The sequence below is a fragment of the Deinococcus carri genome (assembly GCF_039545055.1).
GTDB lineage: Bacteria > Deinococcota > Deinococci > Deinococcales > Deinococcaceae > Deinococcus > Deinococcus carri.
Genome location: NZ_BAABRP010000015.1, coordinates 1 through 53,533, shown reverse-complemented (window position 1 = coordinate 53,533; position 53,533 = coordinate 1). Strand labels below are relative to the sequence as shown.

The following is a 53,533-nucleotide window of genomic DNA, read 5'->3' as shown; positions in this document are numbered from 1 at the left end:
GAGGGCCGAACTGGCGAAGCACCCCGGCGCGCAGGTCGTGTGGGCGCAGGAGGAGCCGGAGAACCAGGGCGCGTGGCTGATGATCTGGGAAGACCTGGAAAAGGCGCTGGAAGCGGACCAGACCCTCACCCACGCCAGCCGCCCGCGCGCGGCCAGCACCGCCGCCGGGTATGCCAGCGTTCATACGCTGGAGCAGGCCCAGGTGATCGCCGCCGCGCTGGGCGAGCCGGTCACCCGCAAAGACATCGAGGCCCAGGTGCCGCTCACCGAGGAAGCCAAGGCGCAGGGGTAAGGCCGCCCAGGGGTCGAGAGGTCGGGGGTCGAGAAGGTTCCTCGACCTCTCGACTTCTGGACTTTTTGACCCCAGTCGGCGTCACCGCGTCAGTCACGCCCCGGCAGGGGTATAAAGGAGCACGTTATGGCCGAAATCAAGGTTCCCGTATTTTCCGAGTCGGTAAGCGAGGGCACGCTGCTGACCTGGCACAAGCAGCCCGGCGACGCCGTGAAGCGTGGCGAGGTCATCGCGGAGATCGAGACCGACAAGGTGGTGCTGGAAGTCACCGCCCAGCAGGACGGCGTTCTCCAGAGCATCGCCAAGCAGGAGGGCGACACCGTGCTGAGCGAGGAGGTGCTGGGCACCATCGGGGAGGCGGGCAGCGCCCCCACCGCGCAGGCGGCCAGCACGCCCGCCCCGGCTGCCGATCAGGCCAGTGGCCCGGTGGCGAATGAGGCGAGCGCGGGCGGCACGGCCACCCAGCCCGACAGTCAGGGCGATCAGCCCGCCGCGGCCCGCCGCGAGGACCTCTCGCCCGCCGTGCGCAAGCTCGTCACGGAACAGGGCCTCGACCCCGCGCAGATTCCCGCGACCGGACCGAAGGGCCACATCACCAAGGCGGACGCGGTGGCGGCGGCCCAGGGTGGCCTGACGTACCAGGGGCCGCAGTCGGCGGCGGAGCCGGTAAGCCTTCAGGGTGCGGCCAGCGGCCAGCAGCCAGCGGCCAGTCAGGCCCAGGCGGCAGCGCCTGCCCCCGCGGTGCAGGTGCCCCAGGGGGCGCGGCCCGAGCAGCGCGTCCCGATGACCCGCATCCGCCAGCGCATCGCCGAGCGCCTCAAGGACGTGCAGAACACCGCCGCCCTGCTGACCACCTTCAACGAGGTCAACATGAAGCCGGCGATGGACCTGCGCAAGAAGTACCAGGACCAGTTCGTCGCCAAGCACGGCGTGAAGCTGGGCTTCATGAGCCTGTTCGTGCGGGCGGCGACCGAGGCCCTCAAGCAGTTCCCGATCGTCAACGCCAGCGTCGAGGGCAAGGACATCATCTACCACGGCTACTACGACATCGGCATCGCCGTGGCCTCCGAGCGCGGGCTGGTCGTGCCCATCCTGCGCGACACCGACCAGATGAGCCTGGCCGACATCGAGAAGAAGATCGCCGAGTTCGCCCAGAAGGCGCGCGGCGGCAAGCTCACGCTGGAGGACATGAGCGGCGGCACCTTCTCGATCACCAACGGCGGCACCTTCGGCTCGATGATGAGCACGCCCATCATCAACGCGCCGCAGAGCGCCATTCTGGGGATGCACAACATCATCGAGCGGCCCATCGCCCAGAACGGGCAGGTCGTGATCGCCCCGATGATGTACCTCGCCGTCAGCTACGACCACCGCATCATCGACGGCAAGGAAGCCGTGCAGTTCCTGGTCACGATCAAGAACCTGCTGGAAGACCCGGCGCGGATGCTGCTGGAGGTCTGATGCTACCCGTCAAGGGCGAGCAGAGCGAGTAGGCACAAGAGGCGTGGGCCGCCCCGCGCCTCCTCTCAGCAGTTAGTCGTCAGCGGTCAGCTTTCCCGGAAGGGGGCTGGCCGCTTTTGGGTTGCCGGGCTTGGGAGCATGGGCTACGCGCTTCGGCAGACGTGCCGCACCTTGTCTGCCAGTTAGCGTGGGGCATGGCGAACGTCTTGCACCTGATGAACGCGGGGGGCTTCCTCTCCCCTGCCCTGGCGGATGAGGTGCGGGAGGTGGCGGGCGCAGCCCTCACCCGGCACGCGGCGCGGCTGGGGCTGGATGGGGTGGATGTGGCCGTGTACGTGACGCCGTGGACACTGCCGGAAACAGGTGTGGGAGGGTATGCGCCGCTCCCACACTGGATACAGATCACGCTGACCCCCGACAACCCGAATTTTGCGGCCCACTGGCGGCGCGAAGTTCCCGCCACACTCGCCCACGAACTGCACCACGCGCGGCGCTGGCGGGAGCCGGGGTACGGCCAGACGCTGCTTGAAGCCCTGGTGTCGGAGGGGCTGGCGCAGCACTATGAGGCGGGAGAGCGGGATGCCCCGCCCCCTTACGCCCACATCACGGCGGACCTGGAGCCGCTCTGGGAGCGGGCACAGGCCGAGCTGGACGCTCCCAGCTACAGCCACCCCGCCTGGTTCTATGGCTCAGAGACGGTGGGCCTTCCCCGTTGGGCCGGCTACGCGCTGGGCCACGAACTCGTCCGCCGCTTTCTGGGCGCGGAAGGTGGCGACGCCCTGACCCGTGCCAACACCCCCGCCGAACGGTTCCGGGCGGCATGGGCCAGATAGACCCATCCTCTACGGGCCACAAGCCACGAAAGACAGGCTCAAATCTCCTGCAAGGGCACCTGCGCCAGCCACTCCGGCACCTCGTCCGGCGCGTAGGTGTCGAAGGTCAGGCGGGTCAGGCTGACGAGCGGATACCCCTCCAGCGGCCCTTCCTCTTTCCGGCGGTCCACGATGCAGGCCACAGCCACACACCTGCCGCCCAGGGCCTCCACCGCGCGAACAGCCTTCAGGACGCTGCCCCCGGTGGTCAGCACGTCCTCGACGGCGATGAAGGGTTCGCCGGGCCGGATGGTGAACGCCTCGCGGACCTTCATGCCGCCCTGGCCGTCCTTTTCGGCAAAGATGGCGCGGGTTCCGTAGTGGCGGGCCACCTCGTAGGCCAGCACCACGCCGCCCATCGCGGGGCCGACGAGCAGGTCGGCCTGGATGCCTTCCTCGCGCAGCTTTTCTGCCAGGGCCTGCCCGATTTGCTCGGTCAGGTGGGGGTATTGCAGCAGGGTGGTGGATTGCAGGAACTTGGGCGAGTGGCGACCCGAGGCGAGCAGAAAATGCCCCTCGTGGTACGCGCCTGCTTCCCGGTACAGCGCCAGAACGTCCATGCGGCGAGTATCGCATTCTGCACGGGCGGCGGCGTGCATGATGGGAGGCCAATGGGGCAGAGCCTTCAGCCGTCAGCGTTCAGCCATCAGCAGACTGGGGGCGGAAATCCATGAACCAGGCCTACGTGGACGCGAGCTGGCATGAATTGCCGGACGGGCACGGCGTGGGCGGCTGGGGGCTGGTGCTGCTGCTGCCCGGCGAGCTGCCCGCCCGCTATCAGGGCCAGATGGACGCGCCCGACAACAATGCCGCCGAGCTGCGCGCGGTGCTGGAGGCGGTGCGGCACGCCCCGGCAGGCGAACCGCTGGCCGTCTACACCGACAACCAGGCCGTGATTGCCTCGGTGGGGCGGGGGCGCGGCCCCTGGCTGCTCGCGGACCTGGCGCGCGAGGTGCAGGACGAGGTGGAGGCGCGGGGCGTGCCGCTGCGGGTGGACTACGTGCCCCGCACCCGGCGGCATATGCTGTCCGCCCACGAACTTGCCAACGCCGCGCGGCGCGGACAGGCCAGCACCGAGGCCCCCGGCCCCCATGCCGACGTGCTGATCGAGCAGCGCCCCGCCCTCCCCGAGGCGCGCGTCAGCCTGCGCCGCCACGGCGAGCGGGTCACGGCCCACGTGAACCTCGACCCCCTGTCGGACGTGCCCCCCAGCGCCCAGGCCCTGCTGGCCGCCGTCACCCTGGCCCGGCCCGGCGAGGTGCTGCTGGTGCGACGTGCCAGCAAGGTCGCCCAGGCGCTGTGGCAGCGGCCCGAGCGCGCTCTGCTGCCCGCCGCCCACGCCCAGCTCACCCAGGCCCGGCAAACAGCAGACGGGCTGGGCGTACAGGTGCAGTTCGGCTAGGTCTGAGTGATGGGCGATGAGTGATGAGGGCGGGGAGGGTGGTCCTGCTCATCACTCATCACTCGACCCTCATCCCTTCTGGACTTCGGTTGTCTCGCCCGGCTCCAGCACCCGCACGTCCACGCCGCGCTCGCGGCCCTCGCGGGCGAAGACCTGGGGGTCGCCGGTCAGGACCGGGAAGGTGCCGTAGTGCATGGGGATGGCGACGCGGGGGCGCAGCAGCTCCAGGGCGCGGGCGGCTTCCTCCGGCCCCATCGTGTAGTGGTCCCCGATGGGCAGCAGGGCCACGTCCAGCCCCCGGTCCCCGATCAGGCGCATGTCGGAAAAGAGGCTGGTGTCGCCCGCGTGGTAGACGCGCACGCCGTCCATCTCGATGATCAGCCCAGTGGGCATCCCGCCGTAGGTGTCGTCGGGAAAGGACGAGGAATGCCAGGCGGGCGTGAGGGTCACGCTGCCCCAGGGCGCGCGGTAGGTGCCGCCGATGTTCATGCCGACCGCGTTGGGCGCGCCGTTCTTCTGGGCATACCCCCCGATCTCGGCGGTCCCGATGATGGGCACCCCGGCCTTCCCGAAGTCGGGGGCGCTCCCCCAGTGGTCCCCGTGGGCGTGGCTGATCAGCACGGCGTCCACCTGCCAGCCCAGCGCCTCCTGCACGGTGGTGGGCGACATGGGGTTGCCCTCGATAAAGGGGTCGATCAGCACCTGGTGGTCGCCGCTGCTCAGCAGGAAGGCACTCTGGCCCAGAAAACGAATCTGCATGGTTTCAGTGTAGGGGCGCGTGGTGGGGGGCGCGCTGAGCGTTTTCTCACCCGGCTGGCCCTGCACCGGGCGCGGTGGCCCGTATAGTAGGCGCGTGCCGCATGGCGTTTGCGGCGGGAAGGAGCGGCCACCCATGTCCCTGTCTCTCGGAACCTTCAGCCCCCGGGACGTGCTGGACGTGTTGCTGGTCGCCTTCCTGATCTACCAGGGCTACCTGCTGGTGGTGGGCACCCGCGCCGTGAACGTGCTGCGCGGGATTCTGGTGTTCGCGGGCGTGTGGGTGCTGGCCCGGCTGCTGGGCCTGACCACCCTGAGTTATCTGCTGGACCGGGCGGGCACGGTGGGCCTGTTTGCGCTGGTGGTGCTGTTTCAGCCCGAACTGCGCGCGGCCCTGGAGCGGGTGGGCCGCCCCCGCGGGCGCGACGTGGGCGCGAGCGGCGCGGCCTTGCAGGACCTCGCGCGGGCGATGGAGCGCCTGGCCGAGCGCAAGACGGGCGCGCTGATCGCCATCGAGCGCCGCACGCCGCTGGGCGAGTACGCGGCGACCGGCGTGGGGCTGGACGCCCGCGTCAGCACGCCCTTTCTGGAGGCCCTCTTCGCGCGCAATGCCCCGCTGCACGACGGCGGCGTGATCCTCCAGGGGTCGCGGGTGGTGGCGGCGGGCTGCCTGTTTCCCCTGCAACCCGCCGACGGCACCTACCGCCGCTACGGCACCCGGCACCGCGCCGCCATCGGCCTTTCCGAACTTACCGACGCGGTGGTGCTGGTGGTCAGCGAGGAACGCGGCAGCATGCGAATTGCGCTGGCCGGACGGCTGGGGCCGGACCTGAACGGCACCGAGCTGCGCGAGCAACTGCGGGCGCTGGTGTACGACCGCGCCGACCTGGCCGGAACCCTGCCGCCCGCCCCGGTGCCCCCCGTGCCCGCAGACAGAGGGGGAGAGGCCCCGCCCGGCCAGGCACCCGACAGGGGCCAGCCCCCAGAAAGGGGCGGCGCATGACCCGCTGGGCCGACCCGCGCTACCTGTGGCGGCGACTGATGCACAACCTCCCCGTCAAGCTGCTGGCGCTGGTGGTGGCGGTGGTGCTGTGGTTCGTGGCGACGGCGGACCGCCGCGCGAACGTCGAGCAGGGGTACGACGTGCCCGTGACCGTCAGCGACACGACCGGCGGGCGTGGCGTGGGCACCCGCGCCGTGAGCGACCTGACGCCCGGCACTGTCCGCGTGACCCTCAGCGGGCGGCCCGAGCGGCTGCGCGAGCTGAGCGGCGACGACATCGAGGCGGTCGTGGACGTGACCGGCGTCCCCGAGGGCAGCTTTACCCGGCCCGTGGCCGTGCAGGCCCCCAGGGGCACCGCGCTGCGGCGGCAGACGCCCGAGCGCGTGCAGGGCTTCGTGGACACGCTGCTGACCCGCACGCTGCCCGTCGCCCTGAGTGTGGCCACCCCCTCCGAGACGAGCATCCCCCGCTACGCCGTCACCCCCAGCGAGGCGGCCGTCAGCGGGCCGGGCCGCCTGGTCACCACCGTGCAGCGCCTGGTGAGCAGCCCCGTCTCGCTGGCCCCCGGCGAGGACCGCGAGACGCCGCTGATTGCCCTGAATGCGCGCGGCGAACCCGTCCGGGGCGTGACCACCACGCCCACCACGGTCACCGTGCGCCGCCTGGACACCGGCGAACTCCCGGTCAAGAGTGTGCCCGTCGTGCTGAACGACCCCCCGCCCGGCCTGCGCGTGACCGCCGTCAGCGTGCAGCCCGGCAACGTGCGCGTGGTCGCCGCCCCGGAACTGCTGGCCCGCCTGCGCGAGATTCCCGGCACCGTCACCTACCGCGAGGGCACCTCCACCCTGCCCGTCACCCTGCGGCTCCCGGCAGGCGCGCAGGCCCTGGAGCAGGTCAATGTCCGCCTGACGGTGGAGCGCCGCACCCCCGCGTCCCCCGGCACACCATGACCCCAGCGCGCCCTGGGCTAACACGGGGCTGGGGCCTGACACGGGGATGACATGGGCCGGATACTGAAGTCCATGTCAGCTTCCGGTCGGCCCCCCGGCGTATACTGAGGTCATGGTGTGGCGCATGACCCACGCGGCCATATGATTGCCGAGCGGCCCGGCCTCCCGCATCCGCTGGCCGAACTGGCAGGCTGGGACGAACGGGTCCGGCTGATGGTGCGCCCGCGCCGCTTCGAGCACGTGCTGCGCGTGGCGGAACTGGCCTGCCAGATCGCCCGCGCCAACGGGCTGGACGAGGCGCGGGCCTACGCGGCGGGCATCCTGCACGACATCGCCCGCGACCTGCCGGACCCCGAGCTGCTGCGGCTGGCCCCGCCCGAGTGCACCATCGACAGCGCGCACCCGCTGGCCCTGCACGGCCGCGCGGCCCGCACGCTGCTGGAGCGCTGGGGCTACCGCGATCAGGTGGTGCTGGAGGCCGTCGAGGACCACACCACCGGGCCGCGCGGGGGCAATCCGGTGTCGGCCTGCGTGTACATCGCGGACGTGTCCGAACCCGGGCGCGGCGTGAACGAAGACATCCGCGAACTGGCCCTGCGCGACCTGGACGCGGCCCTGAACCGCGCCATCGTCTCCAAGGTCACGTACCTTCAGGGACGCGGCATCCAGGTTCACCCCCGCACCCTGCGCGCCTACCACGCGCTGCCTTGCCCGGCGACGGCCGACCCTCCCCTTCCCCCATGACTGTTTCTCCCCCTGCCTCCTCCCCAACCCCCACCACCTCCTCCTCTGCCCTGCCCCGCCGCCGGGCGCGGCTGCGGGCCGTGCAGGCGTTCGGCCTGAGCCTCGCGGCCCTGACCCTGGGCGGCTTCGCGGTCCTGAGCGCGCCGGGGGGCGGGGCCGCCGCGGCGCTCCCGGCGGGCGGCCCGCCGCACTTCACGCTGCTGCTGGCGGGGCGCGACATCGTGTACTGCGCCTACCACACGCCCTGCAAGAACCAGGATCAGCGCACCGGGCTGCTCCAGACCCCCAACACCGACACGCTGATGCTGGTGAAGGTGGACGGCACGCGCGTCAGCGTCCTGAATATTCCGCGCGACACGAATGTGGGCGACTACAACCCCCGCCTGCCGAACGCCGAGCAGAAGGTCAACAGCCGCTACTGGGCGGGCGGCCCGCAGGCGCTGACGCAGGCCGTGGAAACCATTACCGGCGAACACGTGGACGCCTTTGTCATCGTGCGGACCGACTACGTGGCGCGGGTGATCGACGCGCTGGGTGGGCTGGACGTGACGGTGCCGGAAGGCGGCATCGAGTGGGTGGACCAGGCAGCGGGCGTAGACCTGCGCCTGCCCGCGGGCCAGCATCACCTGCGGGGCGAACAGGCGGTGCTGTTCCTGCGCGTGCGCAAGGGCTTCGGGGACGACTACGGGCGCATCGACCACCAGAAGCAGGCCCTGACGCAACTGGCCGCCCGCCTCAAGTCGCCCCAGGGCCTCGCCGCGCTGCCCACCATCGTGGGCGGCATCGGCAACGGTGTCGAGACGAACGTTGACCCCGGACTCCTCCCCGCACTGCTGCCGTATCTGCCGCAGCTCAAGCTCACCTTCGCCACGCTGCCCACGCAGACCATCCGGGGCACCTTCAACCTGGCGGTGGACCGCGAGGCCCTGGCGCGCGTGTGGGGCACGGACGGCAGCGCAGCCGCCATCCCCTCGCCTGCCCGCCCCGACGTGGCCGTCCACATCGTGGACGCCAGCGGCGCGGGTCTTGGTCCGGCCCTCGCGCGTGCCCTGGGCACCCTGGGGTACGCCCGCGTCAGCGTGCAGGGCGTGCCCGCCAGCGGCGAGGCCAGCCAGGTGTTTACTGGGCAGGACGTGCAGGCGGCCACGGAGCTGGCCGACACGCTGGGCCTGCCCCGCCTTCAGGGCGAACGTTTCCCCGTCTCAGCGGGCGAGGTGGGTATTCTGCTGGGCACGGACGCTCGCCAGAGCCTCGCGGCCCTCACGCCCCTGACCGGGGACACCCCCTCTAGCCCCACCCCCACGGAGAACCCATGACCTCACACAAACAGCCCGATCCCATCCAGAACCAGCTCCGCGCCATCGTGGACGCGGCCCGCGAACGCCGCGCCGAGGACATCGTCGTGCTGGACCTCACCGACGTGTCCTCCACCCTGGAGTACTTCGTCATCTGCACCGCCACGGCGGGCCTCCAGCTCAACGCCGTGCAGGAGAACATCCGCGAGAAGGCGCAGGCCGCCGGCCTCCCCCGCCCCACCGTGGAAGGCCCCAGCGAACGCTGGCTGCTCCTCGCCTTCGGCGGCGGCATCGTGGTCCACATCATGACCAAAGAGGCCCGCGAGTACTACGACCTCGAAGGCCTCTGGAGCGACGCCCAGGTGCTGCACTTCCCCGAAAGCGCCCCGGAGCAGACGCCGAACCGGACGGTTTAAGACCAACTTGCTCTGATTCCAGAACATCCGGACAAAACACCGGATGTTCTCCAATGGCCTCAGGCTCAGGGGCGGCCCTTCGCCTTTCTTGCAGAAAGCGTCGTAGGCTAACCCGCTTATGGTCCATCGCCGCAAGCCGGTCTTTTCTTCTTCTCGCTCCGCTCGGGTTCGTCTACGACTCACCTTAAGTTGGTATAAGAGGCTCTGAACGACGAGCTATGACCCGGCACCCGGAGGCTTCGGCTTCTCGCAGGTGCCTTCTTTTTCACAGCTCAATGCTCATCGCTCATGGCTTCCCTGACATTCGCCTGACCTCCCGCCGCACAATGAGGGCTGATGAGCCATGTGGTCGTGATCGAGGACGAGGGCACCGTGCGGGAGGTGCTGCGCTTCCACCTGGAACGGGCGGGGCTGAGGGTCACGGCGCTGGAAGCCGTGCCGGGCGCACAGGACCTGCTGGGAACGGCGGACGTGCTGGTCCTCGACTGGATGCTGCCGGGCGAGAGCGGCCTGGGCTTCCTGCGGCGGCTGCGCGGCGACCCCGAGCTGCGGCGGCTGCCGGTGCTGATGCTCACCGCCCGCGCCGCCGAGGCCGAGCGCGTGGAGGGCCTGGAAAGCGGGGCGGACGACTACCTCACCAAGCCCTTCAGCGCGGCGGAACTGGTCGCCCGCGTGCGCGCCCTGCTGCGCCGCGCCCAGCCCGACGCGCCCCAGCAGCTCAGCAACGGGCCGCTGGCGATGGACCTGGGGGCCGCCGATGCGCGGCTCGCGGGCGCGCGCCTGAACCTCACCCGGCGCGAGTTCGACCTGCTGGCCTTTTTGACGCAGCACGCGGGGCGGGTCTACTCGCGCACCGAGCTGCTGGACCGGGTGTGGGGGGCCGACTTTCTCGGCGGCGAGCGCACGGTGGACCAGCACGTCACGCAACTGCGCGCCCACCTGGGCGACGACCCCTCACGGCCCCGCTTTCTGGAAACCGTGCGCGGCAAGGGCTACCGCATGCGCCCCTGGACGGAGGGCGAATGACGCACACCCGGCCACCCACGCCGCAGGCCGACGCCTGGCTGGACGCGCTGCCCCAGGCCGTGCTGCTGTTCCAGGGGATGCCTGAAGGGCTGGGCGTGGTTCGCGTGAATGCCGCCGCCGTGCGGCTGTGGGGCGTGCCGCAGGAGCGGGCGGCGGGACGGCCGCTGCTGGAGGTGGTGCGCCGCCACACGCTGGAGGCGCTGGCCGAGCGGGGCGGGGAACTGGAACTGGAGGCGGGCGGGCGCACCCTGCGCTGCACCGCCACCCGCGCGGGGCCGGGGCAGGAGGGTGCCCTCATCGTGGAGGACATCACCGCACACCGCCGCCGCGAGGCCGAACTGCGCGAGGCGACGGCCGTTCTCTCGCACGAGTTCCGCACGCCCGTCACGGGGCTGCGCGGCGTGCTGGAGGCGCTGGAATACGACATGCCGCCCGACCTCGCCCAGAACTTCGTGCGGCAGGGGCTTCAGGAGGTCGAGCGCCTGGCCCGGCTGGTGGAGGACCTCGCCGTGGGCTTTCGCCCCACCCGCGCCCGCACCCTGCCGCTGGCCGAGGCCTTTGCGCGGGCCGAGCGGCTGCTGACGCCGGAGCTGACCCCGCGGCAGGCCACCCTCACCTTCGGGGACGACCATCTGGTGCGCGCCGACCCCGACAAGCTGCTGCAGGTGCTGCTGAATCTGATCGAGAACGCCCTGAAATACGGCCCGGCGGGGCAGCCCATCGAGGTCCAGACCCTGCTGCGCGGCACCTGGGTGGAGGTCGCGGTGCTGGACCACGGTCCCCCCCTCACCGGGACCGACGGCCTCTTTCGCGCCCACACCCGCGGCCCGCATGCCAGCGGCCAGGGCAGCGGCATGGGCCTCTATATCGTCCGCAGCATCGTGCAGGGCTGGGGCGGCCAGACCTGGGCCGAGCGGCGCGGCGACCGGAACGCCTTCTGTTTTACGCTGCCGGGCGGAGCGGGAAGTGGGTTGTAGGTTGTGGGAGGTGGGACTTCAGGGCGGCGCACCCCAGCCGTTGCCGTGTGTATCAGGCGTCCACTCCGCGCCGCTCTGTCCCAAGCCCCTGCCCTTGCTTGCCTGCCACCCACAGCCCACCCCCCACAACCTCTCCAGGAGTTCCCATGCGTGAAGCCCTCGAAACTGACCTGCGCGCCGTCCTGAATGGTGCCCTGAACATGCTCGGCACGGTCGAGCGGATGCTGCCCCTGGCCGGGGAGGTGCTGCTGCACGGCCGCACCGAACGGCTGGAGGAGATCCGGGCCATCGACCGCGAGGTGGACGCGCAGGAGGCGCAGATCGAGGCCGAATGCCTGCGGATCATCGCCCTGCACCAGCCGGTCGCGCGGGACCTGCGGCTGGTCGCCCTGATCCTCAAGAGCCTCAGCGACATCGAGCGCATGGGCGACTACACCGTGCATGTCGCGGAGGACGGCGCGCAGCTCGCGCAGCAGCCCGCCCTGAAACGCTACGTGAACCTGGCGCGGATGCTGGACCGCCTGGGCGAGATGAGCCAGAACCTGCGCACCGCCATCGCCGACCGTGACGTGACCCGTGCCGAGGCCACCACCCAGATGGACGACGAGGTGGACGACCTCTACGAGCAGATTCAGCGCGAACTCGTGACGTACATGCTCGAAGACCCCCGCAACATCTCCAAGGCCCTGATGCTGATGCGGGTGGGCCGCAGCCTGGAAAGGGTCGGGGACCATATGGAGAACGTGGCCGAGCGCGTGCGCTACTGGGTGACGGGGCAGCGGGAGGCGTAGGGGCCGCAGAAGGCGGAGGGCAGAAAGCAGAAGGCCGCCCACCCTGGCGGCCCTTTTGCGGTAGTCCTTTTACGGTGGCGGGGCGTCAGCCCCGGCTGCGCCCGTACTCGTCCGGCGCGTCGTCGTAGTGGGCGGTGTCGTGGTAGGTGCGCTCGTCCACACCGCGCTTCCAGTAGCCCATCAGAAGGGTCTGGCGGGCGGGCAGGCCGCGTTCCTCGCGCAGGTGGGCGCGCAGGGCCTTCACGCTGGCCGACTCGCACGCCACCCACGCGAAGGTGTCCGGCGTGAGGGGCAGGGGCGGCAGCGCGCGCACGGCGTCGGCCAGCAGCGTTTCCTCGCCCGCCGCACCCGTGCGGTGCAGCCAGCGCAGGCGGATGCCGGGCGGATACGCGAGGGGGAGTTCGTCGGCGGGGCCGGGAACCTCGACCAGCACGTCACCCGCCGCATCCTGGGGCAGGTCCTCCAGCAGCCGCGCGATGGCGGGCAGGGCGCAGTGGTCCCCGGCGATGAGGTACGGGCCAGCGGTGCGGGGCAGCGGTGCACCCATCGGCCCGGCCACGCCCACCGGGTCGCCCGGCTGGGCGTTCTGCGCCCACTGTGCCGCGAACCCGCCATGCAGCACCACATCCACCGTGAGTTCCCCCGCCCCGCGGTCCACGGCACGGACAGTAAAGGTCCGCACCACCGGGCGCTGAGCGGGGTCAGGCCAGACGGCGTGCCCCTCCGCGTCGCGCTGAGGCTGCGCGAGTTCCGTCGTCCCGCGCGGCACAATCAGCAGTTTGAAGGTGGAACCGGAGCCGAAGTCCTGCAACTCGCCCCCCAGCGTCAGGCGCAGCAGGTTGGGGGTCAGGTGCGCCTTGGAGCGGACATGGAGCAGACGCGGCCCCGGACGGGCGGGGCGGGAGGCGGGGGCGGGGGTGGTCATGGGGACTCCTTGGGGGTGGTGGGGAGAGCGGTCAGCAGTCAGCCGTCAGCCGTCAGGAAAAGCTGAGGGCTGACCGCTGACGGCTGAAAGCTCGCTACTGCGCGCTCACGATCAGCGGGCACTTCAGGCAGGGGTGCGGCGTGACGGCGACGCGGTGGCCGAAGGCTTCCTCAATCACGGCGGGGGTCAGGACTTCCTCGGGGGTGCCCAGCGCCGTGACGCGCCCGCCGGAGACAATCAGCACCCGGTCGGCGTACTGCGCGGCGAGGTTAAGGTCGTGCAGCACGGCCACGACGCCCACACCCTCGGCGCACAGGTCGCGGGCAAGGCGCAGCGTGGCGTGTTGATGCGCGAGGTCGAGGCTGCTGGTGGGTTCGTCCAGCAGCAGCACCCGCGCGGGTTTGTCCGGCTCGGCGGGGTCCGCCCACAGTTGCGCCAGCACGCGGGCCAGATGCACCCGTTGCTGCTCGCCGCCCGACAGCGTGAGGATGTTGCGGTTCTCGAAACCCGCCAGGCCCACCCGCTCCAGCGCGGCGCGGGCAATTTCGCGGTCTTCTGGCGTCTCGCGCCGCCCGTAGGGGATGCGGCCCAGCAGCACCACGTCCAGCACCTCGTAGGCGAAGGTCATCAGCGTCTGCTGGGGCAACGCGGCCCGGCGGCGGGCGAGGTCGGCGGGGGCATGGTCACGGAGCGTCTGCCCGAACATCCGCACCCCATCCCGGCCCAGTTCGCCGGTCAGGTGCTTTAGCAGCGTGCTTTTGCCCGCCCCGTTGCGGCCCAGCACGACGAGCATCTCGCCGCCCGTCAGCCCGAAGGTAACGCTTCGCAGCAGCTCGCGGCCGGAAACGCTGAAGTTCAGGTCCGCCACGTCCACCAGCGGCGCGCCCGTGTCCGGCAATGGGGCCTCCCTGCGCGCGAAGCCCCTCACAGCCGCTCCCCCTTGCGCCCCTGCCGCAGCAGGTACAGGAAGAAGGGCGCACCCAGCAGCGCCGTCACGATGCCGATGGGCAGCTCGGACGGCATCACGATGGTGCGGGCCAGCAGGTCCGCCAGCACCAGCAGCGTGGCCCCCGCCAACGCGGAGGCGGGCAGCAGCGTGGCGTGGTTGGGGCCGGTCAGCAGGCGCATCAGGTGCGGCACGACCAGCCCGACGAAGCCGATGGCCCCGGCGACCGCCACGCCCGCGCCCACGCTGAGAGCCACCAGCCCCACCACGGCCCACTTCACGGCGGTGACGGGAATGCCCAGGTGCGCGGCGCTGCTCTCGCCCAGCGTGAGGGCGTTCAGCGCGCGGGCCAGCAGCGGCAGCCCCAGCACGCCCACCAGCAGCAGCGGCGCGGCGCTCAGCACCGTGGGCCAGGTCGCGGCGCCCAGCGAGCCGAGCTGCCAGAAGGTGATGCTCCGCAGTTGCTCGTCGGTGGCGAGGTAGGTCATCAACCCCGTCCCCGCCCCGCACAGCGCGTTCACGGCAATGCCCGCCAGCAGCATGGTGGCGACGTTCATGCGCCCCCGGTCCTGCGCCAGCGCGTAGATGATGACGGTAGCGACCACGCTGCCCAGGAAGGCCATCACCGGCAGCGTGTACGACCCGAACAGGTGGATGCCCAGCACCACGCTCATCGCGGCGGCCAGGCTCGCGCCGCTGGAGATGCCCAGCAAACCGGGGTCCGCCAGTGGGTTGCGGAAGAGGCCCTGCATGGCCGTCCCCGCCACAGCCAGCCCCGCGCCCACCAGCAGGCCCAGCACCACGCGCGGCAGGCGGATGGCGTGCAGCACGGCGGCCTGCTGTTCCTCGTAAGCGGCCAGGGGCGGCACCCCCAGTGGCGCGAGCAGGATGGCTACTACCTGCGCTGGGGCGATGTGAACGGCCCCCGTCCCCACCGCGAAGACCACCGCCGCCAGCAGCACCAGCGGCAGCAGCACCAGCACCCAGCGTGCGCGGACCCGCTGACGGCTGACGGTCGCCGGGACCGGGGTGGAGGTCAGGCTGGTCGTCACCGCCCGAAGTCCTTCTTCCACTCGCGGGCCAGTTGCAGCGCGAACTCGGGCAGGCGCGGCCCGATCCAGCGGATGGAGTTGTCCACGGTGTAGATGCGCTTATTCTTCCCGGCGTTCGTCTGCGCCACCCCCGGCATCTTCAGCACGCCTTCCATGCCGCCCACCGAGTCCAGACCGCGGTTCAGCATGATGATGGCGTCGGGGTTCATGGCGACGAGCGCTTCGGCGGTCAGGGCCTTGGTGTCCTTGAAGGGAGCGATGTTCTTCCCGCCCGCCAGCTCGATCAGTTCGTTCGCGCCGCCCTCGGTGCCGTAGATGGTCGCGTCGCTGGGGCTGTGGGCATACAGGAAGATGACTTTCGGCGCGACTTTGGGCCGGTTTGCCTTCACGGCGGCGAGTGTGGTGTCGAAGCTCTTGCTGAGGCCGCTGGCCGCGCTGGGCACGCCGTACACCTGCGAGAGCAGGTTCAGCCGCGTCTTCACGCCGTCCAGGCCGCCCATGTCGGTGGCGGGCAGCACGAGAACCTTCACGCCCGCCGCGCGGAGCTGCTGCACCAACGTGGTGTTCTTGGGCGTGGCGAAGTTGTCGGCCGTGCCAATCACCAGGTCCGGCTTCAGCGAGATGATGCCTTCTGCGGGAAGTTGCGCCCAGTGGCCCACGCTGGGAATCTTGTTGGCGGGGTAGGTGCCGGTCACGTCCGTCCCAACAATGGTGCCTTGCTTGCCCAGCCGGTAGATCAGTTCCACCGTCGTGCCGTTGAGGGCCACCACGCGCTTCGGGTTCGTGACATTCACCGACACGCCGTCGGCCCCCTTCACTTGGGCAGCGGAGGCGGCGGGGAACAGGCTCAGGGCAAGGCTGAGGGCAAGGGTGGTCTTGAGGGACTTGTGCATCGGAAGCTCCAGGGGGGAAAGGGGCAAAAAAGAACGCTGTCCTGGCCGCACTCGGGCCGGACACGCCATCGACTGTCGCGCCCATCCTGCTTAATCCGACTTGAGAAGTCAAGTTTAAGAGTCATGACCCGGGGCGGCGCGGCAGGCGGAGTAGGCTGGGGCATGAAAAAAATCATGCTGCTTCCGGCACTGGCCCTCGGCCTCTCGGCCTGTGGCGGCACCCCGCCTCCCCTGGCCGCGCCCACCATCGACGTGAGCGGAACATGGGTGGCGACGCTGGCAGGCCCGGCGGCGGTCCTCCCGGTCCAGGTCTTCCGCTTCCGCCTCACGCAGCGGGGCAATGCGCTGAACGGGCAGGCCGAGATTGCCCCCGACCTCTCGAATCCCGTGAACGTCTACGAACCGTTCGGCCGGGTGAACGGCTCCGTGAGTGGCGACCGGTTCACCTTCACCAGCTCTGGGTGGGGCAACTACGTCGGGAGCGTGACCCTCTCCGGCACGGTGGTGGGGGGCAAGCTGACCGGCACGTGGACCAGTGTCGGCGCAAGCGGGCTGAGTGCTGCCGGAACCTTCACCGCCACGCCCCCGAACTGAGGCGGATTCCGGGGGAGGAGGGTTGCCGGGAAAGGCATTCTCGAAGCGATAACGGACTGGACGGAGTCCGTCTCATACGGATTCCGTCCAATTCCTGAACAGTCGGGAGGGCACCGCCTGTTCATCCATCTCCCGAAATCCGCCCTTGTTCCTTCTCCCTCTGGTCGGATTTCCGGGTGTTTTCAACACCCTTCAATCGGAATCCGTCTCACTCGCCCTGCACGTCCTCCGCCCACAGCGCCCGCATTTCCTCGCTGCGTGAAAGCAGCTCCTCCAGCGTCCCCTCGCCCGTCAGCCGCCCGTCCTCCAGCAGCAGGATGCAGTCGGCCCGCGTGAGGGCAGCGCGGCGGTGGGAGACGACCAGGCAGGTGGCGTCCGTTTCGCGGAAGAGGCCATCCCACAGCAGGGCCTCGGTGCGGGCGTCCAGGGCGCTCGATACGTCGTCGAAGACCAGCAGGTCGGCGTCGCGGGCCAGCATGCGGGCGACCGCCGTGCGCTGCACCTGCCCGCCCGAGAGCTTCACACCCCGCGCCCCCACCGGCGTGTCCAGCCCCGCCGAGAGCTGCGCGAGGTCGGGTTCCAGCACGGCGAGGCGCACGGCACGGTCGAGGCGCGCGGGGTCGCTGCCGCTCAGCACGTTCTCGCGCAGGGTGTCGGAAAAGAGGCTGGGAAGCTGCGCCGTGTACGCGCTGCGGGGCGGCACGAAGAAGGAAGCGGGGTCGCTGACCTCCGTGCCGTTCCAGAAGATGCGTCCCCCCTGCCCTTCGGCGCTGTCACGCGGCATCAGCCCCAGCAGCGCGCGCAGCAGCGTGGTCTTGCCGCTGCCGATGCGCCCGGTCACCACCACGAGCTCGCCTCGGCGCAGACGGAAGCTGATGTCGGTGACCCCCGCCCCGCTGGGATGACGGGCGCTCAGGCCCTCCACGCGCAGTTCTTCCAGCGGTTCGGCCTGCGGCATGACGACCTCGGCGGGCGACTCGCCGTACAGGTGGACGGGGTGGTGCGCGACGACGGTTCCGGCTGGGGCGTCCTGGAGAAGCCTTTCCATGCGGTCGTAACTCACCCCGGTGCGGCGGTGGCGGGCAATCGCGTCCCCGAAAAAGCCCATGCTCCCGGTCAGGCGCGGCAGCAGGCCGATGAACAGCACGAAGTCGGCCACGTCCATCTGCCCGCCGCGCACCCGGTTCGCACCCAGCAGCAGCACCAGCCCCACCGCGAGGTTCACCATGTTGGTGTTCACGCCGCGAATCAGCTCGGTCAGCAGCACGTCGCGCAGGGCCGAGTGGCGGCGCACCTCGCCCAGCGCGGCCAGATGCGCCACCATCTGAGGTTCACGGGCCGCCAGCTTCACGGCGCTCACGGCCCCGAAGGTTTCCCCGATAAAGTCGGTCACGCGGGCGGTGGCCTCGCGCATGCGGCGGCGGTAGGTGCGAATCCGGGGCGAGAGGCGCTGCACGAACACCACCATCAGCAGCAGCGGCGCGCACACCAGCAGCGTGATGACCGGGTCCACCCGAGCCATCATCGCAATCGCCAGGACGCAGTACACGACGAAGCCCGCGCCGTCCACCCAGACCTCGGTGTACCCGGCCACGTCCTCCACATCGTCCCGGAAGCGGCTGACCGCCTCGGCGGGCGTGTCGGGCAGGCGGCGCGAGCCTCGGGCGGTCAGCAGGTAGCCCAGCAGGTTGCGCCGCACCAGCGCGTCCAACGTGTACCACAGCTCAATCCACGCCCGGAACGCCCCGTAGAAAATGCCGAAGCGGCTCACCCGCACGAACGCGAACCACCCCACCGACACCCAGGCCGCCGCAATCAGCGGGTCGATGGGCTGCCCCGCCAGCCGCAACTTGTCGGCCTCCTCCAGCCGCCCGAACACGCCGCTCACGGCCAGCGTCAGCAGCGCGGGCGCGGCGTGAACCATCCCCCACATCAGCAGGTTGAAGGCAAAGAGCCACGGGTTGTAGGCAAAGAGCCGCCGGGAGAGGGCGAAGGTGCGGTCCTGGGGGGAGGGAGAGGTGGTGGTCATGGGTGGCTCCGGGGGGTGCGCGGGACGCAGTGCGCGGTGCGCGGGAAAAGAGGGCAAAAGCCGTTGCTGGTGCGGAAGCCACCGCGTACCGCGTACCGCCAACCGCGCACCCTCACGCCAGCACCCCCTCTTCCGCCAGCGTCCCCGCCCGCAGCAGCTCGGCGTAGTGGCTGCGCGGGTCGCGGGCAAGGGCGGCGCGGGGGCCGTCCTCCAGCACCTGGCCTTCACCCAGCACCAGGATGCGGTCGGCGCGGGCCACGGTGTCCAGGCGGTGCGCGATGACGATGGCGGTGCGCCCGGTCAGCAGGCGGGTCATGGCCTGGGTGAGCTGGGCCTCGGTGGCGGGGTCGAGGCGGCTGCTGGGTTCGTCCAGGATGACCACGGCGGGGTCGCGCAGCAGCACGCGCGCGAAGGCGAGCAGTTGCGCCTGCCCCGCGCTGAGGCTCCCGGTGGGCAGCGGCGTCCGCACGCCCTGCTCCAGCCGGGAAAGCCAGGTGCCCAGGCCGACCTCGTGCAGCGCGGCCTCCACCTCGGCGTCGGTCACCGACTCGTCGAAAAAGGAGAGGTTGTCGCGCACGCTGGCCTGGAACAGTTGCACGTCCTGGGTGACGACCGCCACCCGCGTTCTGAGGCTATGCAGCCGCACGTCGTGGGTGTCCATGCCGCCCAGCCGCACGCTTCCCGTGGTGGGGTCGTACAGCCGAGACACCAGCCGCGTGAGGGTGGTCTTGCCGCTGCCGGTGCGCCCCAGCAGGCCGACCGTCTGCCCGGCGGGAAGGTGGAAACTCACGTCGTGCAGCACGCCGCGCACGCTGGGGTCTTCGGGCGCGTAGCTGAAGCTGACGTTCTCGAAGCGCAAGTCGAGCGGCCCCTGGGGCAGTTCGCGCGTTCCCTCCTGCAACTCCGAGCGCAGGGCCAGCAGTTCCCCGACGCGGCCCAGGCTGGCCCCGGCCTTTTGCAAGTCCTGAAGCTGCTGCGTGAGCTGGTCGATGGGTTCTTCCACCATGTTCATGTACTGGTAGAGCAAAAAGGCGGTGCCCAGGCTAATGGCACCCGCCGCGTACAACCCCACCGCCGCGCCCAGAACGCCCACGTACCCGGCGGCAAACAGCGCCATGCTGAGCTGCCACACCACGCTGCGCCGCCGCCAGGAAAAGGTGCTGCGCTGGAAAAAGTCCCGCTGCACGCGAAGAAAGCCGCGCAGGTGGTGTTCCCCGGCCCCCAGCGAGCGCACGTCGTCCAGGCCCGCGAGGCGTTCCTCCACGTAGCCGAACAGTTTGGCGCTGCTCTCGCGTTCCAGGCGGGTGGGTTCCACGCCCTTTTTCCGCACCTGATTCATGGCGACCAGCGTCACGACCACGAAAAAGGTGATGCCCACGCCCACCCGCCAGTCGGTCAGGTAGAACATCACGACCGCGCCGGTCAGCAGCAGCGCCGCGCCGAACACGCGCACCGCGAACTGTGAGAAGAAGTTGCTCAGGGCGGTCACGTCGCCGTCGATGCGCTCGATCATCTCGCCGGGCGTGCGCTCCTTGTGTTCGCGCATATCCAGCGACAGCAGGTGCCGCATCAGGTCGGCGCGCAGGCGGTTGGTGGCGGTCCAGCCCACCCGCGCGCCCACATAGGTCGCCCCGGCCGTCAGCAACTGCACACCCACCGCGAACAGGATGTACAGGCCAGCCAGCCGCGCCAGCAGCCCCACGTCCGCGCCCCCGCCCAGCTTGGCGTTGTCCACGAAGCGCCGCAGCAGTTGCGGCAGCAGCAGGTTCAGGCCGGTCCCGGTCAGCAGCAGCGCGGCCAGCGCCACCACCTGCCACTTCAGCGGCCCGAGGTAGTCACGCAGCACCCGGCCCGTCTGGGAGCGGGCGGGCGGACCTGAGGCGGAGGGGGAGGAGGCAGCGTCCGGCATTCCCCCAGGCTAGGCCAGCCGGGGGTGAGGATGCATCCGCCGAGTGGCGCAGTGGGAAGGGCTACAACGCCGCGCGCAGCCTCGCCGCCACTGCATCCAGTTCGGCGCGGGGGGGATGCGTCCACTGCACCTGCATCTTCAGGGAATCGCCTTCCCGCCTGGGGATGACATGCAGATGCGCGTGAAACACGTCCTGCCCGGCCACCTCACCGTTCGCCATCCACAGATTCAGGCCCTCGCAGGGCAGACCGCTGGCCTGGAGAGCCTGGGCCACCTGCTGTCCCAACTCGGCCATTGCGCCCGCCTCCTGCGTCGTGAGATCCGTGAAGGTGACGGCATGGCGCTTGGGAACGACCAACGTATGCCCCGTGTTGAAGGGGCCTATGGTCAGAAAAGCTACACACAGCTCGTTCTCCGCCACCCGGCTCGCCTCGGCCTCCCCGGCGACGATGGCGCAGAAGATACAGTCCTTCACGCCAGTTCCCGGATTTTTGCCAGCACCACCTCGGGCCGCACGGTGTACTCCCCGGTCTGGGCTTCCACATGCTCGAAGCGCACCACACCGCCCCGGTCAATCAGGAACACTGCCCGCCCGCTGATGCCGCGCTCGTCCAGCGCCACGCCGTACTGCCGGGCGACCTCCAGATTCATATCGGCCAGCAGCGGCACCTCGATACCGTACTCGGCGGCCCAGGCCTTGTGCGCGTACACGCTGTCGCGGTTCACGCCCAGCACCACCGCCCCGGCATCCGCGAAGTCGTCCTGACGGCCGGAATACTCGGGCAGCTGCATGGAGCAGACCGGGCTGAAGTCCAGCGGATAGAACACCAGCACCACGTGCTTCTGACCCCGATAACTGCTGAGCGTGACCGGCTGGCCCAGCGTGGAGGGCAGCGTGAAATCGGGCGCGGGCTGACCGAGAAGGCTCATGGTCGGCAGTCTAGCGGGTGGCCGCCGGGCGTCATACGGTTGCCGTCCAATCCGTTATCAAATCGGGAAAGCGCCGCTTCGATAACTCCTTTCCCGGCAATCGTTGGGTTCCTCCTCGCTCTGCTCGGTTGAACAGTTTTTGTCACTGTTCAACCGGAATTCGTATCAGTCGGCCTTTCTGAACAGCCCCCAGACCACCCCGGCCACAGCCGGCAGCACGATCCAGGCCGCCGTGGGCCAGCCGCCCAGGCCCCAGCCGTAGGCCCGGCTCGCCAGCCCCAGCCCTGCACAGGCCAGGGCGAACAGGACGAGCCAGGGAAAGGAGCGGCGGGGTTTTCCGGTCATGGGATGACTGTACCCCGGACCACAGGCCGCCGGCCTCTCACGCCCAACGATGGAGCTTTGATGACTTGTACCGCGTCCCTGTTCATGCCGCAGTCAGACGCGGCGCACTAGTCTAGGGGCATACCGTCCCCCACCCTGCATCACTCCCGGCGGGCGGCAAGGAGGCCCCTGATGGCTGACATTCTCCCCCCCAACATGCTGAACGAACGCCCGCGCACCCCCGCCGGGCTGCTGAGCAACCAGGAAAAAGACCGTCTGATCGAGCGCGGCTTTCTGGGCCTGTACCGCTGGTACACCGCCCGCAGCCAGGAAACGCGCAACTGGAACGCCGACAAGTCCTTCGACTGGCGCAACATGAACAAGGACCTCCCCCCGGAAGTCATCACCGTGATTCAGGGCTTTTTCGCGGTGGAGCAGTACGCGCCCGACTTCACCTCCAACCTCGTGCATCTGGTGCGGCGTTCGCATGGCCGCAGCCACTTCCAGCTGCGCTGGGGCAGCGAGGAGGAAAAGCACGCCGACGCCTGGGAAAACGCGGTGCTGTTCAGCGAGCAGCGCAGCCCCGAGTGGATCGAGGAATACAAGGACCGTCTGCGGGCGCAGACCTGGGAACTGCCCTTCCCCGACGCGATTCACAACCTGGTCTACACCGTGTTTCAGGAGCGCGCCACCCAGCTCAACTACCTGAACATGATGAAGATCGCCCAGGGCAAGAGCGAGAGGCCGCACCTCAAGGGCGTAACGGACCCCGTGCTGGCGAAGGTCGCCCAGACCATCGCGGTGGACGAGGCGGCGCACTACAACTTCTTCCTGGAAGGCGTGCGGATGTACCTCTACTACTACCCCGAGCGCACGCTGGAGGCCATCAAGAACGTGATCGGGCAGTTCTCGATGCCCGCCGCCACACTGGTCCCCAACTGGCAGGAGTTCTACGAGACGGTGTACCGCGCCGGGATCTACGGCCCGCGCGACTTTTCCCGCGACGTGATGCAGGTGGCCTTCCGCAACCTGGGCATCGAGAGCCGCAAGGCGCTGGAAGAGGGCATCCGCAAGACCCGCGAGGTCCCCGACTTCGAGGGCGGCAACTTCAAGACCACCGCCATCTTCGACACCTTCGACTACGGCCAGGTCGAGGGCGACGTGCGCCGCTTGCACGTCAAGATTCAGGACTACGAGAAGGGCATCGGCTTCGACCTCTACGACCCCACCGAGTTCGTCGAGAACCCGGAAGTGCCCAAGAAGGCGGGACAGGCCGCCGACGACTGATTGATCAGCCGCCTGTGGCGCGTGGCCTGTGGAGGGGGTTTCCCCACGCAGGCCACGCGCTTTACTGGTTGTGGGTTGTGAGTTGTCGGTCGTGGGGAGAGCGTGCAGCAGGGGGGGGTGGCAAGTGCCAGCTTGCCCTGCTGTTATACGGATTCTGTCCAATTCCTGAACAGTCGGGAGGGCACCGCCTGTTCATCCATCTCCCGAAATCCGCCCTTGTTCCTTCTCCCTCTGGTCGGATTTCCGGGTGTTTTCAACACCCTTCAATCGGAATCAGTATTACGCCTCCCCCTCCAGCCCGTAAATCTCCAGAAACCGCCGCACCCGCGCCTCCAGCGTGGGCAGGGGCGCGACCTCACCGCAGACCCAGTCAGGCTGGTAATTCCGGCAGACGGCGGGCCGGGCCGCGTAGATGCCGCACAGGCAGTCGGGGCCGAGATGGACACAGGGCACCCCCAGCGGCTTGCCGAGCGCGTGAATGTCGGGGGCCGAGCAGCACGCCCCGCACGCCGTGCAGCCCCTCACGAGGGGGGAGCGGGGCGGGAAGTCGGGGGGTGGGGTGAAGGGGTCCATGGGGGAGGCGGTACGTGGTGCGCGGGGCGCAGGAAAAGGAAGCTAGCGCCTCCGCTTCCCGCGCGGTGTGGCGACCCTCACCGCGTACCGCCTCCCGCGCACCGCGCCCCCTCCTACCGGAACGCCCGCGCCGCCGCGATCAGCGCGTCGTTCTCCGCTGGGGTGCCCACCGCGACGCGCAGGCACCCGGTCAGCCCCGGCAGCCGGTCCTGGCGGCGCACCACGATGCCGTGGTCCAGGAGGTGGCGGTAGGCGGCCTCGGCGTCGGGGGTGCGGAGCAGGTAGAAGTTGGCCTGGGAGGGCAGCACCTGCCAGAGCGGGTGGTCTTGCAGGGCGGCCTGGATGCGCCCCCGCTCGCGCCGGACTTCCTGGGCGCGCTCCTGCACGTAGCCGGGGTTCTCCAGCGCGACCTCCAGGGCGGCTTCCGCCAGCACGCCGATGTTGAAGGCGGGAACCAGTTTCCGCAGATGCTCGGCCAGGGTGGGGCTGGTCAGCGCGTAGCCCAGGCGAATGCCTGCCAGGCCCCACGCCTTGCTGAAGGTCCGCAGGCTCAGGCGGTTCGCGCCCTCCCGCACCAGTGGGCGGGAGTCGGTGCCGCTGTACTGATAGTAGGCCTCGTCCAGCACCACCACCCAGCCGTCGGCGGCCTCTACCAGCTCGCGCACGGCGGCCTGGGCGTCCACGAAGCCGGTGGGCGCGTGGGGCTGCGTGACATACAGCACGCCGGGGGGGTTGTCCCGCAGGGCGGCCTTCAGGCCCTCCACCGGCAGCGAGAAGTCGGGGTTGAGCGGCACCTGCACCAGGTTCGCGCCGAGCATCTGCGCCTCCAGGGTGTACACGCTGAAGGTGGGGCTGACGGTCAGGACGGTCTGGCCGATGCCGCCCAGTTCGGTCAGGAGCTTGATCAGCAGGTTGCTACCCGGCGTCAGGACCACGCCCGCCGGGTCCCAGTCCTCGAAGGCGGCGATGCGGGCGGCCAGGGTCTCGGCGTGCAGGTCGGGGTAACGGTTCCAGGGACGCGCCAGCATCCGCTCGGTCGCCAGGCGCTTGAGGTCGGCCGGAAAATCGTAGGGATTCTCGTTCTGGTCGAGCTTGTGGGGCACGTCGATGGGGGTGAAGGGATAGGCGGGCACCTCGCGCACCGCACCGCGCACGCCGCTCAGGTCCGGCACCCGGGCCGGGAAGGGAGTCTGGGGGGTCATGCTGTCCGTTCTACCACCCGGCCCGGCCGCGCGGTCGGGTGTCCACCCATGCCAAACGGGCGTTCGCTTTGCCCCCGTGCTAGGCTGCCCCCACGCCGCGACGCGCCCTTCCCGCCATGACGGACCCTGCCCCCACCCCCGACACCGCCGCCGACCTGCCGGCCAGGTCGCGCCGCGAGCAGATCTACGACGTGGCGGGCCGCCTCTTTTCCGAGCGCGGCTACCACGCCACCAGCATGCGCGACCTGGCCGGGGAGCTGGGGATGCAGGGCGGCAGCCTCTACGCGCACATCAGCAGCAAGGAAGATCTGCTGGTCGAGATCGTGCAGAGCGCGGCGCAGCAGTTCGACGAGGCCCTCTTTACCCTGCGCGAGCTGCCCCTGCCCGCCGACCAGAAACTGCGCGAGGCCATGCAGCGGCACATCCGCGTGATCGCCGACAACATGGAAAGCGCCACCGTCTTCTTTCACGAGTGGAAGCACCTCTCGCCCGCCGCCTACGGCCGCGTGACCGCCTGGCGCGACACCATCGACACCTTTTACCGTGACCTGCTGACGCAGGGCATCGCGGAGGGCACCTTCCGCCCCGATCTGGACGTGAAGATGGCCGCGAACCTGATTCTCTCGGCGGTGAACTGGGCCTACACCTGGTACCGCCCCGCCGGGAGCCTCACCCCGCGCGACGTGGCCGAGGGGTACGCGGACATGCTGCTGGCGGGCCTGCGTTCCCCGGAGGTCCCATGAGTCATCCCACCGTCACCGTCCGTATCCGCGACGCGCTGCGGTACGCGCAGGGCCGCGCCGCGCGGCTGGGCCGCACCCAGCAGCTCGAACTCGGGGAGGACCTGTTCGTCCGCATCGGGCCGGGGGGGCGCAAGTTCCTGCTGTTCTGCCTGGACGGCGAACCCGACCACGCGGCCGCCCGCGCCGTGGCCGAGGCCCTGGGTCTGCAAGACCCGCAGTACGGCTGGCACCAGGGCGCGACCCTGCGCTCGCTGACCGTGGTCGAGGCCGGGGCCGAGGGCAGCCCGGACGACAGCCTTCACCCCTGACCCGTCCCCACGCCCGCCCCATTCCGGGGAGACCAACCCCGTTTTACCCGCCTCTAACTCGCCGGGAGGTCCTTTCCTTCACGCTGAGCGCATGAAAAGGACGCTGCTGCTGCTGCCGCTGGCACTCGCCTCCTGCGGGCTGTTCGGCACTCCCTCCAACTATGACGTGACGGGCACGTTGACGGGTACCCCTCCCACCGCCGGGAACGTCCGGCTGGCGCTGTTGGGGGCGAGTCTGGGCGGCGTGGTGAACGCCAACGTGCCGCAGATCGACGTGTCGCTGGGCAACCGGGGCGTGTTCGGGGTGGACTGGCCCGCTGCTCCCGCCGAGGGCCTGTATCAGGTCATCGCCTACGTGGACACCAACAGCGACCGGCAGTACAACAGCGGCGAGCCGCGCACCCACGACAACCAGAAGTACCTCGTCTACAGCCGGGGCGGCGCGCTGGCCGACCTGGTGGGCCTGAAGGCCGGGTGGAACCTGGTGAACACCAGCACCACGCCGTTCACCGTGACCCAGCCGGGGCGCGTGACCGGCTACGACCTGAACTGGTGAGCACGGACAGGGGAAGGGGCCGCCCGGAACTGCTGGGCGGCCCCTCCCCTCTGGTCCGACAAGGAAAAGGAGCGGCACTCTACGCGCCGCTCCCTCCCGCTGGACCGCATCAGGCCCGGGGGTTGGCTCCCTCGAAGGTCTGCTTGAAGTTCTGGAGGTCGTCGGCGATCTGCTGGCTGGGTTCCTCACCGAACAGCTTGGCGACGGCCGCGCCTAGCGCCCCGGCGGGCGGACGGTACGAGAGGGCGACGTGAACGCGGGTGCCACCGTTGGGCAGGCTCTCGAACTGCACGCTGCCCGCATTGTCCACGGTCGCGCCGGGCAGGCTGTGCCAGCCGATGCGCTCGCCGGGCTTGTCGTTCACGATCTCGGCTTCCCACTCGACATGGGTGCCCAGCGGGGCCTTGGCGACCCAGCGGCTGCGGCGCTCGTCGAGAACCGTGACGCTCTCCAGGTGGCTCATGATGCGCGGCAGATTTTCCAGTTGACGCCAGTAGGCATAGACCTGCTGCGCGGGGCGGTCGATCACCACGCTGTGCTCCACGAAGATCGGCTTGGCCGCCGCCGCGTTGCCGCTGAGGCCTGCCGCCGCCATCACGGGGTCGTTGCCGGTCGCGGCGCGGTAGGCGAGGTAGCCCCCGACCGCCGCCATCCCCAGGCCCATCAGGCCCTTCTTCCGCAGGCCCAGCAGCATCAGGGCACCGCCGGCCGCACCGCCGATCAGGCGGCTCTGGTCCATGCTCTTGCTGGCTTCCTTGCTGTTCGAGTTGTCCATGTTCGCGCTCATAGGTCGTTCCTCCGCTCCAGGCAGTCTAGGGGCCGCCCGGTCCTGTTCGGGTGAATCCTTCCCCAACCCACATTAAAAGGGTGGACAGGAAGGGAGCTGCTGGGCCGTGGGCATCCGGCTCAGCGTTCCCCGCCCCGTTCCTCGTTGCGGTCCTCGCCGCTCGCGCCGATGATGTCGGCGTCCCGGCCCTCTCCGGTGGGGTCGAGCAGGCCGCTGTTGTCCATCTGCTTGGCGGGATCGCTCTGCTTCTCCAGCCCGGCGGGCAGGCCGTCCGTTTCGGTGTGCTGCTGCTCGATGTTGCGGGTGGCCTGCTGGTCGGCACGGCTGGTTGCGCCCTGCAAGCTGGCGTCGAGGTTGGTGTTCGCGTCGGGCGTGTCCCCCTCCGCGCCCATGTAGGACGCCGCCTGGGGGGTGCTGCCGGGTTTGCCTTCGTCCATGAGGAGCCTCCGGTCCCTATGCTCCCGCGCCCGTCACCACGGGCGGATGTGCCCGCCTTGACCACCCGCTTATGCAGCCCTCCCCTCCCACGTACCGCCCCGCACCCACCGCGCTAGGCTGGCGGGCATGATTCGGCCCGCGCCTTCTCCCGGCCCCCTGGTTTCCGCCCCGCTGGAGGGAGCCGCGTGACCTCACGGGCACCGCAGATCGGCCGCCTCGATCCCCTCTCGCTGGGGGCCATTCTGGTCACCATCGTGTTCTGGGCGTCGGCGTTCGCGGGTATCCGGGCGGGGCTGGACGCCTTCACACCGGGGCACCTCACGCTGTACCGCTTTCTGGTGGCGAGCGCGGCGCTGGGCCTCTACGCGGTCGCCGCGCGGATTCCGGTGCCGCCCCTGGCCGACCTGGGCCGCATCGCGCTGCTGAGCTTTTCCGGCATCACGCTGTATCACCTCTGCCTGAACTACGGCGAACTGACCGTGCCCGCCGGAACCGCCAGCCTGATCATCGCGGCGGGGCCGGTGATCACGGCGCTGCTGGCGACGCGCTTCGCGGGCGAGCGGCTCAACGCGCTGGGGTGGCTGGGCACGCTGGTCAGCCTCAGCGGGGTCGCGCTGATCGTGCTGGGGCGCGGGGAAAGCCTGGACTTCACGCGGGGGGCGCTGCTGATCCTGGCGGCGGCCCTCTTTACCAGCCTGTACTTCGTGTTCGAGCGGCCCCTGCTGGCCCGGATGAATCCGCTGCACTTCACGGTCTGGAGCCTCTTGACAGGCACGGTCCCGCTGCTGGTCTTCCTGCCGGGCTTCGGGACAGAGCTGGCGCGGGCACCGCTCGCCGCACACCTCGCCGTCATCTATATCGGGCTGTTCCCGGCGGCGCTGGCGTACCTGACGTGGACCTTCGCCCTCGCGCGGGTGGGGGCCAGCACCGCCACGTCCTTTCTGTACGTCTCGCCGGTCTTCGCCATCCTGATCGCGTGGCTGTGGCTGGGCGAGCTGCCCACGCTGCTCTCGGTGCTGGGCGGCACGGTAGCCATCCTGGGCGTCATCCTGGTCAATACGCGCGGACGGCCCGCCGCGTGAGGGAGGCGGGCGGCATGGGCGCGCCGGAACCGGGTGACATCGCCATCCGGCTGGAGGGGGTGACGGTGCGGCTGGGCGGCCAGGCGGTGCTGGAGGACGTGAGCCTGACCGTGCCCCACGGCGAGTTCCTGGCGGTGATCGGCCCCTCGGGCGGCGGCAAGAGCACGCTGCTGCGGGTGCTGGCGGGGCTGCTGCGCCCGCAGGAAGGGACGGTGGAGGTCGCCTCGCCCCCCGCGCTGATGTTTCAGGACAACCGGCTGCTGCCGTGGCGCACGGCGCTGCGGAATGTGGGGCTGCCGCGTGACCTGGGAACCGGCAGTGGCCTGGACCCAGGCGAGGCGCTGCACCAGGTGGGGCTGGACGCCTACGCCGGCTACTACCCCGCGCAGCTTTCCGGCGGGATGCGGGCGCGGGTGGCGCTGGCCCGCGCGCTGGCGCAGAGCCACGACGTGCTGCTGCTGGACGAACCCTTCGCGGCGCTCGACGCCCTGGTGCGCGAACGCTTCAACACCGAACTGCGCCACCTGCACGACAAGACCGGGCGCACGACTGTGCTGGTCACCCACTCCATCCGCGAGGCCGCGTGGCTGGCCGACCGGGTGGCGGTGCTGCGCGGCGGGCGTATCGTGGCGATTCTGGACACCCGCCAGAAGACGCACGCGCCGCCCGCCGGACCGCTGGAAGCCGAGTTGCGTGGCCTGCTGGGGGCCGGGGACAGCACGCGGCTGGTGGTGGAGCCGCCGACGCCCCCGCGCCTGGGCTGGCTGCCCCCCACCGCCGCGCTGCTGGCGGGCCTGGTGCTGTGGGAGGTGGCGGCCCGCGCCCTGCACCAGCCTTTCTTGCTGCCCGGCCCGGCGCAGGTCTGGGCCGAGCTGGCGAGGACCCCCGGCGAGTTCCTGGCCTACACCTGGGCCACGGCGCGGGTGGCGCTGCTGGGGGCGCTGCTGGGCGCGCTGGCCGGGGCGCTGCTGGGCTATCCCCTGGGCAAGTCGCGGGCGCTGGAACGCTTCCTGAGTCCCTTTGTGGTCGCGTCGCAGAGTGCGCCCATCGTGGTGCTGGCCCCCCTGCTGATCACCTGGTTCGGCTTCGGCAGCGTGCCCGCCGTGCTGGTCAGCGCCCTCTCGGCCCTTTACCCGGTCCTGGTCGCCACCATCGTCGGTGTGCGCGAGGTCCCGGCCACCAGCTACGAGCTGTTCGCCACCCTCCGGGCCACGCCCTGGCAGCGGCTCACGCGGCTTGAGCTGCCCAGCGCCCTCCCGGTGATGCTGGGCGGCCTGAGGCTGGCCCTCAGCCTCGCGCTGATCGGGGCCGTCGTGTGGGAATTCGTGAGCAACCAGCCCGGCCTGGGCTTCGCCGTCAACCAGGCCCGCGCCTACTACAACACGCCCCGGCAGTTCGCGGCCATCGTGCTGCTGATCGGGCTGGGGGTGCTGCTGTATCTGGCGGTGACGACGCTGGAGCGGCGGGTGCTGCGGCACCGCAGGGCGCGGTAGCGGGACGCGGTGCGCGGGATGCAGGAAAAGCGCTTTGACCGCGCACCGCGTCCCGCCGACCGCGTACCCTGACAGTCATGGACAGACCAGTCGTCTGCGTGGGGGCCTTGGTATGGGGACCGGACGGGCGCGTCCTGCTGGTCCGCACGACGAAATGGCGCGGGCGGTGGGGCGTGCCGGGGGGCAAGGTGGAGTGGGGCGAGACGCTGGCGGACGCCGTGCGGCGCGAGTTCCGTGAGGAGACGGGCCTGGCGCTCTCGGACGTGCGGTACGCGCAGACGCAGGAGGCGGTGCTGAGCGAGGAGTTCCACAAGCCCGCGCACATGCTGCTGGTGGACTTCTTCGCCAGGGCGGACACGCCGGACATCACCCCCAACGAGGAAATCGAGGAATGGGCCTGGGTGCCGCTGGCGGAGGCGGCGGATTACCCGCTCAACACCGTGACGCGGACGCTGGTGGACCTGGCCCGGAGCCGGGGGAAAGCGTGACGGGGGGGCGCGAGAAGGGCACCGCCCTCGTGACCGGGGCGGCACGCGGGATTGGGCGGGCGCTGGCCGTCGCGCTCGCCGCCGAGGGGTACGCGGTGGCCGTGCATTACCGGGGCAGCGAGGCGGACGCCCGCGAAACGGCCCGCCTCTGCGGGGAAAAGGGCGTGCGGGCCGCCACCCTCCAGGCCGACCTGACCGACCCGGCACAGGCGCGGCAGCTGGTGCGGGAGGCACACGCAGCCTTCCCCGGTTCGCCCCTGGCCGTGCTGGTGAACAACGTGGGGAACTACGTGCACAAACCGCTGCTGGACACCACCGACGCCGAGTGGGCCGACATGCTCGCCAGCAACCTCACCGCCACCTTCGCCACCTGCCAGGAGGCCGCGCCGCTGATGCAGGCGGCGGGCTTCGGGCGCATCGTGAACCTGGGGTACGCGGGCGCGCGGCACCTCGTCGCGCGGCCCGGCATCGTGCCGTACGTAGTGGCCAAGGCGGGCGTGCTGCACCTCTCGCATGCGCTGGGCAAGGTGCTGGCGGGCAGCGGCGTCAGCGTGAACGTGGTCAGCCCCGGCGTGATCGAAACCAGTGTCAGCCAGCCCCTCCGCGAGATTCCCGCCGGGCGCGTGGGTACCGTGGCCGAACTGGTGGACGCCGCCCTGTACTTCGTGCGCGCCAGCGACTACGTGACCGGGCAGGAGCTGGAGGTGGCGGGGGGCTGGAATCTTTGAGCGGCCAGCCGCCAGCACCCAGCAAGAACTGGAAGCTGGCGGCTGGCCGCTGGAAGCTGATCGCTGTTACCTCGCGGGCTTGACCTGCAGGTCCATCACCGCGTTCTGGGTGCGCGGGAGTTCCTGCTGCTGGCTGCTGGTGTACAGCACGTTGCCGTTCGGGCCGGTGACCCGGACATTCAGCACGTAGACGCGGCGGGGATTCAGGCGGGCCGGGTTGTACTGGACCTGATAGGGGGCCGAGAGGCGCGTGGCGGGGAAGTTGACCTTCACCAGCGTGGGGTGGTTGCCGTTGACGCGGGTCACGTCCTGAACGCTCAGCACCACCATGCTGCCGGCGGGGAGGCGGACCTCCTGGGGAGCGCGGATGCGGCCGGTCAGAACGCGCCAGCCACTGGGCACCTCTTGCAGGCTGGGCACGCTGGTCTGGGCCGCGGGCGTGGCGGGCCGGGTGATGATGATGGTCTGCGCGGCGGCCGGGGCGGCGACCAGGGCCGCCAGCAGGAGAGTCATGATTCGTTTCATGAGTCCACGCTAGGCCTGACCTCCGTCAGGTACGAGGGAAAAGAACGTATCTTTCCTTCACGTTCCCCCGCCCCCCGGCTCACGCATGGGCCGCAACGGGTGCGCTCCAATAGCGGCGATGGCCGACCTCCCGCCCGCTGCCAGCCTCGTTCCACTCACCGACCATGCCGGGGCGCTCGCCTGGCTGGCCCGCGACCCGGCGCTGGCGGAGGTGCTGGCCCGGACGCCGCCCCTGCCGGTGCTGACGCCTGCCGCCGACCCCTTCGGCCGGCTGGTGCGGAGCGTGGTGGGGCAGCAGCTTTCCACGCGGGCGGCGGCCAGCATTCACGGGCGGCTGGAGGGGACCCTGGGCCGCGTGACGCCGGAAACGCTGCTGCGGGCCGCCCCCGACGACCTGCGCGCCCTGGGCCTGTCGTGGGCCAAGGTCCGCACCGTGCGCGCCCTGGCCGACGCTGCCCTGTCGGGTCAGGTGGACTTCGCGCACCTCGCCACGCTGCCGGACGAGGCCGTGATCGCGGCCCTCACGCCCTTGCCCGGCATCGGGCGCTGGACGGTGGAGATGTTCCTGATGTTCGCGCTGGCGCGGCCCGACGTGTTCAGCTTCGGGGACCTGGTGCTGCGCCAGGGCCTCGCCCGCCTGTCGCCCGGCCTGCCCGCCGGGACCGCCCAGGCGCAGTGGGTGGCCGCGTGGTCGCCCTACCGCACGCTCGCCGCGCGGGTGCTGTGGGCCGAGGCGGGGCGGCTGCGGGAAGCCGCGCGGGGGGAGGCGGTGCGGGGCAGGACCGTTCCCAGCGACCCGCTGTAGCCCGGCTCAGCAATGGTGCGGACAGTTTCATAACCTTCTGGACCTTTTCAGCGTTGGGACGGCGTTGCCGTCCACCCCCCTCCCCAACCCCTCTGCAAGCAGCTCTGCGAGTCCCCCGCAAGGGGAGAGGAGCTTTTTGCGCCCTACACGCTATTTTCGAATACACCTATCGCGAGAGGATGCAAAACTGTAGGCACCATTGCTCATACGGAGTCCGTCTGTTCCGTTTAGCCATCGGAACAGAGCCGATGGGCAAACTCCACGTCCGAAGCCCGTTTTTCTCCCACTCGCGCTGCCCGGATGGAATCACTTCGTCAACGATTCCATCGGAGTCCGTCTCAGCCCTCCAGATACCGCTTCAGTGCCTCCAGCCGCACGATCACCGGCGTGCGGGCGCGGACGATGGCCCCCTCACGCTTGAGCTTGCCCAGCGAATGGCTGACCGTCTCGCGGGTCGCGCCGACCATGCGGGCGATGTCCTCCTGGTTGAGTTTGAGCGCCACCTCCACGCCCTGGGGGTGGGGCCGCCCGAATTCGCGCGCCAGGCGGTAGAGCAGGCTGGCGACCCGTTCAGGCGCGCTGTAGGCGCTGACGGTGGCCGTCCAGGCCTGCGCCTCGAAGAGCCGGGCGGCCATCAGGCGAATCAGTTTCATGGCGAGGTCGGGCTTGCTGGACAGCAGCTCTTGCAGCTCGGCGCGGGGCAAGACGATCAGGGTGGTCTGCTCCAGGGCCTCGGCCTGGGTGGGGCGGCGTTCTTCCGGTTGCAGCAGCAGCTCCCCGAAGGTGTCGTGCTGGCCGATGACACCCAGGATCGCCTCCTTGCCGTTGGGAAAGAGCTTGCTGATCTTGACCAGCCCGCTGCGCACGAAATACAGCGCGTCCGCCGGGTCGTCCATGCGGTAGATCACCTCGCCCGGCCCGTAGGAGCGGTAGGGCGTGGCGGCGGCCACCCGTTCCAGTTCGGCCAGCTCAAGGTCCGCGAACAGCTCGGTACGCTTGAGGTGCCACACCAGACTGGGGTAGTTCATGGTTCTGATCAGAATACCCGAAAGTGCCCGGCCGGACAGGACCGTGACGCGCCACACGTGACTTTTGCCCCCGAACGTTTTAGACTCGGTACAATCAAACATGCCGGGCATCCTCGCCCCCGGAGGCGAAGCGCCCGCGCGGAGGAGACGAGACATGCCCCAGTACAAAGCACCCCTGCGCGACATGAAGTTCCTGATGCACGAGCTGCTCCAGGCCCCCCAGGTGCTGGGCGGCCTGCCGTTCTACGCCGAGAACGAGACGGCCGACGCCGACCTGATGGCCCAGGTACTCGAAGAAGCGGCCCGCTTCGTGGAGGGCGAGCTGGTGCCGCTCAACCCCGTGGGCGACCAGGAGGGCTGCACCCGGCACGAGGACGGCAGCGTGACCACGCCGACCGGCTTCAAGGCCGCCTACAAGAAGTACCGCGAGGCGGGCTGGACCGCACTGGACGCCGACCCCGCCTACGGCGGCCAGGGGATGCCCCACCTCGTCAGCAACGCGCTGGTCGAGATGATGACCTCGGCCAACGTGGCGTGGTCGATGTACCCCGGCCTCTCACACGGGGCCTACTCGGCCCTGCACGCGGTGGGCAGCGAGGACCTCAAGAACACCTACCTGCCCAGGATCGTCAGCGGCGAGTGGACCGGGACCATGTGCCTCACCGAACCGCACGCGGGCACCGACCTGGGCATCATCCGCACCAAGGCCGTAGACAACGGCGACGGCAGCTACAGCATCACCGGCACCAAGATCTTCATCAGCGCCGGTGAGCACGATATGGCCGAGAACATCGTCCACCTGGTGCTGGCCCGCCTGGAGGGCAGCCCGATGGGCACCAAGGGCATCTCGCTTTTCCTGGTGCCCAAGTTCCTGCCCAACGCCGATGGCAGCCTGGGCGAGCGCAACGGCGTGGTGTGCGGCTCCATCGAGCACAAGATGGGCATTCACGGCAACGCGACCGCCGTGCTGAACTTCGACGGCGCGAAGGGCTTCCTGGTCGGGGAAATCAACAAGGGCATGAACCACATGTTCATCATGATGAACGCGGCCCGCCTGGGCACCGGCCTCCAGGGCCTCGGCCTGGGTGAGGTGGCGTACCAGAATGCGCTGGCCTACGCCAAAGACCGCCTCCAGATGCGCCACGAGCCGCGCGTGGACCCGGCCCAGCCCGCCGACCCGATCATCGTCTACCCCGACGTGCGCCGGATGCTGCTGACCGGCAAGGCGTACACCGAAGCGGGTCGCGCGCTGGCGATGTGGCTGGCCCTGAGCATCGACATCGAGCACCACCACCCCGACGAGGCGCAGCGCAAGGAGGCCGCCGACCTGGTCGCGCTGCTGACGCCGATCGCCAAGGCCTTCATGACCGACAACGGGTTCCAGACCGCCGTGCTCTCGCAGCAGGTCTTCGGCGGGCACGGCTACATCCGCGAGTGGGGCATGGAGCAGTTCGTGCGTGACGCCCGCATCGGCCAGATCTACGAGGGCACCAACGGCATCCAGGCCCTCGACCTGCTGGGCCGCAAGGTGCTGATGGACGGCGGCAAGAAGCTCCAGAAGCTCGCGGGGATGCTCCAGGAGTTCGTGGAGGAGAACGCGGACGACGAGAACCTCGCGCCCTACCTCGACCAGCTCGGCAAGGCCGCCAACCAGCTCGGCAGCCTCACGATGGTGATCGGCCAGAAGGCCATGCAGGGGCCGGAGGGCGCGGACGAGGTGAACGCCGCCGCCGTGGACTACCTGCGCTTCTTCGGCCACGTGGTGTACGGCTACCTGTGGGCCAGGATGGCGAAGATTGCCCAGGACAAGATCGACGCCGGGCAGGACAAGGACGGCTTCTACCTCAGCAAGGTGCAGACCGCGAAGTTCTACTTCAGCAAGCTCTTCCCCGAAACCAAGATGCTCGCCGCCACCATCAAGGCCGGAAACGAGAGCCTGGCCGTGGATGACCGCGCCGTGTTCGGGCTGGAGCAGCCCCTGGTCGGGGCGTAACAGCCAGGACCCGCAACGAGAAACCCCCGCCCGATGCCTGGGCGGGGGTTTCTCGTTGTCTGCCTCAGGTCGCCGGGGCACCCAGGAAGGAGTTGGTGCCCCGCGAGATTCCCCGGAAGTTCTCCGCGTCGGCCCCCGTGACCCCCTGAAAGGCCAGCAGTGCGAAGGTGCAGGGCTGTCCATCCCCGCGGATGCCTTCCGCCGCGGCCTCGTCCAGCAGGGCACTCAGCGCGCGGGCGAGGCGCTGGAAACGTTCCGGCGTGAGCCTCAGCGTCAACCGGTCCAGGTGGGTGGGGAAGGCTTCAGCGGCGGGGGCATCCGGCAGGGGCTGGGGCCGGGCGGGGCGCTCGCGGTCGCCAAAGCCGTACACGTCCTCCTCACCCGCGTGCATCAGGCCCCACGAGCGCTCGTAGGCGTGCAGGAAGGCTTCCGACAGGTCGCGCAGGTCCGCCATGCCGTTGCCCCCCTCCTCCCCCGGCGGCAGCAGCTCGGAGGGCACCCGGAACTCCCGCGCGGCGAGCTGGTAAAACACCTTGCCGCCCTCGCGTTTCGCCTCCACAGCAGGCCCAGCTCAGCCAGCTTGCGGGCGTGGTGGTGGGCGAGGTTGGCGGCCATCCCCAGGCGCGGGGTCACCTCGCTGGGAGAGCGGGGCTGGAGGAACTGCCCGAGAAAACTATGGTTCTGCCTGAGCGCGCGGGCCACTGCCGGGTCCGTCACGCGCTGCACCTCCTGCTGGGTCAATGTCATGGCAGCAGCCTGACAGGGCGCGTTTCAGTGGGCCAGGGGCGGGACTGAAACGCGGGAACTGGCAACGCCCTGACCTGTTCCGACGTATAAGAGGCTATGAGCAAACCGGTGCGTCAGGAAACGGTGATAGCCACCCGGCCCGCCGCAGGTCCCCTCACCCCCGCGCGGGTGGCGCTGTACACCGGGGGAGCGGTGCTGGCGCTGGCGGCGCTGGCCGGGGCCGCGGTGGCCGTGGCGGGGGTCGCCCTGACCACCGTGACCGTCGCGGCGCTGATCGTGGCGGTGCTGGCGGTGATCTTTTTGATGCCCGCCCTGCTGCTGGCCCTGAATTCCGTGCGGGTGCGCGGCAAGGAGGCGGTGGCGCGCGCAATGCCGCTGGAAACCCTGATCGTGCAGCGCCAGCAGTTCGAGAACCTGATCGCCGCCAAGGGCCGCCAGCTTGCCGAGGCCAACGGGCACCTCGCCGACTTCGCGCGGCTGATCGATACCAACCGCGCCGAGATGGACGCGGCCGACACGGCCCGCTGGGAGCAGGACCTCCAGGTGAGCCGCGACGCCTTCGCGCGGGCGCAGACCCACCTCGACGACCTGCGGCAGGATCTCACGGAGTTCGACCGCCAGATCAAAAAGGCCCGCATCGACACCCAGCTCGCGCAGGCCAAGGGCAACGTGGCCTCGGCCCTCCAGCAGGCCAACCTCAGCGCCGAGGACCGCCACGTGACTGAATCGGCCCTGTCGGAGATTGCTCGCCGTGCCGGACGCAACGCCGAACTGCTCGACCAGGCCCTGGCGACCGGCCAGCGCAGCGCGCGCCCCGGCGGGAGCGGCGCGTGAGCCGGGTGCGCGTCCTCGCGGCGCTGCTGGGCCTGATTCTGCTGGCCTGCATCGCCGTGGTGCTGCTCGATCAGCGCGGCGCGTTCGGTGACGCGGCCCAGACGCCGAGTGGCCCGTCACAGGGTCTGCCGAATACACCCCCAGTGTCCGGTGAACCCGGCTACGGCGACCTCAAGTGAATTCCGCTTCCCACCCCCGGAGGTACCCCATGACCCGGACCCGCATCTCGCCCGCCCACCTGCTTCTCGGCTCGCTGCTGACGCTCGGAGCGGCCCAGGCGGCCCCGCCCATGCTGAATGTCGCTACGGGCAGCCCCACCGGCACCTACAGCGCCATGTTCAAGAACGTCGGCCAGCTCTGCACCCAGAGCGCCTACCTGCGCGAACGCGGCACCAGCGGCAGCCTGGAAAACATCGACCTGCTGCTGAACAACGAGGTGTCGCTGGCCTTTGTGCAGAGCGACGTGCTCAAGGCCCGGCAGCAGATCGACAAGGACCCCCGGGTGGAGGGCATCCGCGCGCTGCTGCCCCTGCACCACGAGGAAATTCACCTGTTCGCCCGGCCCGCCGTGGTCAAGAAGAACATCCTGGGCAAGACCACGGTGACGGGTGTGCAGAACTTCGCCGACCTCAAGGGCAAAAAGGTGGGGGCCTGGGGCGGCAGCATCATCACGGCGCGGGTGGTGGGCGCGATGACCGAGGTGCCGTACCAGATTCAGACCTTCAAGGACCAGGCCTCAGCCTTTGCCGCCCTGCAAGCGGGACAGGTGGACGCGGTGCTGGCGGTCGTGGGGCAGCCTGCCGCCTGGGTCAAGAACCTCAGCGGCGTGCAGCTGCTCGCCGTGCCTTCCACACCCAAGCTGAACACCATCTACACGCCGGCCAAGCTGTTCTACCCCAACCTCGGTGCCCAGAGCGTGCCCACCATCGCCGTGCAGAGCGTGCTGGCGACCCGCGACTTCAAGACCCCCGACAAGAAAAAGCTGCTGCTGGACTACCAGAAGTGCGCCATGCAGAAACTGGTCAACTTGCAAGAAGACGAGGGCATGCACCCCAAGTGGCAGGACGTGACCTTCAAGACGTGGCCCTGGCCGCAGTACAAATAAGCGCGCAGCCAACCGGGGAAGCGCCCCTGGCCCCGCCTTCCCGGCAGGCCCTTAACGTTTCTGCATCCCGCGGGAGTGGTGGGCACGCGCGGGCGGCATGGCCTGCTACATTGACCGCTGGAGACTTCAGGCCATGCCGACCTACGTGTACAAGAATCTGGAAACCGGCGAACTCTACGAGATCAAGCAGAGCATGCGCGACGACCCCCTCACGCAGCACCCCGAGACGGGCGCGGCCATCAAGCGCGTGCTCTCCACGCCCGGCATCGCCTTTCGCGGGAGCGGCTTTTACGTGACCGACTCCCGGCCCAGGAAGGGCGGCGGCGACAGCGGGGCCAAGGGCGGCGGCAGCGAGTGAAGCCGGGCCTGCGCGCTGCCGGAATCGTGCTGCTGCTGACGGGTGCGGTCACGGGCGCGTATGTCACGGGCCGCGTCACGGCGCAGCGGGCGCTGGTCACCCCCGACGAGATCAACACGGTCGAGGTGGCCCAGAAGGCCATCCAGGCGGTGGTGCGGGTGGATGTGCGGCTGCGCAAGGACAAGCTGCAACCCGGCGATGACCCGGTGGACACCGGCACCGGCTTCTTCTACAAGCAGAACCTGATCGTGACCAACTACCACGTGATCCAGGATCAGGAATCGGTGAGCGTGACGCTGTACAACGGGCGGCGCGTTCCGGCGCGGATCGAGGGGGTGGACCCCGGGATTGACATCGCCATCCTGCGGGTGACCGGGGCGACCGCGCCGCGCACCCTGGCCTTCGGGCGCAGCGCCGGGCTGATTCCGGGCCAGAAGCTGATCACCATCGGCACGCCGCTCAAGATTCAGAACTATGTCGGCGTGGGGAACTTCAGCGTGGTGGTCGGTGCCCGCGACGTGCCGCGCCCCGATCAGCTGGGCCAGGAGGTCGGGCAGTACCTGGCGACGACCGCCAACATCCAGCAGGGCAGCAGCGGCGGCCCGGTCCTCGACTCGCGCGGGACCGTGGTGGGCGTGGCCGATGCCAATGCCGCCCCGAACGTCTTTGTGCCCGGCGTGATCGGCATCGCCATTCCCGGCGACCTGGTGCGCCAGAGCCTCGACGACCTGGAAAAGATCGGGATTCCGCAGCGCGGCACCCTGGGCGTGACCCTGGCCGACCTCGACACCCTCGACCCGGCGCTGCGCCAGCTCGCGGGCCTGAGCAGCTCCGAGGGAGCGCTGGTGGACGAGGTGCCCGCCGGGACCGCTGGGGCGCGCGCGGGCCTACGCGGCAGCCTGCGCAACAGCCGCGGCCAGCTGCTCGCACCGCTGGGCGACATCATCGTGGCGGTGGACGGCCAGCGCGTGCGCGACAGCTACGACGTGGCCCGCCTGGTGGCCGCCAAACGCCCCGGCCAGACCGTCACGCTGCGGCTATGGCGCGGCAAGAAGCCCGTGGACGTGAAGGTGACGCTGCTGAAGCGAACGTTGCAGTGAAGCCGCCAGTTTCCAGCGGCCAGCCGGTAAAGCTCTGAAGCTTTGAGCTATGGGCTATGAACCGGCACCCGCAAGCTTTTGCTTCTGGCGTCAGCCATCTTTTTCATGGCTCATGGCTCACCGCTGCCCCTGACTGACGGCTGGCCGCTGACGGCTGAAAGCCCTATCATTCCCCCCGTGTACCTGGTCGTCGAAGGCCCCATCGGGGTGGGAAAAACGAGCCTGGCGGGGCGGCTCGCGGCGCGCTACGGCGCGGAACTGAACCTGGAGGTCGTCGAGGAGAATCCCTTCCTGGCGCACTTCTACGAGTCGCCGGAGACGTATTCGTTTCAGGTGCAGGTGTTCTTCCTGCTGTCGCGCTTCAAGCAGCTTTCAAAACTCGCGCAGCCGGGACTGTGGAGCGGCAACGTGGTCAGCGACTACCTCTTCGACAAGGACTTCATCTTTGCAGCGATGAACCTCAAGGACGCCGAGTTCGCGCTGTACGAGGACCTCTACGCGCACCTCTCGCCCCGGCTGCCCACGCCCGACCTGGTGGTGTACCTGCGCGCCGAGCCGGACCTGCTGCTGGCGCGCATCGAGAAGCGCGGCCGCCCCTTCGAGCGCGACATGCAGGCCGCCTACCTGGCCGAGCTGACCGCCCGCTACGACGAATACTTCCGCACCTATCCGGGCCACCTCCTGACCGTGGACGCCAGCGGCTACGACTTCGTGCAAAGCCCCCAGGACGAACAGGCCCTGCTGGCCCGCATCGACGCGGCGCTGCACGCGGGGGTGGGGGAAGGGGCGGCGGTATGAGGAGGGGGACGCCGTTGGCGGTACGCGGTGCGCGGGAACAACACGCCCTGCCGACCGCGCACCGCGCACTGCGTACCACCTCCGCGAGCGGAGCGAGCTGACATGTACCTCGCCATCTCCGGCAACATTGGCAGCGGCAAGAGCACCCTCACGCGGATGCTGGCCGACCGCTACGGCCTGCGCCCGGTGTACGAGCCGTATGCGGAAAATCCGTATCTGGAGGACTTCTACCGCGATATGCGGCGGTATTCCTTTCACTCGCAGGTGTACTTTCTGTCGCGGCGGCTGGAGCAGCACCTGGGGATGGTGACGGGGGCGCGGTACGTGATTCAGGACCGCACGGTGTTCGAGGACGCCAACATCTTCGCGCGCAACCTCTTCGAGTCCGGGCAGATGGAGGCGCGCGACTGGGCCACCTACCGCGGCCTGTACGAGGGCATTCTCCCGGCGCTGCGGGTGCCCGACCTGCTGATTCATATCGACGCGGGCCTGCCCACCCTCAAAAAGCGTATCGCCCAGCGCGGCCGGGCCTACGAAAAGGACATCCCCGACGCTTACCTGGAGGGCCTCAACCGCCTGTACGCGGGCTGGGTGCAGGCCTTCGACGCCTGCCCAGTCATGCGCGTGCCCGGCGACGAGCTGGACTTCGTGCAGGACCCGGCGGCCTTTCAGTGGGTGTGCGACCGGGTGCAGGCGCACGGCTTCGGGCTGCCGCTGCTGCGTTGAACAGGCGTTGACCAGAACAGCCTTTCGGGAGACGTTCCCCGCCCAGTCCGGCCGCAGAGTCAGGGGGTGAATTCTGCCTGGGCCTGTGCGCCCGCCTGAGCCTTCTGCCTTCTGCTACCCTCCGCGCATGCGCCTGCCCGACCTCGCCGCTGCCCTCCGCCTGCCCGCCTCTGGCCTGCCCGACGTGGAGGTGCGCGGCGTGACGCACAACGCGGCGTGGGTGCAGCCGGGGTTCGCGTTCGTGGCGATTCGCGGGGCGCGGTTCGATGGGCACAGCTTCCTGCCGGACGTGGCGGCGAAGGGGGCGGTGGCGGTGCTGGGCGAGGGGCTGCCGGATGGTCTGCCCTCGCCCCTCCCCTACCTCGCCGTGCCGGACGCACGGGCCGCCCTGGCCGACGCGGCGGCGGCGCTGGCGGGTCATCCCAGCCGGGAGCTGAAGGTGGTCGGCGTGACCGGCACCGACGGCAAGACCACCACCAGTTGGCTGACGCGCCACCTGCTGCGCGCGGCGGGCCTCCCGACCGGCCTGCTGAGTACGGTGGGCTACGAGCTGCCGGACGGCGATCTGCGGCATTTCCCGGCCCACTTCACCACCCCGGAGGCCCCCCAGGTGCAGCAAACGCTGCGCGAGATGGTGGAGGCGGGCGGGCAGGCCGTGGTGCTGGAGGCGAGCAGCCACGCCCTGGCGCTGGACCGGGTGCGCGGCGTGGACTGGGACGTGGCGGTGTGGACGCACCTGTCGAGTGAGCACCTGGACTTTCACGGCACGCTGGAGAACTACTTCGCGGACAAGCGCAAGCTGGTGGAACGCGCTCCCTTCGCTGTGTTGAATGTGGACGACCCCTGGACCGCGCAGCTGCGGGGCCTCGCGCCCCTGGAGACGACCTACAGCGCCGAGAACCAGCACGCCGACTGGCGGGCGACCGGCATTCAGGAGCGTGCGACCGGCCTGCATTTCCACGTCACCTCCCCGCTGGGCGAGTTCGACGCCCACCTGCCGATGATTGGCCGCTTCAACGTGGCGAACGCGCTGGCCGGGATGGCGGCGGCGGCCCATCTGGGCGGGGCGGCGGCGCAACTGGTGGAGGGCCTGGCCTCCTTCCGCGGCGTGCCGGGGCGGATGGAACTCGTGCCGGGCACCGAGGCCGACCCGCGCGTCATCGTGGATTTCGCGCACACGCCGCCCAGTCTGGAAAAGGCGCTGTCCACGCTGCGCGCCACCACCCAGGGACGGCTGTGGGTGCTGCTGGGTTCGGCGGGCGGCCCCCGCGACCCCGGCAAGCGTGCCCCGCTGGGCGAGGTGGCGACCCGGCTGGCCGACCACGCCGTCTTTACCGAGGAGGACCACCGCGACACGCCGCTCGCAGACATCCTGCGTGAGATGGAGCGGGGGGCAGCGGGCCGGAGCAACTTCAACAGCATCGGGGACCGGCGGGAGGCCATCCGGTACGTCATTCAGGCGGCGCAACCGGGCGACACCGTGCTGCTGGCCGGCAAGGGACCGGAAGACACCCTGGAGCGGGGCAGCGAGGTCATCCCCTGGAACGAGGTGGCCGAGGCGCGGGCGGCGCTGACACAGCGGTCATGACCTGGACGCCGGAGGAACTGCTGCGCCACACCAGCGGCAAGGTGCGTGAGCGGGCGCAGACGCTGCTGGGGGACGTGAGCCACCGCTCGTGCGAGGGCCAGACCTACCGGGCCAGGGTGCAGGGCAGCCGCCGCGCCCCCTACCGCGTGCAGATCGACCTCCAGACTGGCGCGGTGAGGTGTTCCTGCCCCGACGAATACAACGCCATCTGCAAGCACGCCGCGGCGACGTTGTGGGTGCTGGCGGAGAATCCCGAGTCCTTTGAAGCGGCTCCCGAACCCCGCCGCCTTCCTCGCCTGCGCGGCTGGACCGACGCCGACGTGGAACGGCTGCTGGAACGCCTGCACGACCTCTATCCCGACACGGTGGACGACTGGGCACGCCAGCGGGTGCAGACGCTGGAGGAAGAGGAGTGGGGGTAGGCCCGCTCAACCGGCCTACGGCTCCTGCGCCACCTGGCCGATGCCGCTGCCCTGGCCAGACGACAGACTGCGGGGCAGTAAAGGGAGGCGAGCATGCGAGATTCGGCAGACCCAGAGGACGACCGGCCACCACAACGATGAACCCCCCGCACAGATAAGCCGTCTGTGCCGGTGAACGCGCCACATCCGGCGCAGGCAGGCTAGAGATATGAACGGAAAACAGATCACCAAGCTGGGCTTTGAGAAAAAGGCGATTAAATTAGCCCTCGCCGCCGCCGGGCAGCGCGAGAAAGCGGGCCTCAGCCGTCACGAGATTCTGGACGAGTTGCAGGCCGTGCAGGCCAACCCGCAGGCCTACCTGACGGGCGGCGTGTACGCCGAGCTGGCAACCGAGCTGACCTCCCAGCAGGAGGCGCAGCAGGCCCGCCAGACCGCCGCGCTGCGCCCCACGCCCCTCCCCTATCGTGTCTGGGGCGAGGACCTGATCGAACCCGGCGCGCGCACCCAGATGGACGTGGCGATGCAACTGCCCATCAGCCGCGCCGGGGCGCTGATGCCCGACGCGCACGTGGGCTACGGCCTGCCCATCGGCGGAGTGCTGGCGACCCAGGACGCCGTGATTCCCTACGGCGTGGGCGTGGACATCGGCTGCTCGATGCGCCTGAGCGTGCTGCCGCTGAAGCCGGACAGCCTGACCACCGACGAGGCCCGCAAGCTGCTGCTGAAGCACACCCGCTTCGGCGCAGGGGTCAGCTTCGAGAAGAGCTTCCGCGGCGACCACGAGGTGCTACACGAGGGGACGTGGCGCGACCAGCCCGTGCTGCGCCACCTGCACGACAAGGCCGCCGAGCAGATCGGCACGTCGGGCAGCGGCAACCATTTCGTGGAGTTCGGGACGCTGACGCTCCCGCAGGCCGACCTGGGGCTGGAGGCCGGGGAGTACCTCGCCGTCCTGTCGCACAGCGGCTCGCGCGGCTTCGGGGCGCAGGTGGCGAACCACTTCACCAAGCTGGCGCAGGCGCTGCACCCCACGCTCGACCCCGCCGCCCGCAAGCTGGCGTGGCTCCCGCTGGACACCGAGGAGGGCCAGGCCTACTGGCAGGCGATGAACCTGGCGGGCCGCTACGCCCTCGCCAACCACGACCTGATTCACGCCCGCCTCGCCCGCGCGCTGGGCGTGCAGCCCGCGGCCAGCGTGGGCAACAGCCACAACCTCGCCTGGCGGCAGCGGGTGGGCGAGCACGACCTGATCGTCCACCGCAAGGGCGCGACTCCCGCCGAGCAGGGCCAACTGGGCCTGATTCCCGGCAGCATGGCCGACCCCGGCTTCGTGGTGCGCGGGCGGGGCAACCCCGACGCCCTCGCCAGCGCCAGCCACGGCGCGGGCCGCCAGATGGGCCGCAAGGCCGCCGCGAACACCCTCGCCAAGCGGGACGTGCAGGCGTACCTGCGGGAGCGCGGCGTGACCCTCATCGGCGGCGGCATTGACGAGGCCCCGCAGGCCTACAAGCGCATCGAGAACGTCATCGCCCGGCAGGGCGACCTGGTGGACGTGGTGGCTCAGTTTACGCCGCGCGTGGTGCGGATGGACACGGGCAGCGAGGACGTGTAGGAGCGGTCAGCAGTCAGGTTTCAGCCGTCAGCAGGGTACAGCGGGAGCGTTCGCTGGCCCTGCTTGCGCTGCTGCGCCCTACAGGCGGCGGAGGAGCCAGTCTGTCACTTCACGGAACGTCTCCTGCCGCACTTCCGCTCCTTCCAGCAGCAGCACACGCCGCCAGTGGCCCTCCGGCTGCTGGGGGAGGCTCGGCAGCGTCTCCCACATCAGGGTGGCGGGTGGGCTGGGGCGGTCGTTGACGGCGCAGAGGGCTTCGGCCAGCTTCCAGGTGTTCGTGTGGACCAGGAAGGCGGCCTGCTCCGCCGAGGCCCCGTCCAGCTTGCGGAGCGTGGCGGCTAGCCAGTGTCGCAGCGCCTGCCGCTGGGCGGGGGGCGTGCGGTAAGCCGCCAGCCGTGTCACCGCCTCCCGCCCAAGCCGGGTAAGTTCGCCGCTGGGGTCATGCAGCACCCGGCTCGCGGCCCAGGCATACAGCGCCGCGCCGCCCGCCTCCACCTGTTCCCGCGCCCGTGTCAGCGTGTGCCCGTGCCGCTCCAACAGGACGCCCGCGCGTTCCTCCGTCTCGAAGGGCCGCGCCTGGGTCCAGTACAGCCGCAGGTCGAGGTCGGACGTGGGCCGCGCCGTGCCGCGCGCCACGGAGCCGCACAGCAGGACACCCAGCGCCCCGGCCTCCACCGCCCGCGCCACCTCCTCCACCAGCAGGCGGCGGTGAAGGTCGTGCTGGACGAAGGTCAGGTCAGGCATCCTGAACGTCATACGGGCAGGCTCCGACGGTTCCGGAGAACAGCAACGCTCAGGATAAGGGCTGCCACAGGCGTGGTTACCAGACGGCCGAGGCCAAATTGCCGGTCGAAGGAGGATGACTCGATATGTGCGGCAATCGACAGCCCGAACAGGGGCAGGATGAACATCGCCAGCAGGCCCACACCGAAGCGTTGCCAGAGAGGTTCAGTCGCCCCGAAGTGCAGCGAGCGGGGCAACGTGAAGCACACCGCACCCAGCAGGACCACCAGCGGCCACCAGACGAGTTCGGGAGGAAAGACGAAGTCGGCCCCTCCCGAGGTCAGCAGCAGCAGGAAAACAGGCAGGCCGAGGCTTGCGAGCAGGCCCAGCCAGCCCAACCAGGCCATGTTCCGCAGGCCCGACCAGAAGGCGCAGAGCCAGCCCAGCCCAACGGTAAAAAGTACGCCCAGCACGCGGGCAAACCAGCCCGCCGCGTCCGTTGCCAGGGTCAGGCCAGGTTCCTCTGCCCTGGTCGGCCTGGGGGTAGGGTGCGCGGGCCACGTCAGCGTGTTCCCCTGAGCGGTCGTCACGGTGATGGCGTACCCTGCCAGCGTTTCCGGGCGCAGCCGGACCACGCTCCGCACCCTGCCCGAATCGAGATGCGGCAGTCCGGGAACGAGCGCCGCGCAGGATTGCCCCTCCCAGTCGGTAGGAGGTTGGTCCATTGCCCCGCCGAGTCTCTGTTCTTCCAGAGCTTCCACGCAGTGTCGCAGGACATTCTGCGCGGCGACTTCATAGGCCTGCGTCTGGGCCAGCGTCCCGGCCTCAGCGCCTGCGGTCACACTGCTCCAGACCAGGAGCCAGCCGAGCAGGGCAGCCCTGCCCGTGTTCACTCCTCGAAGCCGTGCGGGTGCGTCCGGTGCCAGTTCCAGGCCGTCTGCACGATCTCCTTCAGGTCGGTGAAGCGGGGGGCAAAGCCCAGCTCCTCCACGATGCGGTGGGCGTCGGCCACCAGGCGGGGCGGGTCGCCGGGGCGGCGGGGGGCGATTTCGCGGTTGAGGGGGCGGCCCGTCACCTCGTCCACCGCGTCCAGCACCTGCAACACGCTGAAGCCGTGGCCCAGGCCCACGTTGTAGGTCCCGGCGTCCTGCTTGCCGCCCGCCAGCGCCTCCACGGCCAGCACGTGCGCGTCGGCCAGGTCCAGCACGTGGATGTAGTCGCGGATGCAGGTGCCGTCGGGGGTGGGGTAGTCGTCCCCGAAGATCATCATCTTCTCGCGCTGGCCCAGGGCGGTCAGGCAGGCGAGTTCGATCAGGTGCGTCTTGTTGGGGTGGTCTTCCCCTATGGTGCCGTCGGGGGCCGCGCCGCACACGTTGAAGTAGCGCAGGATGACGTAGGGCAGGCCGTGCGCCACGTGGAAGGCGTGGATCATGCGCTCGGTCATCAGCTTGGTCTCGCCGTACACGCTCTCGGGGTGCAGCGGCGCGTCCTCGGGGATGGGCACCGCGTCGGTGGTGCCATACACGGCGGCCGTCGAGGAGAACACCAGCGGAATCTTGCGCGTCTCCACGATGGCCTGGAGCAGGTTCAGGCTGCCCACCACGTTGTTGCGGTAGTAGCGGGCCGGGGCGCGCATGCTCTCGCCCACCTCGATCAGCGCGGCGAAGTGAACCACCGCGTCGGGCTGGTGGGTTTCCAGCGCCGTCTTCACGGCGGCCGGGTCCAGCAGGTCGGCCTGCACCAGCGGCACGCCTGCCGGGAGTGCCTGCGCGTGCCCGCTCGACAGGTTGTCGAACACCACCACCTCGTGCCCCGCCCCCAGCAGTTGCCGCACCGTGTGCGACCCGATGTATCCCGCGCCCCCCACCACCATCAGCTTCATGGGGACAGGGTAAGGGATGCGGCAGGCTGAAGGCCGAAGGCGGAGGGCAAAGCCTTTAGCCTTCGGCCATCTGCCTTCGGCCCTCCGCCGTCGTTCCCCGCACGACCAGCCGCGTCGGCAGCGTCACGTCGGGCGGCCGTTCGCCACTCAGCAGGGCCAGGACGGCCTCGCCCACGTGCCGGCCCTTGTCGGCGGTCGGTTGCCAGACGGTGCTGAGGTTCAGGGCCGCGCTGCTGGGCAGGTCGTCGAATCCGATCAGGCTCAGATCGGCGGGCACGCGCAGGCCGAGGTGCCGGGCGGCGCGCAGGGCACCGTGGGCCAGCACGTCACTCATGCACAGGAGCGCGGTGATGTCCGGGTGCCGGCGCAGCAGGTCGAGCGCGGCGGCCTCGCCGTCTTCCGGCGTGTTCTGTGCGGTTTCCACCAGGTGGAGGGTCGCCCCCGCCGCGCCCTCGCGGTACCCCCGCAGGCGCTCGGCAGTGGTCCGGTAGGCGAGGGCCGCCTCACGCCGGGGCGTGACGGGGCCGGCGTGGCGCTCCGGGCCGAGTTCCAGGCAGAGCACGCCGATCTGGCGGTGCCCCAGCTCCCACAGGTGGCGGGCTGCCGCAGAGGCCCCCCCCGCGTCGTCGATCCCGACCTGCGCGGCGTGGGGCTGGGGCGTCTGGTCGACCAGCACGGTGGGCAGCCCGCGCTCCAGCACCGCCCGCAGCAGCTCGTGGCCCTCGGCGGCGCAGTACACGATAAAGCCGTCCACGCTGGCGGTCCGGACCGGCTGGCCCCCCTCCGGGCTGGCGAGCAGGAGCAGGTTCAACCCCGCCTGCTGAAGGGCCTGCGTCACGCTGCCCAGAAACAGTGCCGCCGCCGGATCGGCAAAGGCGTAGGCCAGCGGGGCATCGTACACGACGCCGATCACGCCCGTTCGCCCCCGGCGCAGGCTGCGGGCCAGGGGGTCGGGGCCGCCGTAGCCCAGTTCGCGCGCCGCGCCCAGCACCCGCTCGCGCAGTTCGGGCGAGAGCTGGTCGGGGCGGTTGTAGGCGTTGCTGACCGTCGCCGCAGACACCCCCAGCCGCGCCGCCACATCACGCAGGGTGACGCGGCGGGCGGGCGGCTTGGCGGCGGGCATGGGCAGATGCTAGCGTATGGGAAAGGTATCTGAATCGTTTCAGATTCCCCTGTCGCCTTCCGGGAGTGCCCATGACTGACCTGCCCCTCTCCTCCACACCGCCCGCCCGCCCCCAGGCCGAAGCCGCCCGGCGGGCGCTGGGCCTCGTCTTCCTGACGAACGGCACCCTCTTTGCCACCTGGGCCGTGAACATTCCCGCCGTGCGCGACCGGCTGGAGCTGTCGGAGGTGCAGGTCGGCACGGCGCTGCTGGCGGTCGCGGTGGGCAGCCTGATCAGCATGCCGCTGACGGGGGGCTGGACGGCGCGGTTCGGGAGTGACCGGGTGACGCGCCTGGCCGTGGTGCTGACGATGCTGGCGCTGCTGCTGCCGCTGCTCGCCCCGAACCTGTGGACGCTGGTGCTGGCGCTGGCCCTGCTGGGGGCGCTGAACGGCGTGCTGGACGTGGCGATGAACGCTCAGGGCGTGACGGTGGAGCGGCGGCTGGGAAGGCCCATCATGAGCCGCCTGCACGCCTACTTCAGCCTGGGGGGCGTGCTGGGCGCGCTGCTGGGCACCCTGCTGGTGGGCCGGGTGCCGCTGCTGGTTCACGGCGCGCTGGTGGTGGCCGTGACCACGCTCGCCGGATTGCTGGCAGGCCGCCTGCTGCTGCCCGACCTGCCGGAGCCGCGGGACGCAGCGGAACAGAGCGCCTCCCCCGCCCGCCCCGGCTTGAGTCCGGCCGCGCTGCTGCTGGGCAGCCTGTGCTTCCTGGGAATGCTCGCGGAGGGGGCCAACTACGACTGGACGGCGCTGTACTTCCGCGACGTGCTGGGGCTGGCGGGGGGTCAGGCGGGCATCGGCTACGCGGCTTTCGTCGCGGCAATGACGCTGGGCCGCTGGTTCGGGGACCGCGTCCGCACCCGCCTGGGCGACGAGGTGACGGTGCGGGGCGGCGCGTTGCTGACTGCCCTGGGCCTGGCACTGGCGCTGCTGGTGCGCGACCCGCTCCCCGCCACGCTGGGCTTCGCGCTGTCGGGGCTGGGCCTCAGCAACGTGGTGCCGGTGCTGTACGGCACGGCGGGACACGCCCTGGCCGGACGCGGTATCGCGCAGGTCGCCACCATCGGCTACGCGGGCTTCCTGCTCGGCCCGCCCGCCATCGGCTTCATCGCCGGACAGGTCGGCCTGCCCGCCGCGCTGGGGGTGGCGCTGGCCGGGGCGGCGCTGGTGGCGCTGCTGGGGGGCCAGGCCTTCAGGCTCGTCCGCGAGCGGCGGGCGGAAGCGACCTGATCTCTACCCCTCCCGCTTCCCCACATAGCGGGCACGGGGCCGGATAATCTGCCCCCCCGCCCGCGCCTCCAGCGCGTGGGCCAGCCAGCCCGGCACGCGCCCCAGGGCGAACAGGGTCACGGCGTCCTCTGCCGGACGACCCAGCGTCTGCGCCAGCGTCGCCAGGGCCAGGTCCACGTTCGGGGCCTCGCCCGTCTCCCCGCGCATGTGGTCGGCCAGGGCCAGGGCGGCCTGCACGGCGGGGGCCGCGGGCTGCGCCGCGTGCAGCGCCCCCAGCAGGGCGCGGGCGCGGGGGTCGCCCTCCGGATAGAGGCGGTGGCCGAAGCCGGGCGGGTGGGCATGGCGGCGGGTGGCGTCGCGCAGGGCTGCCGCCGGGCCGGAGTTCAGCGCCGCGCGCAGGAGGTCGTGGGCCGCCGCACTCGCCAGGCCATGCCACGGTCCCTGCACCGCCGCCAGCGCCGCGAGTGTGGTGTGGTGCAGGCTGGCTCCACCCCCCGCCGCCACCCGCGCGGTAAAGGCGCTCACGTTCAGCTCGTGGTCGGCCAGCAGCACCAGCGCGCGGCGCAGCAGGTCGGCCGCGTCCGGTCCCACCCCCCAGGCGCGGGCCAGCCGGGCGTGCAGCGGCAGGTCGGGGGCCGGGGGCCGCCCCAGGTGCCGCTCCAGCGTGCCGTACAGCAGATTCAGGACGCGGCCCGCCCCCGCCGCCTGCGCCCCGGGCCGCGCGTCCAGGGCGGCAAGGTCGTGTGCTCCTGCATGAACCAGGGCCAGGCCCAGCGCTTCCAGTGCCGTGGCGGCCCGGGGCAGCGGGGCCAGCGTCAGCCGGGCGCGCAGGGGCAGGTGCTTCCAGCCCCCCGCGTCGCCCGTCCACAGCAGCGCGGCGACCTCCTCCACCGTGGCGGTGTCGGCCAGCACCGCCACGTCCCGGCCCCGGTAGCTCAGCGTGCCGTCCGCGATGCGGGTCAGGGCGCTGTCCAGCACGGGCGCACCCCAGGCGAGGGCACCCTGCACCGCCTCCTCGCTCGCGGCGCGCACGGCGGCCTCGGGGTCCCGCCGCGCCCCCTGCCGCTGCACCAGCCTCTCCACGTCCCCGGCGTGATAGCGCCGCTCGCGGGTTCCTGGGGGGCCGGGTTCGCTGCGAATCAGGCCACGCGAGACGTAGGCGTACAGGGTCGCGGGTTTCACCCCCAGCCGGGCGGCCGCCTCGGCGGTGGTCAGGGTCGGGACAGGAGAGGACATGCGTCTCAGCCTAACATTGATTCTTCCATCAAGATTGACGGTAAAGATTGACAGGTTTACCGTGCGGCCATGACCCCCGATACCCCCGTGACCGATGTGGCCCGGCCCGACCTCTTTCCCGCCGCGTTTCCCCCGGACAGCTTTCCCCAGGTGGTGTGGGAGGAAGGCGCGCGGCCGGCCACTCTGCCCCCCCTGGCCTGGACGACCGAAACCACCCACCGCGACGGCCAGCAGGGCGGCTTGCCGCTCACGGCGGCGGACGGGCTGGCGATTTACGAGCTGATGGGGGCGTTTACCGGGAACTCCGGTGCCCTGCGGCAGGCCGAGTTCTTCGTGTACCGCCCCGCCGACCGCGCCATGCTGGAAGGCGCGTTGGAACGCTGGCGCTCCGGGCACCCGGTGGAACCCACCACCTGGATTCGCGCCACACGCCGGGACGCCGAGCTGGTGGCGGGCCTGGGCGTGCGCGAGACGGGCATGCTCGCCAGCGCCAGCGACTACCACACCTTTTTCAAGTTCACGCCGGGAGGCCGCGCCCAGGCGGCCCGGACCTATCTGGACGCGGTGCAGGCCGTGCTGGATGCCGGGCTGCGGCCCCGCCTCCATCTGGAAGATGCCACCCGCGCGCCCCGCGAGTTCATCCTGCCCTTCGTGGCGGCGGTGCAGGAGCTGAGCGCACCCTACGGCGAGGCGCAGGCCCCCAAGTTCCGGGTGTGCGACACGATGGGCGTTGGCCTCCCGCTGGAGGGGGTGGCCTGGCCCCGCAGCGTGCCCGGCATGATCCGCGAACTGCTCGCGGCAGGTCTTCCCGGCGAGCGGCTGGAGTTTCACCCGCACAACGACACGCATCTGGTGGTCGCCAACTGCCTCTCGGCCGTGCTGGCAGGCTGCGCGGCCATCAACGGCACCCTGCTGGGCAAGGGCGAGCGCACCGGCAACGCGCCGCTGGAAGGCGTGCTGCTGCACCTGCTCGGCCTGAATCTGCTGCCCGGCCAGCCCGATTACCACGCCCTCAATGCGCTGGCGGACCTGTACGAACGGCTGGGCCAGGGCGTGCCCGCCAAGTACCCCCTCTATGGCCGCGACGCCCACCGCACCCGCGCGGGCATCCATGCCGACGGGCTGAACAAGTTCTGGCCGATGTACGCCCCCTTCGACGTGCCGCGCCTGCTGGGGCGACCCCTGGACCTCAGCCTCACCAAGGACAGCGGCCTGGCGGGTCTGATCTTCCTGATCAGAGGACATACGGGCGTCGAGCTGCCCAAGACCCACCCCGGCCTGCGCGCCCTGCACGAGGAACTGACCGCCGAATTCGACGCGGGCCGCCAGACCGCCATCGAGTGGGAGGAAATCGCGGACCGCGCCGTTGCCCTGGGCTGAGTTCGGTCTGAAGGGGCCACGTGTTAGCCTCCGGCATGAATCCCGACCGCTACCGCGTGGCCCCTGGGCAGGCCGTTCACCTCAAGGACTGGGCGACCGACGACAACGGCGGCCTCAGCAAGGAAGAAGGTCAGGCCCGCCTGCCCGGCCTGCTGACCCGCCTCGCCGATCTTCAGGAACGCCTGTACGCCGAGGGCCAGCAGGCGCTCCTGATGGTCCTGCAAGCACGCGACGCGGGCGGCAAGGACGGCACCGTCAAGAAGGTGGTCGGGGCCTTTAACCCCAACGGCGTGCAGGTCAGCAACTTCAAGGTGCCCACCGAGGAGGAACGCGCCCACGATTTCCTGTGGCGCATCCACGCCCGTGCCCCCCGCCACGGCATGGTGGGGGTGTTCAACCGCAGCCAGTACGAGGACGTTCTGGTCACGCGCATCCACGGCCTGATTGACGACCAGGAGGCGGAACGCCGCCTGCAACATATCCGTGCCTTCGAGTCGCTGCTCACCGATTCGGGCACCCGCATCGTCAAGTTCTACCTGCACATCAGCCCCGAGGAGCAGAAGGCGCGGCTTCAGGCCCGACTGGACAATCCCAGCAAGCACTGGAAATTCAACCCCGGCGATCTGGAGGAACGCGCCCGCTGGGACGACTACACCCAGGCCTACGAGGCCGCCCTGACCACCAGCACTGCAGCCTCCCCCTGGTACGTGATTCCCGCGGATCGCAAGTGGTTTCGCAACCTCCTGATCAGCCAAATTCTGGTCGACACCCTGGAAGACATGAACCCGCAGTACCCTGCACCGACGTTCGATGCTGCCAGCATCACCATCCAGTAACAGCCCACAAAAAAGCCCCCACCTGTAGAGGGTGGGGGGTGAGGAATGGAGCGGGAGACGAGATTCGAACTCGCGACATCTACCTTGGCAAGGTAGTGCTCTACCAGCTGAGCTACTCCCGCACAGTGTTGTGCAGAGAAAGGGAAAAACCCCCGCGCTGACCGACTTT

General features: G+C 70.2%; 59 protein-coding genes and 1 tRNA gene (1 of these 60 cut by a window edge). 36 read left to right on the top strand and 24 right to left on the bottom strand.

What is annotated here, in order from left to right; translation table 11 throughout:
• The 3 genes from ABEA67_RS15295 to ABEA67_RS15285 form a co-directional block, all read left to right on the top strand.
• Positions 1-292, top strand: partial view of a 2-oxoglutarate dehydrogenase E1 component gene (locus tag ABEA67_RS15295; protein WP_345466785.1) — the 3' portion only. 2,552 nt of this gene lie to the left of the window's left edge; only the last 292 of its 2,844 coding nucleotides appear in the window; its start codon lies beyond the left edge, outside the window; it ends in the stop codon at positions 290-292.
• Positions 293-418: 126 nt separating this feature from the next.
• A complete protein-coding gene (gene odhB, locus ABEA67_RS15290; protein WP_345466782.1) occupies positions 419-1,753 on the top strand; it encodes a 2-oxoglutarate dehydrogenase complex dihydrolipoyllysine-residue succinyltransferase in 1,335 nt (444 codons plus the stop codon).
• A 194-nt stretch (positions 1,754-1,947) separates the two neighbouring features.
• Positions 1,948-2,586: a DUF2268 domain-containing putative Zn-dependent protease gene (locus tag ABEA67_RS15285; protein ID WP_345466780.1), complete on the top strand. Its 639-nt coding sequence runs from the start codon at positions 1,948-1,950 to the stop codon at positions 2,584-2,586.
• Positions 2,587-2,624: 38 nt separating this feature from the next.
• Here ABEA67_RS15285 and pyrE read toward each other — a convergent pair whose 3' ends face one another.
• Positions 2,625-3,185, bottom strand: a complete 561-nt coding sequence (pyrE, locus tag ABEA67_RS15280; protein WP_345466821.1) for an orotate phosphoribosyltransferase — start codon at positions 3,183-3,185, stop codon at positions 2,625-2,627.
• 110 nt (positions 3,186-3,295) lie between these two features.
• Between pyrE and ABEA67_RS15275 the strand changes: the two genes are divergently transcribed.
• The gene (locus tag ABEA67_RS15275) at positions 3,296-4,027 is read left to right on the top strand and encodes a ribonuclease HI (RefSeq protein ID WP_345466778.1); all 732 of its coding nucleotides are present in this window, start codon (positions 3,296-3,298) and stop codon (positions 4,025-4,027) included.
• 69 nt (positions 4,028-4,096) lie between these two features.
• Here ABEA67_RS15275 and ABEA67_RS15270 read toward each other — a convergent pair whose 3' ends face one another.
• Positions 4,097-4,786, bottom strand: a complete 690-nt coding sequence (locus ABEA67_RS15270; RefSeq protein ID WP_345466776.1) for a metal-dependent hydrolase — start codon at positions 4,784-4,786, stop codon at positions 4,097-4,099.
• Positions 4,787-4,919: 133 nt separating this feature from the next.
• Between ABEA67_RS15270 and cdaA the strand changes: the two genes are divergently transcribed.
• The 8 genes from cdaA (at position 4,920) to phoU (ending at position 11,985) form a co-directional block, all read left to right on the top strand.
• Positions 4,920-5,786: a diadenylate cyclase CdaA gene (cdaA, locus tag ABEA67_RS15265; protein ID WP_345466775.1), complete on the top strand. Its 867-nt coding sequence runs from the start codon at positions 4,920-4,922 to the stop codon at positions 5,784-5,786.
• Complete coding sequence (locus ABEA67_RS15260; protein WP_345466773.1) at positions 5,783-6,736, top strand: CdaR family protein; 954 nt, start codon at positions 5,783-5,785, stop codon at positions 6,734-6,736. Before cdaA ends, ABEA67_RS15260 begins: the two co-directional genes overlap by 4 nt.
• Positions 6,737-6,877: 141 nt before the next feature.
• Positions 6,878-7,480 carry a bis(5'-nucleosyl)-tetraphosphatase (symmetrical) YqeK gene (gene yqeK, locus ABEA67_RS15255; RefSeq protein ID WP_345466818.1) on the top strand — a complete coding sequence of 201 codons (603 nt, stop codon included), beginning with the start codon at positions 6,878-6,880 and terminating at the stop codon, positions 7,478-7,480.
• Positions 7,477-8,796, top strand: coding sequence for an LCP family protein (locus ABEA67_RS15250; protein ID WP_345466771.1), 1,320 nt, complete (start codon positions 7,477-7,479; stop codon positions 8,794-8,796). The genes yqeK and ABEA67_RS15250 overlap by 4 nt, the downstream gene beginning before the upstream one ends.
• Entirely contained in the window at positions 8,793-9,191 is a 399-nt protein-coding gene (gene rsfS / locus ABEA67_RS15245; protein WP_345466769.1) for a ribosome silencing factor, read from the top strand. The genes ABEA67_RS15250 and rsfS overlap by 4 nt, the downstream gene beginning before the upstream one ends.
• 336 nt (positions 9,192-9,527) lie before the next feature.
• Positions 9,528-10,217 (top strand): winged helix-turn-helix domain-containing protein, encoded by a 690-nt coding sequence (locus ABEA67_RS15240; RefSeq protein ID WP_345466767.1) that lies wholly within the window; start codon positions 9,528-9,530, stop codon positions 10,215-10,217.
• Entirely contained in the window at positions 10,214-11,194 is a 981-nt protein-coding gene (locus ABEA67_RS15235) for a sensor histidine kinase (protein ID WP_345466765.1), read from the top strand. Before ABEA67_RS15240 ends, ABEA67_RS15235 begins: the two co-directional genes overlap by 4 nt.
• Before the next feature lie 146 nt (positions 11,195-11,340).
• Complete coding sequence (gene phoU, locus ABEA67_RS15230; RefSeq protein WP_345466762.1) at positions 11,341-11,985, top strand: phosphate signaling complex protein PhoU; 645 nt, start codon at positions 11,341-11,343, stop codon at positions 11,983-11,985.
• An 85-nt stretch (positions 11,986-12,070) separates the two neighbouring features.
• On the opposite strand, the gene ABEA67_RS15225 is transcribed toward phoU, so the two are convergent.
• From ABEA67_RS15225 to ABEA67_RS15210, 4 genes are all read right to left on the bottom strand, one after another.
• Complete coding sequence (locus ABEA67_RS15225; RefSeq protein ID WP_345466760.1) at positions 12,071-12,910, bottom strand: siderophore-interacting protein; 840 nt, start codon at positions 12,908-12,910, stop codon at positions 12,071-12,073.
• A 94-nt stretch (positions 12,911-13,004) separates the two neighbouring features.
• Positions 13,005-13,778 (bottom strand): heme ABC transporter ATP-binding protein, encoded by a 774-nt coding sequence (locus ABEA67_RS15220; RefSeq protein ID WP_425557209.1) that lies wholly within the window; start codon positions 13,776-13,778, stop codon positions 13,005-13,007.
• A 56-nt stretch (positions 13,779-13,834) separates the two neighbouring features.
• Positions 13,835-14,908, bottom strand: a complete 1,074-nt coding sequence (locus tag ABEA67_RS15215; protein WP_345466756.1) for a FecCD family ABC transporter permease — start codon at positions 14,906-14,908, stop codon at positions 13,835-13,837.
• Complete coding sequence (locus ABEA67_RS15210; RefSeq protein WP_345466753.1) at positions 14,905-15,801, bottom strand: heme/hemin ABC transporter substrate-binding protein; 897 nt, start codon at positions 15,799-15,801, stop codon at positions 14,905-14,907. The genes ABEA67_RS15215 and ABEA67_RS15210 overlap by 4 nt, the downstream gene beginning before the upstream one ends.
• Before the next feature lie 162 nt (positions 15,802-15,963).
• Between ABEA67_RS15210 and ABEA67_RS15205 the strand changes: the two genes are divergently transcribed.
• Entirely contained in the window at positions 15,964-16,395 is a 432-nt protein-coding gene (locus ABEA67_RS15205; protein WP_345466751.1) for a lipocalin/fatty acid-binding family protein, read from the top strand.
• A 208-nt stretch (positions 16,396-16,603) separates the two neighbouring features.
• Here ABEA67_RS15205 and ABEA67_RS15200 read toward each other — a convergent pair whose 3' ends face one another.
• The 5 genes from ABEA67_RS15200 to ABEA67_RS15180 all read right to left on the bottom strand — a co-directional run bounded on the left by ABEA67_RS15200 (position 16,604) and on the right by ABEA67_RS15180 (position 21,608).
• On the bottom strand, positions 16,604-18,424 hold the full coding sequence (locus ABEA67_RS15200; protein ID WP_345466748.1) for an ABC transporter ATP-binding protein: 1,821 nt from the start codon (positions 18,422-18,424) through the stop codon (positions 16,604-16,606).
• Positions 18,425-18,536: 112 nt separating this feature from the next.
• Positions 18,537-20,333 carry an ABC transporter ATP-binding protein gene (locus tag ABEA67_RS15195; RefSeq protein ID WP_345466745.1) on the bottom strand — a complete coding sequence of 599 codons (1,797 nt, stop codon included), beginning with the start codon at positions 20,331-20,333 and terminating at the stop codon, positions 18,537-18,539.
• A gap of 61 nt (positions 20,334-20,394) precedes the next feature.
• Positions 20,395-20,808, bottom strand: a complete 414-nt coding sequence (locus ABEA67_RS15190; RefSeq protein WP_345466743.1) for an HIT family protein — start codon at positions 20,806-20,808, stop codon at positions 20,395-20,397.
• Complete coding sequence (locus ABEA67_RS15185; protein ID WP_345466741.1) at positions 20,805-21,263, bottom strand: peroxiredoxin; 459 nt, start codon at positions 21,261-21,263, stop codon at positions 20,805-20,807. Before ABEA67_RS15185 ends, ABEA67_RS15190 begins: the two co-directional genes overlap by 4 nt.
• A gap of 165 nt (positions 21,264-21,428) precedes the next feature.
• Positions 21,429-21,608, bottom strand: coding sequence for a hypothetical protein (locus ABEA67_RS15180; RefSeq protein WP_345466738.1), 180 nt, complete (start codon positions 21,606-21,608; stop codon positions 21,429-21,431).
• A 171-nt stretch (positions 21,609-21,779) separates the two neighbouring features.
• Between ABEA67_RS15180 and ABEA67_RS15175 the strand changes: the two genes are divergently transcribed.
• On the top strand, positions 21,780-22,874 hold the full coding sequence (locus tag ABEA67_RS15175) for an acyl-ACP desaturase (RefSeq protein ID WP_345466735.1): 1,095 nt from the start codon (positions 21,780-21,782) through the stop codon (positions 22,872-22,874).
• 279 nt (positions 22,875-23,153) lie between these two features.
• Here the strand turns inward: ABEA67_RS15175 and ABEA67_RS15170 are convergent, their stop codons facing one another.
• Complete coding sequence (locus tag ABEA67_RS15170; RefSeq protein ID WP_345466732.1) at positions 23,154-23,447, bottom strand: YkgJ family cysteine cluster protein; 294 nt, start codon at positions 23,445-23,447, stop codon at positions 23,154-23,156.
• A 113-nt stretch (positions 23,448-23,560) separates the two neighbouring features.
• Positions 23,561-24,649: a pyridoxal phosphate-dependent aminotransferase gene (locus ABEA67_RS15165; RefSeq protein WP_345466729.1), complete on the bottom strand. Its 1,089-nt coding sequence runs from the start codon at positions 24,647-24,649 to the stop codon at positions 23,561-23,563.
• A gap of 116 nt (positions 24,650-24,765) precedes the next feature.
• Here ABEA67_RS15165 and ABEA67_RS15160 point away from each other — a divergent pair, with 116 nt between their 5' ends.
• The 3 genes from ABEA67_RS15160 (at position 24,766) to ABEA67_RS15150 (ending at position 26,256) form a co-directional block, all read left to right on the top strand.
• A complete protein-coding gene (locus ABEA67_RS15160; RefSeq protein WP_345466727.1) occupies positions 24,766-25,392 on the top strand; it encodes a TetR/AcrR family transcriptional regulator in 627 nt (208 codons plus the stop codon).
• Positions 25,389-25,700: a hypothetical protein gene (locus tag ABEA67_RS15155; RefSeq protein WP_345466725.1), complete on the top strand. Its 312-nt coding sequence runs from the start codon at positions 25,389-25,391 to the stop codon at positions 25,698-25,700. The genes ABEA67_RS15160 and ABEA67_RS15155 overlap by 4 nt, the downstream gene beginning before the upstream one ends.
• 91 nt (positions 25,701-25,791) lie before the next feature.
• The gene (locus ABEA67_RS15150) at positions 25,792-26,256 is read left to right on the top strand and encodes a hypothetical protein (RefSeq protein ID WP_345466724.1); all 465 of its coding nucleotides are present in this window, start codon (positions 25,792-25,794) and stop codon (positions 26,254-26,256) included.
• A gap of 109 nt (positions 26,257-26,365) precedes the next feature.
• Here ABEA67_RS15150 and ABEA67_RS15145 read toward each other — a convergent pair whose 3' ends face one another.
• Both ABEA67_RS15145 and ABEA67_RS15140 read right to left on the bottom strand, forming a co-directional pair.
• Complete coding sequence (locus ABEA67_RS15145) at positions 26,366-27,043, bottom strand: SRPBCC family protein (protein WP_345466722.1); 678 nt, start codon at positions 27,041-27,043, stop codon at positions 26,366-26,368.
• 119 nt (positions 27,044-27,162) lie between these two features.
• Complete coding sequence (locus tag ABEA67_RS15140; RefSeq protein WP_345466720.1) at positions 27,163-27,480, bottom strand: hypothetical protein; 318 nt, start codon at positions 27,478-27,480, stop codon at positions 27,163-27,165.
• Positions 27,481-27,666: 186 nt separating this feature from the next.
• Between ABEA67_RS15140 and ABEA67_RS15135 the strand changes: the two genes are divergently transcribed.
• The 4 genes from ABEA67_RS15135 (at position 27,667) to tmpR (ending at position 31,272) form a co-directional block, all read left to right on the top strand.
• On the top strand, positions 27,667-28,563 hold the full coding sequence (locus tag ABEA67_RS15135; RefSeq protein WP_345466717.1) for a DMT family transporter: 897 nt from the start codon (positions 27,667-27,669) through the stop codon (positions 28,561-28,563).
• Positions 28,564-28,577: 14 nt separating this feature from the next.
• The gene (locus tag ABEA67_RS15130) at positions 28,578-30,056 is read left to right on the top strand and encodes an ABC transporter permease subunit (RefSeq protein WP_345466715.1); all 1,479 of its coding nucleotides are present in this window, start codon (positions 28,578-28,580) and stop codon (positions 30,054-30,056) included.
• A 77-nt stretch (positions 30,057-30,133) separates the two neighbouring features.
• On the top strand, positions 30,134-30,544 hold the full coding sequence (locus ABEA67_RS15125; protein ID WP_345466713.1) for an NUDIX domain-containing protein: 411 nt from the start codon (positions 30,134-30,136) through the stop codon (positions 30,542-30,544).
• On the top strand, positions 30,541-31,272 hold the full coding sequence (gene tmpR / locus ABEA67_RS15120) for a bifunctional dihydropteridine reductase/dihydrofolate reductase TmpR (RefSeq protein ID WP_345466711.1): 732 nt from the start codon (positions 30,541-30,543) through the stop codon (positions 31,270-31,272). Before ABEA67_RS15125 ends, tmpR begins: the two co-directional genes overlap by 4 nt.
• Positions 31,273-31,338: 66 nt before the next feature.
• On the opposite strand, the gene ABEA67_RS15115 is transcribed toward tmpR, so the two are convergent.
• The gene (locus ABEA67_RS15115; RefSeq protein WP_345466709.1) at positions 31,339-31,797 is read right to left on the bottom strand and encodes a YbaY family lipoprotein; all 459 of its coding nucleotides are present in this window, start codon (positions 31,795-31,797) and stop codon (positions 31,339-31,341) included.
• A 118-nt stretch (positions 31,798-31,915) separates the two neighbouring features.
• Here ABEA67_RS15115 and ABEA67_RS15110 point away from each other — a divergent pair, with 118 nt between their 5' ends.
• Positions 31,916-32,602 (top strand): DNA-3-methyladenine glycosylase family protein, encoded by a 687-nt coding sequence (locus ABEA67_RS15110; RefSeq protein ID WP_345466707.1) that lies wholly within the window; start codon positions 31,916-31,918, stop codon positions 32,600-32,602.
• Between the two features lie 338 nt (positions 32,603-32,940).
• Here the strand turns inward: ABEA67_RS15110 and ABEA67_RS15105 are convergent, their stop codons facing one another.
• Entirely contained in the window at positions 32,941-33,630 is a 690-nt protein-coding gene (locus ABEA67_RS15105) for a Crp/Fnr family transcriptional regulator (RefSeq protein ID WP_345466706.1), read from the bottom strand.
• A 154-nt stretch (positions 33,631-33,784) separates the two neighbouring features.
• Here ABEA67_RS15105 and ABEA67_RS15100 point away from each other — a divergent pair, with 154 nt between their 5' ends.
• On the top strand, positions 33,785-35,623 hold the full coding sequence (locus ABEA67_RS15100; protein ID WP_345466705.1) for an acyl-CoA dehydrogenase C-terminal domain-containing protein: 1,839 nt from the start codon (positions 33,785-33,787) through the stop codon (positions 35,621-35,623).
• A gap of 64 nt (positions 35,624-35,687) precedes the next feature.
• Here the strand turns inward: ABEA67_RS15100 and ABEA67_RS15095 are convergent, their stop codons facing one another.
• The gene (locus ABEA67_RS15095) at positions 35,688-36,182 is read right to left on the bottom strand and encodes a hypothetical protein (protein WP_345466703.1); all 495 of its coding nucleotides are present in this window, start codon (positions 36,180-36,182) and stop codon (positions 35,688-35,690) included.
• A 284-nt stretch (positions 36,183-36,466) separates the two neighbouring features.
• On the opposite strand from ABEA67_RS15095, the gene ABEA67_RS15090 reads away from it, so the two are divergent.
• From ABEA67_RS15090 to ABEA67_RS15045, 10 genes are all read left to right on the top strand, one after another.
• The gene (locus ABEA67_RS15090; protein WP_345466701.1) at positions 36,467-37,204 is read left to right on the top strand and encodes a hypothetical protein; all 738 of its coding nucleotides are present in this window, start codon (positions 36,467-36,469) and stop codon (positions 37,202-37,204) included.
• The gene (locus ABEA67_RS15085; protein WP_345466699.1) at positions 37,201-37,383 is read left to right on the top strand and encodes a hypothetical protein; all 183 of its coding nucleotides are present in this window, start codon (positions 37,201-37,203) and stop codon (positions 37,381-37,383) included. Before ABEA67_RS15090 ends, ABEA67_RS15085 begins: the two co-directional genes overlap by 4 nt.
• Positions 37,384-37,412: 29 nt before the next feature.
• Positions 37,413-38,309, top strand: a complete 897-nt coding sequence (locus ABEA67_RS15080; RefSeq protein ID WP_345466696.1) for a TAXI family TRAP transporter solute-binding subunit — start codon at positions 37,413-37,415, stop codon at positions 38,307-38,309.
• Between the two features lie 133 nt (positions 38,310-38,442).
• Complete coding sequence (locus ABEA67_RS15075; RefSeq protein ID WP_345466694.1) at positions 38,443-38,667, top strand: FmdB family zinc ribbon protein; 225 nt, start codon at positions 38,443-38,445, stop codon at positions 38,665-38,667.
• Positions 38,664-39,767, top strand: coding sequence for a S1C family serine protease (locus ABEA67_RS15070; protein ID WP_345466692.1), 1,104 nt, complete (start codon positions 38,664-38,666; stop codon positions 39,765-39,767). Before ABEA67_RS15075 ends, ABEA67_RS15070 begins: the two co-directional genes overlap by 4 nt.
• A 177-nt stretch (positions 39,768-39,944) precedes the next feature.
• Positions 39,945-40,565, top strand: coding sequence for a deoxynucleoside kinase (locus ABEA67_RS15065; RefSeq protein ID WP_345466690.1), 621 nt, complete (start codon positions 39,945-39,947; stop codon positions 40,563-40,565).
• A gap of 102 nt (positions 40,566-40,667) precedes the next feature.
• The gene (locus tag ABEA67_RS15060; protein ID WP_345466688.1) at positions 40,668-41,291 is read left to right on the top strand and encodes a deoxynucleoside kinase; all 624 of its coding nucleotides are present in this window, start codon (positions 40,668-40,670) and stop codon (positions 41,289-41,291) included.
• A 127-nt stretch (positions 41,292-41,418) separates the two neighbouring features.
• Entirely contained in the window at positions 41,419-42,879 is a 1,461-nt protein-coding gene (locus ABEA67_RS15055) for a UDP-N-acetylmuramoyl-L-alanyl-D-glutamate--2,6-diaminopimelate ligase (protein WP_345466687.1), read from the top strand.
• Positions 42,876-43,301, top strand: a complete 426-nt coding sequence (locus ABEA67_RS15050; protein ID WP_345466685.1) for an SWIM zinc finger family protein — start codon at positions 42,876-42,878, stop codon at positions 43,299-43,301. Before ABEA67_RS15055 ends, ABEA67_RS15050 begins: the two co-directional genes overlap by 4 nt.
• Positions 43,302-43,509: 208 nt before the next feature.
• Positions 43,510-44,913, top strand: coding sequence for an RtcB family protein (locus tag ABEA67_RS15045; protein ID WP_345466683.1), 1,404 nt, complete (start codon positions 43,510-43,512; stop codon positions 44,911-44,913).
• A gap of 78 nt (positions 44,914-44,991) precedes the next feature.
• On the opposite strand, the gene ABEA67_RS15040 is transcribed toward ABEA67_RS15045, so the two are convergent.
• Genes ABEA67_RS15040 through ABEA67_RS15025 form a run of 4 tightly spaced genes read right to left on the bottom strand, consistent with a single transcriptional unit; the run spans position 44,992 to position 48,641 of the window.
• Positions 44,992-45,669 carry a nucleotidyltransferase domain-containing protein gene (locus tag ABEA67_RS15040; RefSeq protein WP_345466681.1) on the bottom strand — a complete coding sequence of 226 codons (678 nt, stop codon included), beginning with the start codon at positions 45,667-45,669 and terminating at the stop codon, positions 44,992-44,994.
• The gene (locus ABEA67_RS15035; RefSeq protein WP_345466679.1) at positions 45,666-46,478 is read right to left on the bottom strand and encodes a hypothetical protein; all 813 of its coding nucleotides are present in this window, start codon (positions 46,476-46,478) and stop codon (positions 45,666-45,668) included. Before ABEA67_RS15035 ends, ABEA67_RS15040 begins: the two co-directional genes overlap by 4 nt.
• A gap of 47 nt (positions 46,479-46,525) precedes the next feature.
• Complete coding sequence (galE, locus tag ABEA67_RS15030) at positions 46,526-47,518, bottom strand: UDP-glucose 4-epimerase GalE (protein ID WP_345466677.1); 993 nt, start codon at positions 47,516-47,518, stop codon at positions 46,526-46,528.
• Between the two features lie 55 nt (positions 47,519-47,573).
• Complete coding sequence (locus ABEA67_RS15025) at positions 47,574-48,641, bottom strand: LacI family DNA-binding transcriptional regulator (RefSeq protein WP_345466675.1); 1,068 nt, start codon at positions 48,639-48,641, stop codon at positions 47,574-47,576.
• Positions 48,642-48,712: 71 nt separating this feature from the next.
• On the opposite strand from ABEA67_RS15025, the gene ABEA67_RS15020 reads away from it, so the two are divergent.
• Positions 48,713-49,912: an MFS transporter gene (locus ABEA67_RS15020; protein ID WP_345466673.1), complete on the top strand. Its 1,200-nt coding sequence runs from the start codon at positions 48,713-48,715 to the stop codon at positions 49,910-49,912.
• 3 nt (positions 49,913-49,915) lie between these two features.
• Here the strand turns inward: ABEA67_RS15020 and ABEA67_RS15015 are convergent, their stop codons facing one another.
• Positions 49,916-51,148 (bottom strand): citrate/2-methylcitrate synthase, encoded by a 1,233-nt coding sequence (locus ABEA67_RS15015; protein ID WP_345466671.1) that lies wholly within the window; start codon positions 51,146-51,148, stop codon positions 49,916-49,918.
• 69 nt (positions 51,149-51,217) lie between these two features.
• On the opposite strand from ABEA67_RS15015, the gene ABEA67_RS15010 reads away from it, so the two are divergent.
• On the top strand, positions 51,218-52,528 hold the full coding sequence (locus ABEA67_RS15010; RefSeq protein WP_345466669.1) for a beta/alpha barrel domain-containing protein: 1,311 nt from the start codon (positions 51,218-51,220) through the stop codon (positions 52,526-52,528).
• A 35-nt stretch (positions 52,529-52,563) separates the two neighbouring features.
• Entirely contained in the window at positions 52,564-53,364 is an 801-nt protein-coding gene (locus tag ABEA67_RS15005; protein ID WP_345466667.1) for a polyphosphate kinase 2 family protein, read from the top strand.
• Between the two features lie 46 nt (positions 53,365-53,410).
• Here ABEA67_RS15005 and ABEA67_RS15000 read toward each other — a convergent pair.
• A tRNA-Gly gene (locus ABEA67_RS15000) sits at positions 53,411-53,486 on the bottom strand.
• Between the last annotated feature and the right edge of the window lie 47 nt (positions 53,487-53,533).

What these genes read in the sequence shown, in the direction of transcription:
- ABEA67_RS15130 (WP_345466715.1), top strand. Translation starts at nt 28,578, where the DNA reads ATGGGCGCGCCGGAACCGGGTGACATCGCCATCCGGCTGGAGGGGGTG.
- ABEA67_RS15235 (WP_345466765.1), top strand. Translation starts at nt 10,214, where the DNA reads ATGACGCACACCCGGCCACCCACGCCGCAGGCCGACGCCTGGCTGGAC.
- ABEA67_RS15125 (WP_345466713.1), top strand. Translation starts at nt 30,134, where the DNA reads ATGGACAGACCAGTCGTCTGCGTGGGGGCCTTGGTATGGGGACCGGAC.
- ABEA67_RS15185 (WP_345466741.1), bottom strand. Translation starts at nt 21,263, where the DNA reads ATGAGCCTTCTCGGTCAGCCCGCGCCCGATTTCACGCTGCCCTCCACG.
- ABEA67_RS15140 (WP_345466720.1), bottom strand. Translation starts at nt 27,480, where the DNA reads ATGGACGAAGGCAAACCCGGCAGCACCCCCCAGGCGGCGTCCTACATG.
- ABEA67_RS15200 (WP_345466748.1), bottom strand. Translation starts at nt 18,424, where the DNA reads ATGACCACCACCTCTCCCTCCCCCCAGGACCGCACCTTCGCCCTCTCC.
- phoU (WP_345466762.1), top strand. Translation starts at nt 11,341, where the DNA reads ATGCGTGAAGCCCTCGAAACTGACCTGCGCGCCGTCCTGAATGGTGCC.
- ABEA67_RS15240 (WP_345466767.1), top strand. Translation starts at nt 9,528, where the DNA reads ATGAGCCATGTGGTCGTGATCGAGGACGAGGGCACCGTGCGGGAGGTG.
- ABEA67_RS15195 (WP_345466745.1), bottom strand. Translation starts at nt 20,333, where the DNA reads ATGCCGGACGCTGCCTCCTCCCCCTCCGCCTCAGGTCCGCCCGCCCGC.
- ABEA67_RS15020 (WP_345466673.1), top strand. Translation starts at nt 48,713, where the DNA reads ATGACTGACCTGCCCCTCTCCTCCACACCGCCCGCCCGCCCCCAGGCC.
- ABEA67_RS15015 (WP_345466671.1), bottom strand. Translation starts at nt 51,148, where the DNA reads ATGTCCTCTCCTGTCCCGACCCTGACCACCGCCGAGGCGGCCGCCCGG.
- yqeK (WP_345466818.1), top strand. Translation starts at nt 6,878, where the DNA reads ATGATTGCCGAGCGGCCCGGCCTCCCGCATCCGCTGGCCGAACTGGCA.
- ABEA67_RS15260 (WP_345466773.1), top strand. Translation starts at nt 5,783, where the DNA reads ATGACCCGCTGGGCCGACCCGCGCTACCTGTGGCGGCGACTGATGCAC.
- ABEA67_RS15080 (WP_345466696.1), top strand. Translation starts at nt 37,413, where the DNA reads ATGACCCGGACCCGCATCTCGCCCGCCCACCTGCTTCTCGGCTCGCTG.
- ABEA67_RS15145 (WP_345466722.1), bottom strand. Translation starts at nt 27,043, where the DNA reads ATGAGCGCGAACATGGACAACTCGAACAGCAAGGAAGCCAGCAAGAGC.
- pyrE (WP_345466821.1), bottom strand. Translation starts at nt 3,185, where the DNA reads ATGGACGTTCTGGCGCTGTACCGGGAAGCAGGCGCGTACCACGAGGGG.
- ABEA67_RS15270 (WP_345466776.1), bottom strand. Translation starts at nt 4,786, where the DNA reads ATGCAGATTCGTTTTCTGGGCCAGAGTGCCTTCCTGCTGAGCAGCGGC.
- ABEA67_RS15225 (WP_345466760.1), bottom strand. Translation starts at nt 12,910, where the DNA reads ATGACCACCCCCGCCCCCGCCTCCCGCCCCGCCCGTCCGGGGCCGCGT.
- ABEA67_RS15210 (WP_345466753.1), bottom strand. Translation starts at nt 15,801, where the DNA reads ATGCACAAGTCCCTCAAGACCACCCTTGCCCTCAGCCTTGCCCTGAGC.
- ABEA67_RS15205 (WP_345466751.1), top strand. Translation starts at nt 15,964, where the DNA reads ATGAAAAAAATCATGCTGCTTCCGGCACTGGCCCTCGGCCTCTCGGCC.
- ABEA67_RS15050 (WP_345466685.1), top strand. Translation starts at nt 42,876, where the DNA reads ATGACCTGGACGCCGGAGGAACTGCTGCGCCACACCAGCGGCAAGGTG.
- ABEA67_RS15010 (WP_345466669.1), top strand. Translation starts at nt 51,218, where the DNA reads ATGACCCCCGATACCCCCGTGACCGATGTGGCCCGGCCCGACCTCTTT.
- ABEA67_RS15250 (WP_345466771.1), top strand. Translation starts at nt 7,477, where the DNA reads ATGACTGTTTCTCCCCCTGCCTCCTCCCCAACCCCCACCACCTCCTCC.
- ABEA67_RS15180 (WP_345466738.1), bottom strand. Translation starts at nt 21,608, where the DNA reads ATGACCGGAAAACCCCGCCGCTCCTTTCCCTGGCTCGTCCTGTTCGCC.
- cdaA (WP_345466775.1), top strand. Translation starts at nt 4,920, where the DNA reads ATGTCCCTGTCTCTCGGAACCTTCAGCCCCCGGGACGTGCTGGACGTG.
- ABEA67_RS15115 (WP_345466709.1), bottom strand. Translation starts at nt 31,797, where the DNA reads ATGAAACGAATCATGACTCTCCTGCTGGCGGCCCTGGTCGCCGCCCCG.
- ABEA67_RS15040 (WP_345466681.1), bottom strand. Translation starts at nt 45,669, where the DNA reads ATGACGTTCAGGATGCCTGACCTGACCTTCGTCCAGCACGACCTTCAC.
- ABEA67_RS15100 (WP_345466705.1), top strand. Translation starts at nt 33,785, where the DNA reads ATGCCCCAGTACAAAGCACCCCTGCGCGACATGAAGTTCCTGATGCAC.
- ABEA67_RS15075 (WP_345466694.1), top strand. Translation starts at nt 38,443, where the DNA reads ATGCCGACCTACGTGTACAAGAATCTGGAAACCGGCGAACTCTACGAG.
- odhB (WP_345466782.1), top strand. Translation starts at nt 419, where the DNA reads ATGGCCGAAATCAAGGTTCCCGTATTTTCCGAGTCGGTAAGCGAGGGC.
- ABEA67_RS15285 (WP_345466780.1), top strand. Translation starts at nt 1,948, where the DNA reads ATGGCGAACGTCTTGCACCTGATGAACGCGGGGGGCTTCCTCTCCCCT.
- ABEA67_RS15170 (WP_345466732.1), bottom strand. Translation starts at nt 23,447, where the DNA reads ATGGACCCCTTCACCCCACCCCCCGACTTCCCGCCCCGCTCCCCCCTC.
- ABEA67_RS15045 (WP_345466683.1), top strand. Translation starts at nt 43,510, where the DNA reads ATGAACGGAAAACAGATCACCAAGCTGGGCTTTGAGAAAAAGGCGATT.
- galE (WP_345466677.1), bottom strand. Translation starts at nt 47,518, where the DNA reads ATGAAGCTGATGGTGGTGGGGGGCGCGGGATACATCGGGTCGCACACG.
- ABEA67_RS15105 (WP_345466706.1), bottom strand. Translation starts at nt 33,630, where the DNA reads ATGAACTACCCCAGTCTGGTGTGGCACCTCAAGCGTACCGAGCTGTTC.
- ABEA67_RS15005 (WP_345466667.1), top strand. Translation starts at nt 52,564, where the DNA reads ATGAATCCCGACCGCTACCGCGTGGCCCCTGGGCAGGCCGTTCACCTC.
- rsfS (WP_345466769.1), top strand. Translation starts at nt 8,793, where the DNA reads ATGACCTCACACAAACAGCCCGATCCCATCCAGAACCAGCTCCGCGCC.
- ABEA67_RS15090 (WP_345466701.1), top strand. Translation starts at nt 36,467, where the DNA reads ATGAGCAAACCGGTGCGTCAGGAAACGGTGATAGCCACCCGGCCCGCC.
- ABEA67_RS15155 (WP_345466725.1), top strand. Translation starts at nt 25,389, where the DNA reads ATGAGTCATCCCACCGTCACCGTCCGTATCCGCGACGCGCTGCGGTAC.
- ABEA67_RS15060 (WP_345466688.1), top strand. Translation starts at nt 40,668, where the DNA reads ATGTACCTCGCCATCTCCGGCAACATTGGCAGCGGCAAGAGCACCCTC.
- ABEA67_RS15160 (WP_345466727.1), top strand. Translation starts at nt 24,766, where the DNA reads ATGACGGACCCTGCCCCCACCCCCGACACCGCCGCCGACCTGCCGGCC.
- ABEA67_RS15165 (WP_345466729.1), bottom strand. Translation starts at nt 24,649, where the DNA reads ATGACCCCCCAGACTCCCTTCCCGGCCCGGGTGCCGGACCTGAGCGGC.
- ABEA67_RS15110 (WP_345466707.1), top strand. Translation starts at nt 31,916, where the DNA reads ATGGCCGACCTCCCGCCCGCTGCCAGCCTCGTTCCACTCACCGACCAT.
- ABEA67_RS15150 (WP_345466724.1), top strand. Translation starts at nt 25,792, where the DNA reads ATGAAAAGGACGCTGCTGCTGCTGCCGCTGGCACTCGCCTCCTGCGGG.
- ABEA67_RS15275 (WP_345466778.1), top strand. Translation starts at nt 3,296, where the DNA reads ATGAACCAGGCCTACGTGGACGCGAGCTGGCATGAATTGCCGGACGGG.
- ABEA67_RS15055 (WP_345466687.1), top strand. Translation starts at nt 41,419, where the DNA reads ATGCGCCTGCCCGACCTCGCCGCTGCCCTCCGCCTGCCCGCCTCTGGC.
- ABEA67_RS15025 (WP_345466675.1), bottom strand. Translation starts at nt 48,641, where the DNA reads ATGCCCGCCGCCAAGCCGCCCGCCCGCCGCGTCACCCTGCGTGATGTG.
- ABEA67_RS15175 (WP_345466735.1), top strand. Translation starts at nt 21,780, where the DNA reads ATGGCTGACATTCTCCCCCCCAACATGCTGAACGAACGCCCGCGCACC.